Source organism: Streptococcus azizii, assembly GCF_001984715.1.
In the GTDB taxonomy this organism is placed as follows: domain Bacteria; phylum Bacillota; class Bacilli; order Lactobacillales; family Streptococcaceae; genus Streptococcus; species Streptococcus azizii.
The window spans coordinates 1-41,629 of record NZ_MSPR01000017.1 but is presented as its reverse complement, the minus strand read 5'-3'; the positions used below and the strand labels follow the sequence as shown (position 1 = coordinate 41,629).

33 protein-coding genes are annotated in these 41,629 nt (G+C 43.9%); 6 read left to right on the top strand and 27 right to left on the bottom strand.

The annotated features are described in order from the left end of the window. Positions 1 to 179: 179 nt before the first annotated feature. From BVE84_RS08405 to cdaA, 5 genes are read right to left on the bottom strand one after another with little or no spacing between them, the layout of a single operon-like run. Complete coding sequence (locus tag BVE84_RS08405; RefSeq protein ID WP_076996593.1) at positions 180 to 1,721, bottom strand: ABC-F family ATP-binding cassette domain-containing protein; 1,542 nt, start codon at positions 1,719 to 1,721, stop codon at positions 180 to 182. Between the two features lie 41 nt (positions 1,722 to 1,762). Further along, on the bottom strand, positions 1,763 to 2,158 hold the full coding sequence (locus BVE84_RS08400; RefSeq protein WP_076996592.1) for a hypothetical protein: 396 nt from the start codon (positions 2,156 to 2,158) through the stop codon (positions 1,763 to 1,765). A gap of 3 nt (positions 2,159 to 2,161) precedes the next feature. Next, positions 2,162 to 3,514, bottom strand: coding sequence for a phosphoglucosamine mutase (gene glmM / locus BVE84_RS08395; RefSeq protein WP_076996591.1), 1,353 nt, complete (start codon positions 3,512 to 3,514; stop codon positions 2,162 to 2,164). Positions 3,515 to 3,533: 19 nt separating this feature from the next. Then, the gene (locus BVE84_RS08390) at positions 3,534 to 4,250 is read right to left on the bottom strand and encodes a CdaR family protein (RefSeq protein ID WP_076996590.1); all 717 of its coding nucleotides are present in this window, start codon (positions 4,248 to 4,250) and stop codon (positions 3,534 to 3,536) included. Then, positions 4,240 to 5,094 carry a diadenylate cyclase CdaA gene (gene cdaA, locus BVE84_RS08385; RefSeq protein ID WP_076996589.1) on the bottom strand — a complete coding sequence of 285 codons (855 nt, stop codon included), beginning with the start codon at positions 5,092 to 5,094 and terminating at the stop codon, positions 4,240 to 4,242. Before cdaA ends, BVE84_RS08390 begins: the two co-directional genes overlap by 11 nt. Positions 5,095 to 5,433: 339 nt before the next feature. On the opposite strand from cdaA, the gene murT reads away from it, so the two are divergent. The 3 genes from murT to BVE84_RS08370 are packed head-to-tail and all read left to right on the top strand — an operon-like array spanning position 5,434 to position 7,851. Next, a complete protein-coding gene (gene murT / locus BVE84_RS08380) occupies positions 5,434 to 6,777 on the top strand; it encodes a lipid II isoglutaminyl synthase subunit MurT (protein ID WP_076996588.1) in 1,344 nt (447 codons plus the stop codon). A gap of 4 nt (positions 6,778 to 6,781) precedes the next feature. Continuing rightward, positions 6,782 to 7,582 carry a lipid II isoglutaminyl synthase subunit GatD gene (gene gatD, locus BVE84_RS08375; RefSeq protein ID WP_076996587.1) on the top strand — a complete coding sequence of 267 codons (801 nt, stop codon included), beginning with the start codon at positions 6,782 to 6,784 and terminating at the stop codon, positions 7,580 to 7,582. After that, on the top strand, positions 7,579 to 7,851 hold the full coding sequence (locus tag BVE84_RS08370) for a LapA family protein (RefSeq protein ID WP_076996586.1): 273 nt from the start codon (positions 7,579 to 7,581) through the stop codon (positions 7,849 to 7,851). Before gatD ends, BVE84_RS08370 begins: the two co-directional genes overlap by 4 nt. A gap of 742 nt (positions 7,852 to 8,593) precedes the next feature. Here BVE84_RS08370 and BVE84_RS08365 read toward each other — a convergent pair. The 6 genes from BVE84_RS08365 to trpX all read right to left on the bottom strand — a co-directional run bounded on the left by BVE84_RS08365 (position 8,594) and on the right by trpX (position 16,697). Next, entirely contained in the window at positions 8,594 to 10,498 is a 1,905-nt protein-coding gene (locus tag BVE84_RS08365; RefSeq protein WP_076996585.1) for an ABC-F family ATP-binding cassette domain-containing protein, read from the bottom strand. A 24-nt stretch (positions 10,499 to 10,522) separates the two neighbouring features. Next, entirely contained in the window at positions 10,523 to 11,308 is a 786-nt protein-coding gene (locus BVE84_RS08360) for an alpha/beta hydrolase (protein ID WP_076996584.1), read from the bottom strand. Positions 11,309 to 11,643: 335 nt separating this feature from the next. Then, positions 11,644 to 13,305, bottom strand: a complete 1,662-nt coding sequence (locus BVE84_RS08355; protein WP_076996583.1) for a ribonuclease J — start codon at positions 13,303 to 13,305, stop codon at positions 11,644 to 11,646. A 700-nt stretch (positions 13,306 to 14,005) separates the two neighbouring features. Beyond that, entirely contained in the window at positions 14,006 to 14,764 is a 759-nt protein-coding gene (locus BVE84_RS08350; RefSeq protein WP_076996582.1) for an ABC transporter ATP-binding protein, read from the bottom strand. Then, the gene (locus BVE84_RS08345) at positions 14,761 to 15,627 is read right to left on the bottom strand and encodes an ABC transporter permease (RefSeq protein WP_076996581.1); all 867 of its coding nucleotides are present in this window, start codon (positions 15,625 to 15,627) and stop codon (positions 14,761 to 14,763) included. The genes BVE84_RS08350 and BVE84_RS08345 overlap by 4 nt, the downstream gene beginning before the upstream one ends. Positions 15,628 to 15,698: 71 nt before the next feature. Then, positions 15,699 to 16,697: a tryptophan ABC transporter substrate-binding protein gene (gene trpX, locus BVE84_RS08340; RefSeq protein WP_076996580.1), complete on the bottom strand. Its 999-nt coding sequence runs from the start codon at positions 16,695 to 16,697 to the stop codon at positions 15,699 to 15,701. A 505-nt stretch (positions 16,698 to 17,202) separates the two neighbouring features. Here trpX and BVE84_RS08335 point away from each other — a divergent pair. Both BVE84_RS08335 and BVE84_RS08330 read left to right on the top strand, forming a co-directional pair. Continuing rightward, on the top strand, positions 17,203 to 18,852 hold the full coding sequence (locus tag BVE84_RS08335) for an Rqc2 family fibronectin-binding protein (protein WP_076996579.1): 1,650 nt from the start codon (positions 17,203 to 17,205) through the stop codon (positions 18,850 to 18,852). Positions 18,853 to 18,862: 10 nt separating this feature from the next. Continuing rightward, positions 18,863 to 19,333 (top strand): 8-oxo-dGTP diphosphatase, encoded by a 471-nt coding sequence (locus BVE84_RS08330; protein WP_076996578.1) that lies wholly within the window; start codon positions 18,863 to 18,865, stop codon positions 19,331 to 19,333. Between the two features lie 565 nt (positions 19,334 to 19,898). On the opposite strand, the gene budA is transcribed toward BVE84_RS08330, so the two are convergent. From budA to BVE84_RS08315, 3 genes are read right to left on the bottom strand one after another with little or no spacing between them, the layout of a single operon-like run. Further along, a complete protein-coding gene (gene budA / locus BVE84_RS08325) occupies positions 19,899 to 20,615 on the bottom strand; it encodes an acetolactate decarboxylase (protein WP_076996577.1) in 717 nt (238 codons plus the stop codon). Positions 20,616 to 20,618: 3 nt separating this feature from the next. Beyond that, on the bottom strand, positions 20,619 to 21,848 hold the full coding sequence (locus BVE84_RS08320) for a tetratricopeptide repeat protein (protein ID WP_076996576.1): 1,230 nt from the start codon (positions 21,846 to 21,848) through the stop codon (positions 20,619 to 20,621). Next, positions 21,838 to 23,010, bottom strand: coding sequence for an AI-2E family transporter (locus tag BVE84_RS08315; RefSeq protein ID WP_076996575.1), 1,173 nt, complete (start codon positions 23,008 to 23,010; stop codon positions 21,838 to 21,840). The genes BVE84_RS08320 and BVE84_RS08315 overlap by 11 nt, the downstream gene beginning before the upstream one ends. Before the next feature lie 134 nt (positions 23,011 to 23,144). Here BVE84_RS08315 and BVE84_RS08310 point away from each other — a divergent pair, with 134 nt between their 5' ends. Next, a complete protein-coding gene (locus BVE84_RS08310; RefSeq protein WP_076996595.1) occupies positions 23,145 to 24,149 on the top strand; it encodes a lactonase family protein in 1,005 nt (334 codons plus the stop codon). A gap of 408 nt (positions 24,150 to 24,557) precedes the next feature. Here BVE84_RS08310 and BVE84_RS08305 read toward each other — a convergent pair whose 3' ends face one another. The 13 genes from BVE84_RS08305 to BVE84_RS08245 all read right to left on the bottom strand — a co-directional run. Beyond that, a complete protein-coding gene (locus BVE84_RS08305) occupies positions 24,558 to 25,538 on the bottom strand; it encodes a DapH/DapD/GlmU-related protein (RefSeq protein ID WP_083717938.1) in 981 nt (326 codons plus the stop codon). Positions 25,539 to 26,628: 1,090 nt separating this feature from the next. Continuing rightward, entirely contained in the window at positions 26,629 to 26,877 is a 249-nt protein-coding gene (locus BVE84_RS08300; RefSeq protein WP_077064003.1) for a hypothetical protein, read from the bottom strand. A 41-nt stretch (positions 26,878 to 26,918) separates the two neighbouring features. Continuing rightward, complete coding sequence (locus BVE84_RS08295; RefSeq protein ID WP_076996573.1) at positions 26,919 to 27,380, bottom strand: SMI1/KNR4 family protein; 462 nt, start codon at positions 27,378 to 27,380, stop codon at positions 26,919 to 26,921. 282 nt (positions 27,381 to 27,662) lie between these two features. After that, a complete protein-coding gene (locus BVE84_RS08290) occupies positions 27,663 to 28,025 on the bottom strand; it encodes a hypothetical protein (protein ID WP_135017510.1) in 363 nt (120 codons plus the stop codon). Positions 28,026 to 28,092: 67 nt separating this feature from the next. Beyond that, a complete protein-coding gene (locus BVE84_RS08285) occupies positions 28,093 to 28,473 on the bottom strand; it encodes a hypothetical protein (protein ID WP_076996571.1) in 381 nt (126 codons plus the stop codon). Positions 28,474 to 28,487: 14 nt separating this feature from the next. Next, a complete protein-coding gene (locus BVE84_RS10765; protein WP_228062238.1) occupies positions 28,488 to 30,809 on the bottom strand; it encodes an RHS repeat-associated core domain-containing protein in 2,322 nt (773 codons plus the stop codon). A 345-nt stretch (positions 30,810 to 31,154) separates the two neighbouring features. Then, positions 31,155 to 31,751 carry an immunity 26/phosphotriesterase HocA family protein gene (locus tag BVE84_RS08275; protein WP_076996569.1) on the bottom strand — a complete coding sequence of 199 codons (597 nt, stop codon included), beginning with the start codon at positions 31,749 to 31,751 and terminating at the stop codon, positions 31,155 to 31,157. A 9-nt stretch (positions 31,752 to 31,760) separates the two neighbouring features. Continuing rightward, positions 31,761 to 33,425, bottom strand: a complete 1,665-nt coding sequence (locus tag BVE84_RS08270) for an RHS repeat-associated core domain-containing protein (RefSeq protein ID WP_083708346.1) — start codon at positions 33,423 to 33,425, stop codon at positions 31,761 to 31,763. A 365-nt stretch (positions 33,426 to 33,790) separates the two neighbouring features. Next, the gene (locus tag BVE84_RS08265) at positions 33,791 to 34,051 is read right to left on the bottom strand and encodes a hypothetical protein (RefSeq protein WP_076996567.1); all 261 of its coding nucleotides are present in this window, start codon (positions 34,049 to 34,051) and stop codon (positions 33,791 to 33,793) included. A gap of 6 nt (positions 34,052 to 34,057) precedes the next feature. Further along, positions 34,058 to 34,549, bottom strand: a complete 492-nt coding sequence (locus BVE84_RS08260) for a hypothetical protein (RefSeq protein WP_135017511.1) — start codon at positions 34,547 to 34,549, stop codon at positions 34,058 to 34,060. Positions 34,550 to 34,904: 355 nt separating this feature from the next. Further along, on the bottom strand, positions 34,905 to 35,102 hold the full coding sequence (locus tag BVE84_RS08255; RefSeq protein ID WP_076996565.1) for a hypothetical protein: 198 nt from the start codon (positions 35,100 to 35,102) through the stop codon (positions 34,905 to 34,907). Further along, positions 35,095 to 35,604, bottom strand: coding sequence for a hypothetical protein (locus tag BVE84_RS08250; protein ID WP_076996564.1), 510 nt, complete (start codon positions 35,602 to 35,604; stop codon positions 35,095 to 35,097). The genes BVE84_RS08255 and BVE84_RS08250 overlap by 8 nt, the downstream gene beginning before the upstream one ends. Continuing rightward, positions 35,604 to 41,629: RHS repeat-associated core domain-containing protein (locus tag BVE84_RS08245; protein ID WP_279625870.1), on the bottom strand; the 6,026-nt coding region annotated here is incomplete at its 5' end. The genes BVE84_RS08250 and BVE84_RS08245, both read right to left, overlap by 1 nt.

Here is a 41,629-nt window from a genome sequence, read left to right as displayed (position 1 = left end):
TCATAATAGCAAAGTGAAAAACTTTCTTTGTGAACATCCATTCCGATGAAAAGTGTGGTAAAATGAAACATATAAGACCTCCAATTGAGTGTGGTAATTCCTGTTAGAAGTTGATTGTTTTTTTATTCTAGTGTACAGGTAAATCCACGAATTCTCAACTGGGGGTCTTTACATATTGTCTATAACTCATTGAAATCCCAGACATCATCCACCCAGCCTTGGTAAAAATCAGGCTCATGGCAGACCATAAGGATGGATCCTTTATAGGCTTGAAGAGCCCGCTTCAATTCCTCCTTCGCATCGACATCCAAGTGGTTGGTCGGCTCGTCTAAAATCAGGACATTGTTCTCCCGATTCATCAAGAGGCAGAGGCGCACTTTGGCCTGCTCACCTCCTGACAGGACCTGAATCTGACTTTCAATATGCTTGGAAGTCAGACCACAGCGCGCCAAGGCAGCACGGACCTCGGCCTGATTGAGAGCAGGAAAAGCGTCCCAGACCGCTTCAAGTGGGGTCTGGCGATTCCCTCCAGCCACTTCTTGCTCAAAGTAGCCAATTTCTAGATACTCTCCCTGCTCGACCTGACCTCCTAGAGACGGAATCAAGCCGAGTAGGCTTTTCAGCAAGGTGGATTTTCCGATTCCATTGGCCCCGATAATCGCAATCTTCTTGTTACGCTCAAAGGTAAGATTCAAAGGAGTACGATTGAGGATACGGTCATAGCCGATTTCCAGATCCTTGGTCTGAAAGATAAAGCGACTCGGAGTTCTGGCCATTTTAAACTCAAAGGACGGCTTTGGTTTTTCAGCCTGTAGCTCAATAATGTCCATCTTATCTAGCTTTTTCTGGCGGGACATAGCCATGTTCCGAGTAGCGACCCGTGCCTTGTTACGGTTGACAAAATCTTGAAGATCGGCAATTTCTTTTTGCTGACGCTCATAGGCTGCTTCTAACTGAGCCCGCTTCATAGCATAGACTTCTTGAAACTGGTAATAATCGCCTGTATAGCGGACCAACTGCTGGTTATCCACATGATAGACGATATTGATGACATCGTTTAAGAAAGGAATGTCGTGAGAAATCAAGACAAAGGCATTTTCGTAGTTCTGCAAATAGCGCTTGAGCCACTCGATATGCTCAGCGTCTAAATAGTTGGTCGGCTCATCAAGGAGTAAGATGTCAGGTTTTTCCAGCAAGAGCTTGGCCAACAAAATCTTGGTTCGCTGACCTCCCGACAATTCCGTCACATCTCTATCCATGCCAAAGTCCATGACACCCAAGGCACGTGCTACCTCATCAATCTTGGCGTCTAAGGTATAAAAATCACGACTTTCCAACCGATCCTGAAGCTCCCCTACTTCTTCCATAAGGGTATCCATATCAGCTCCCTCATCTGCCATGGATAGATAAATCTCATTGATCCGCTCCTCGGTCTTAAATAGGTCATCAAAAGCCGTTCTTAAAACATCGCGGACAGATTGTCCCTTTTCCAGTTTAGCGTGCTGATCCAGATAGCCCGCTGTCACATAGCGAGACCACTCCACCTTGCCCTCGTCAGGTTGTAGCTGACCTGTGACAATAGACATAAAGGTCGATTTCCCCTCGCCGTTAGCCCCGACTAACCCGATATGCTCTCCTTTTAGCAGACGGAAGGAGACATTTTCAAAAATGGCACGATCGCCAAATCCATGGCTCAGATTTTTTACTTCTAAAATACTCATCTAATTCCTCGTAAGAAAGGGCGGTTCCCCACCCTTTTTCTCTAATTTTTCTTGAAAAATTTATCGGCATACTCAGCAGCAATCTCTGGATAATGGGTACGGGTCACTGCGATAAACTCTCTGAGATAGGCCGTCTGAAGCCATCGAAAAGCATACAGAATACCAACAAATAGGACAACAAGTAGTAAAAGAGACGTGACGGAGGCATTCCCTGTCTTTATAGCTGAAACAAGCTGCATCAGAAGGAATAAGCCAAACAAAATAGGGATTCCTATCTTCAAACGCTTGGTCCGCAGATCCTCTGTCTGCAGATCTTTCCCCTGTTCTTGTAGGAGATTTTCTGCAATCTCACGAACCTCTGCTTCATTCAGCAGTCCTTTTTTTAATTCCTGACGAACCTGACTGTTCAGATGTTTGCTCGGTACTGTAAATATCATGTCTTACTCCACTCCTATCTCTCTACGCACCACATCCGCAATAGTATCGACATAGTAATCCACTTCTGCATCAGTCGGTGCTTCTGCCATGATGCGTAAGAGAGGCTCTGTCCCGCTAGGGCGAACGAGGATACGTCCATTACCAGCCATTTCAGTTTCCATTTTTTCAATGATTGCCGCAATAGCTTCCACCTCCATAGCCTTATCCTTCATACTATTTTCCACACGGATATTCACTAATTTTTGCGGGTAGATGGTCACCTCACTTGCCAATTCTGAAAGTGTTTTTCCTGTTTCTTTCATAATTTTGGTTAGTTGAACAGCCGTCAACTGTCCGTCACCTGTCGTATTGTAATCCATTAAGATGACGTGTCCCGATTGTTCACCACCGACATTGTAGCCTGCTTTACGCATTTCTTCGACCACATACCGGTCTCCGACAGCCGTCACTGCCTTGGCGATGCCTTGGCGATCCAAGGCCTTGTGGAAACCAAGATTAGACATAACTGTTGTGACGATCGTATTTTGTGCGAGTAGCCCACGATCTGCCAAATATTTCCCGATAATATACATGATGCGGTCGCCATCAACCAAGTCACCGTTTTCATCAACGGCAATCAAGCGATCGCTATCACCATCGAAAGCAAGACCGATTTGACTTCCTGTTTCTTTGACCAATTCCTGTAAGGCTTCTGGATGGGTAGACCCCACTCCTTCATTGATATTGAGACCGTCTGGATTTTCTGCCATGATCGCCAGCTGCGCCCCCAAATCTGCGAAAATCTGACGGGCCGAGGTACTGGCTGCACCATTTGCTGTATCAAGCGCGACTTTCATTCCTTCCAAATCAAAGCCTGTTGAAACGAGGAATTGTTGGTATTTCCGAAGCCCTTCTGGATAATCAACCACATCTCCTAGCCCCTGTGCAGAAGGACGGGGTAGGGTATCTTCTTTGGCATCAAGCAGGGCCTCAATCTCTGCTTCCAGCTCATCATCCAGCTTAAAACCATCTCCGGCAAAGAACTTGATCCCATTATCTTGGGCTGGGTTGTGGCTGGCTGAAATCATGACACCTGCGCTTGCTTTTTCCGTACGCACAAGATAAGCCACCCCTGGAGTAGCAATGACACCCAGTTTATAGACATGGATTCCAGCTGAAAGAAGCCCAGCTACCAAGGCAGACTCCAGCATCTGACCAGAAATCCGTGTATCACGGCCGACAAATACGCGTGGTGTTGCCGTTTCATGCTGGCTTAGGACATAGCCTCCAAAACGTCCTAGTTTAAAGGCCAATTCTGGCGTTAGCTCAATATTGGCTTCTCCACGAACCCCATCTGTTCCAAAATAGTTTCCCATTATTTTTCAACTCTCTTTCTTATTTGGTTTTAGTGATTGTTGCCTGTAAGGTCGCCCCGTCTTGTGATAGGACAACTGGCAATACATTTCCTTGATTATCAACGGCTTGTAAGGTGGCTGTACCACTATAGCTCCCCTCTAAATTACTAGCATCAGGTACAACTGCCTCCACGCGCTCAATGCGGGCCATCGTATCTTCATCAGTCGTGACCTTGACCGAAGATACATTGACCGTAACCTTCCCTAAGCTGTATCCTTCTGCCAACTGGTTATTGGTGATGACACCTTGAACAGTGTAGGTCTTACTCACTTTCTTTCCTATTTTTACTGTCACTGTCTCAGGAACCAATTTTGCCTTGACTCCTGTCGGCAAGTTGGAGACGACCAGCTCAACCGCATGGGTTCCATTGGCTACCCCATTTAAGTCACCTGTCACCTCAAAGGTTCTCGTTGCTTCATCCGTCTCCCTCTGTAAAATCACTCGGTTTGAGGCGGTCAAAGAGACTGTTACAGTCGGTGAAAAGCCAGATATAAAATAATTTTCCTTATCATACTTGACATCGATTGGTACATTCGTAATCGTGTGCGTATAAGTTTCTGACTCGGTTACCTTCTTGGTTGTATTGGCTGCTGTAATCGAATTTTTATAGTTGGTTGTCGTCGCATAAAAAAATAGTACCAAGGCAATGAAGGCTGACAGAAATAGATGACCTACTCTTTTTAGTTTATCCTGCATTTTTTTTACCTCCTAACCGTTCTAACCAACTTCTCTTTTTCACATCATCAGGGGTAAAGATAGTCCTCAGCTCACTTTCAAATTCTTCCAAACTAAGATTGTGCTTAAAGACTCCATTATAGGCTACTGATATGCTACCTGTTTCTTCTGACACGACAAAGACAAAGGCATCTGATACTTCTGCTAAACCGATAGCTGCCCGGTGCCTAGTTCCAAATTCCTTTGAAATTCCTGCACTCTCTGTCAGTGGAAAATAGGCACACGACACGGCAATCTTATCCTCTTGGATAATCACTGCGCCATCATGAAGTGGTGTATTGGGAATAAAAATATTGATCAGCAACTCGCTTGAAATATCTGCATCAAGTGGGATCCCCGTTGCGCAATACTCACGTAAGGTGCGGGTACGCTCAACAGCAACCAAGGCTCCAATCTTCCGGGGAGACATGTAGGCCGCAGCCTTTATAAAGGCCTGAATAAGGGCTTCTTCTGAACTCAACTCTATTCGTGCAAATAATTGGGTTGTCCGCCCCAGTTTTTCTAAACTGCTTCTGATTTCAGGTGCAAAAATGACCACCCCTGCAATCACCCCGTAAGTAATCACCTGATTCATCAACCAAGAAATAGTCTGTAAGCCCAGCAAACTGGCAATCAGCTGGAAGAATAAAAAGAGAAAGACCCCACGGACTAAGGTCATAATCTTAGTACCTGCTAAGGCCTTGCTAAAACGATAGATGAGATAGCTGACCAGTGTAATGTCGACCAGGTGCATCAAGGCAGTCCAGGGACTGGCTGATAAACTGGACCAGTAATTCACATCCAATAATTGACTATAATTGAGCATCCACTTCACATACTTTCTATTTCTTGCTGTTCATATTATATCACATTTGATATAGATTTTCCTAAAAGACTGTCAAAAACACCCCTCAAACAGATGAAAATTTTTAGGATTTTACCTATTGATACTCGAGGTATTCACGCACACAACTAACCATTTTTTACTTGTATCTCTGAGTTTCCTAGCGGTATTAGCAACAAGCAAGGGGATACATAGCAATAAAAGATTTGCTCTACTATTTCCTACTTTTACTAGACAGTACCTCCCCTATTTTCCCCATCTCTTCCAAAAAGATTTGCCATTCTAGAAAAAGCCCTAGCTTTATGATAAAATAGGCCTATGATGAAATTAAATACAGCTTTAGGGCTTCTGGCTGGAAAAGCCTCCCAAGCCCTTCTCAATCGATTAGGGCGCGGCACAAGTCTGCCGGGAAAAATCGCCTTACAATTTGACAAGAATATCCTAGATAGCCTTGCAACAGATTATGAAATTGTTGTGATTACAGGGACAAATGGTAAAACACTCACTACTGCCTTGACAGTTGGTATTTTAGAAGAGGCCTTTGATACCGTCACGACCAATACTAGTGGAGCGAATATGCTACCGGGGATTACAGCCACTTTTTTATCTGCCAAGAAGAATAAAAAGGGTAAAAAAATTGCTGTCTTAGAGATTGACGAAGCCAGCCTTGCCAAGGTGACTGAATTTATCAAGCCCAGCCTCATTGTCTTTACCAATATCTTCCGCGATCAAATGGATCGCTATGGCGAGATTTATACAACCTACCAGATGATTGTCGACGGTGCCGCAAAAGTACCGACTGCTACAATCCTTGCCAATGGAGACAGTCCCATCTTTCACTCCACCACACTGGCGAATCCTGTCCGCTATTATGGGTTTGCGACGGAAGAACACGAACCAACAACAGTCCACTACAATACCGAAGGGATTCTCTGCCCGCACTGCCACCACATTTTACAATACAAGATGAATACCTATGCCAACCTCGGTAGCTACATCTGTCTGTCTTGTGGCTTTGCACGTCCCGAATTAGACTACAAGCTAACAGCACTCGAGGAGATTACCCATGTGTCGTCTTCTTTCGTCATTGATGGGCAAGCCTACACTATTAACATCGGTGGACTCTATAATATCTACAATGCCCTTGCAGCGGTAAGCGTCGCTGAATTTTTGGGGATTTCTCCTGAGATTATCAAGGCTGGTTTCGACAAGAGCAAGGCCGTATTCGGCCGACAGGAAATCTTCCAACTCGGCGATAAGAACTGCACCTTGATTCTCATTAAAAACCCAGTCGGTGCGACACAGGCCCTTGAAATGATCCAACTGGCCCCTTACACGTTTAACCTTGCCGTTCTACTCAATGCCAACTATGCAGACGGGATTGATACCAGTTGGATTTGGGATGCTGATTTTGAACGAATCACCCAAATGGAGATTTCGCAAGTCTTTGCTGGCGGAGTTCGGGCTTCTGAAATCGCTCGTCGATTGCGGGTAGCAGGAGCTCCTGTGGAGAACATCACCCAGGAACAATCCATCACAAAGATTCTCGATTTAATCGAGAGCCAAGACACTGAGCATACCTATATTCTTGCGACCTATACTGCTATGCTGGAGCTTCGAGATGTTCTTGCGCAACGACAAATCGTTGGAAGGGAGATGAGATAATCAGATGGTCTATACATCACTATTCAGTCCAGCTAAGGACTATCATTACCAGCTCAATATTGCCCATCTCTATGGGGACTTGATGAATACCTATGGTGATAATGGCAATATTCTCATGCTTAAATACGTAGCTGAGAAACTGGGAGCAGCTGTCCAAGTAGACATCGTCTCACTGGAGGATCCATTTGATCAGGACTTCTATGACATCGCTTTTTTCGGAGGGGGACAAGACTATGAGCAGTCGATTCTCGCTCAAGATTTACCAACAAAAAAGGAAGGGCTGTCTGCCTTTATCGAAAACGAGGGAGTCATGCTAGCCATTTGCGGTGGCTTCCAGCTCCTAGGTCAATACTATATTGAAGCGGGGGGACGAAAGATTGAAGGGCTGGGAATCCTCGGTCACTACACGCTCAATCAGGTCAACAATCGCTTTATCGGTGACATTAAAATTCATAATGAAACATTCAACGAGACTTACTATGGTTTTGAAAACCACCAAGGGCGAACCTTTTTAGCTGATAATCAAAAACCACTAGGTAAGACCATTTACGGACATGGCAATAACAATGAAGATGGTGGGGAGGGCATGCACTACAAAAATACCTTTGCTAGCTACTTCCACGGTCCCATCCTCTCCCGCAATGCCAATCTAGCCTACCGCCTTGTCACAACTGCCCTGCGTAACAAATACGGGCAAGAGATTTCACTTCCTGCCTACGAAGAGGTTCTTTCTCTAGAAACTCCTGAAGAATACAAAGATGTTAAAAGTAGGGCTCACTTTGAAGAAAGCAAGGGGGAGGCATGAGACAAAAACTCCACTATATCACCGTCCTATTGTTGATTTTGTTAATTTCATGCTTAGCACTTGCCAATATGGAAAAGGTCAAGGTCAGCTACCTCTTTGGACACTTCCAACTTCCCTTGATTATTCTGATTCTATCCTCCGTCTTACTCGGTGCCGTTATTGCCAGCTTGATTAGTCTGGGCAGGCATTGGACCATCAAGGCTGAGTTGAAACAAGCCAGGAAAGAATTAGAACAGCACCAACAAACATTCACTAAAACGGTAGAGTAAATCAAAGCAGGATAGCCCTGCTAGCCTCCGATAGACTAGCAGGAGGAAGCTCTATTTAAAAGATCTATCAACAAGATTTTGGAGGTGGTTGAACCAGGACTCTCCTCTCATTATAAAAGAGCATTTCCCTAGTAGCGGAGATGCTCTTTTACTTATACTCTTTAAAAATCAAAAGGATACTTCGTCAACTTGCCTCGGTGAATTGAACTCGGACTACGAGCTATGCAAAAAAGATAGGCAGCTGTTTCAGCTTTAGCTGATTACAGCTGAGAATCCCTTTGGGATAGTTTTTCCTAGGTCAGGCTTCTGTGGTCACTTTCTTGTTTCTAGGTGACCGTTGAAACAGTTCCCCAAACTGTTTCAATCCCATTTTTGCTTTGCTCGCTTCAACAGTCTAGGGATAGACTGTTGGAGGTTGGAAATAGAACGAGTGAAACTCGTGTCAAACGCCCTCGTATCTTGATGAGTGAAAAGATCCAGTGGAGCTTTTCAGCCTGTTCCCTCCAAATAAGATGGAACTATTGAGAAAAGTCGTGACTTTTCTTATTTCCAACTTGAAATAGTTATCAACTATTTCAACTACCTTCGCCTGCGATTATAAGGAAATTAGCGCTGCTAATCTCATTTCCAACCTTTCACAATTCTCAATTGTGAAAGCTAGTCTACTTTTGATTTTTATTGAGTATTATATACTGTTTCTATTTTATCCTCAACCAAAATCAAAAATAGCCATACAGAAAACTCATGTCACAAGCGCCTCTGTCAGTTCCTCCCATTCTTGTAGCAGCTCATTCTGCTGGTCTAGGAGGTCATCTAGTTCCTTTTGAAGAGCGGTCAAGTCCTCCACATCATTTGTTTCAAGCATCGCTGCTTGCAACTTGGAGGAACAATTTTCCAACTCATCAATGTCCATTTCAATTTGCTCAATTCGGCGAGCTATTTTGCGTTGCTCTTTTTGGCTTTCTTTCTGTGTTTGATAGTCACTAGCTCCATTGGAATGTCCTGTACTAGCCGAATCAGTTATCTCGTTCAGGCTAGATAACTGCTCCGCTTTTTTCTCCAAATAATAATCGTAATCTCCCAAGTAAAGGGTGCTACCTGTTTCAGATAATTCGAGAACTTTGGTTGCTACTCGATTGATAAAATAGCGGTCATGGCTGACAAAGAGCAGTGTCCCGTCGTACTGAATGAGAGCCTCTTCCAAAACCTCCTTGCTATCAATATCCAGATGATTGGTCGGCTCATCCAAGATTAGAAAATTATTATTTTCCATGGACAGTTTGGCTAATAAGACTCGCGCCTTTTCTCCACCAGAGAGCATAGCAATAGATTTTTTGACATCATCACCTGAAAAGAGAAAGGCTCCCAAACGGTTGCGGATTTCCACCTCAGGGGTCGTGGGAAAGGCAGACCACAATTCTTCTAAAACAGAATTAGAAGGAGTTAGGGCAGACTGGGTCTGGTCATAATAGCCGATTTCAACATTAGCTCCGAACTTCGCCCCTCCCTTGATAAAAGGTAATTGACCCACGATTGATTTTAAAAGCGTTGTTTTTCCGATACCATTGGATCCCACAACAGCTATGGCATCCAATTTTCTCTGATCAATCTGAATCGGTTCCGAAAGAACCTCACCATTGTAGCCCACTGCAGCCTGATCGACTGTCAGGACAATATTCCCAGAGGTCTTGGCTGAGTAGAAGGTCATCTTAGCAGATGTTTGTTCCAAGGTCGGCTTATCTAATCGCTCCATTTTTTCCAGTTGCTTACGCCGTGCCTGGGCTCGCTTGGTGGTTGAAGCTCGAACGATATTCTTTTGGACAAAATCCTCCAGCTTAGCAATTTCCTTTTGTTGCTTTTCATAATGTTGCCATTCAATCTGTAGCTTCTGGTGTTTTAACTCCATAAAGGTCGAGTAATTCCCCACATAGCGATCCAAAGAAGTCGCAGTCAAATCAAGTGTAATGGTCGCAATCTTGTCTAAAAAATAGCGATCATGGCTGACAACAAGGATCGCCCCCTTATAATGAATGAGGTAATTTTCTAGCCAGGCAATCGTTTCAATATCCAAATGATTGGTCGGCTCATCTAGGACCAGTAACTCTGGTTTTTCTAGCAACATTTTAGCCAAGGCCAAGCGGGTATTTTGTCCACCTGACAGGGCTGAAATCTTCATCTGCCACATCGATTCATCAAACTTGAATCCATTTAAAATAGCACGAATATCGGCTTCGTAAGTAAAGCCCCCTGCCACACGAAAGGCTTCTGACAGACTATCATAGGTCTGAATCAGTTGCTCCAACTCTTGACCTGTCAACTCTCCCATTTGAATTTCCATCTCCCGCAAGCGTTGCTCTGTCTGACGAAGTTCTGAAAAGACCTGCAACATCTCTTCATAAATGGTCTTATCTGATTCAAAACGGCTATTTTGCGCCAGATAGGACAGGGATAAATCTTTTTTTCGGTTGATGTCACCGCTAGTCGGGGCCTCTTCTCCAACCAGAATTTTGAGTAAGGTCGACTTTCCAGCACCATTTTTCCCTACTAGGGCTATTCGATCGCGTTCATCCACCTGTAAATCAATATTTTTAAAGAGCAGCTCCCCTGCAAAGGAGCGCTCAATCTTATTTCCTTGTAATATAATCATAGCCTTATTGTATCACATCTTCTATTATGATAACCGCTCTTCTAGTTGAAAATCAATCGGAAGCCACGATAATACCACTTCCAACTGCTTATCCCAGTAGTACCACTCATGCCTGCCTGGTGCCGTCTGATAATCGACTTCATAGCCCAGCTCCTTAAAGGATTGAGCCGCAAAGTCGTTGGCAGGCAGCAGGAAGTCCTGCTCCCCACACCAGATATACATCTTACTTGTCTTATCTGCTGTTTTAGCTAGCTGGATGAGGGAATGAGGATTTTCGGGACTTTCCCAATCTGCAATCTCACCGAAGGTTCCAATCCAATAAGCAGCACTGCCCAAACCTTCCTTTCTTGGATCAAGCCCCTTAAAGCTAAGAGCTCCTGATAGGCTGGCAACATGAGAAAAGCGATTGGTTTCTAGGGCTAGGCGCATGGCTCCATAACCTCCCATAGACAGGCCTGCAATGAAGGTTTTCTCTCGCTTGTCTGTCATATTTGGAAAGAAGCGCTTTAAAACGTCTGGTAATTCAACTGCTAAGGCATCGAAATAGGGATAGCCATACTGGGTATTCACATACCATCCATTATGGGTATCCGGCATAACGACAATCAGATTGGTCTTTCGTACCAAACGTTCCAAGGCCGTCAAGCGCAACCAAGTGGTATCACGCCCGCCCATTCCATGTAAAAGATACAAAACCGGAATATCTGTATCATCAGCATTGTCTACCCGCCCCTGGTCTGGGTACAAGACCTGCATTGACAAGTCCAAATCCATAACGGGAGAGTAATAGGTAATACTCATTAGAGCCATCTTGCTCCTCCTTCTCATCGTCTATAAAAAGGTGTTGCTTACTGATACAGCCAGCTCCACCTTTTTCTGCCTATTTGTCTATATAGTTGTTTATACTCAATAAAAATCAAAAGTAGACTAAGATACAAAGGGCGTGTAAAAAGCGACTGAAAAATAGGAGATTGACGACGTGTTCGTTGAACACGAGGAAATCTATCCCTAAAGGGATTCTCATCTGTAATCAGCTAAAGCTGAAACATCTGCCTATCTTTTTTCCGAGCTTTTAGCCCGTGTTCAATTCACCGAGACTCTTGACAACGTATCCTTTTGATTTTTAAAGAGTATAAATGAGTATACTATTTGACTTCCATGATAACAGGTAAAATAGCTGGACGTCTCTTGGTTTGATCAAAGAGGTATTTTGCTAATTCATCGCGAACAGATGATTTCAGCTCAGTCCAGTCAAAACTGTCCTTGGTGAAATAGTCTTCTACTGTCGTATTGACCAGTTCAGAGGCTTCACGCAGAATATCACGACTCTTTTTGACATAGACAAAGCCACGCGTATGGACCTTAGCTTTTGAAATAATCCGTTTTTCACGACGACTAACGGTAATGACCACGATGAAAATACCGTCTTCTGACAAAATCTTCCGATCGCGCAAAACGATATTCCCCACATCACCAATGGCATTTCCATCGATCATGACATCACCAGCAGGAACAGAACCAGCATGCACAAATTCCCCCTGCTCATAACTCATGACATCACCCCGTTTCACGATGAAGATGTTTTCTGGGTATAGACCGATTTCAAGCGCCGCACGTGCGTGGGCATCCAGCTGGCGATACTCCCCCTGTATAGGGAACAAATACTTAGGACGCAAGATATTGAGCATCAACTGCAAATCGCGCGCATTCCCATGTCCTGAAACCCTCAAGTTCTTGGTGATGGACTTGACGACACCGCCTGCCTGGTAGATCATATTTTCTACCCGTGCCACAACTGCTTCTTTGGAAATGGTCGGTGTCGTGACAATGTAGACCAAGTCTCCTTCTTTTATTTCGACATAGCGGTGACGACCGATTGACATCTTACGCAAACCGTTTAAAGGCTCGCCCATGCGGCCTGTTTCCAGAATAATCAGTTCATTGTCTTCAAAGCGATTCATCTCTTTTGGCTTAATCAGCAAGCGTTCACTGACCAAGCGCAATTTTTTCAGTTGAATAGCGGTGCGGACGATATTTTCCACATCGTACCCTGTCAGTACCACACGGCGACCGGTTGCTTCAGCGGCATCAAAGATCTGCTGGATACGGACAATGTTACTAGCAACTGCTGCAACAATAACACGTCCTTCCCAGTCTGCAATGGTATTGAGAATTTCCTCTGCTTCTTCGTGCATACTGGCAACCTGGATATTGTTATCTGCATTGGCTGAATCAGACAGGAGGGCTAATACCCCCTCATTTCCAATTTCTGCTAAGCGACCAAAGTCGGTCTTGTAAAAAGGATTTGCTGCCTGATCAAATTTGAAATCGCCTGTATAGACGATATTGCCCTCGTCTGTCTTGATAACAACCCCCAGACTTTCAGGAATGGAGTGAGTTGTTTTAAAAAAGGACACAACCGAGGTACCAAAATCAATCTCTGTTTCGGCATTGATGACATGGAAATCCTTAAACTTCTTGGTGGCATTATAATTTTTGACCACCAATTTAGCCAGTTCAATGGTCAAGTGGGAACCAAAGACAGGAACTCGGACATTTTCTAGTAGATAGGGCAGGGCTCCGATCGCATCTGCATGCCCATGGGTCAAAAACACCCCTGCCACCCGCTTCTTATTTTCCACCAGATATTCAACATTTGGTACGATGACATCGACACCAAGCTGTTCATTTTCCGGATATTTCAGCCCAGCATCCAGGACAAAAATCGTGTCATTAACTTCAGCGATGTAGAGATTCTTCCCGTTCTCACGGACACCTCCCAAAGCCATTATTTTTATATCTGTCATGATAACTCCTTTATTTATTTGTTTGTTCTTACAGAAAATCGGACGAGTTGCCATCAGGTAAACTGATGACAGCGCAAACTTTATTAAGCTCATCTTACACCATAAAACGGACGCAGTTCCAAAGAGGAAGGAGTCAATATGGGGGTGATTTTCTAATAGTATTACTAACGGTCCTTGGAATCCCAAGTCGAATTACAGTCTTGCAACTTCTTGCATATCTGTACCATTATACCCTTTTTTCAGTTTTTTTTCAAAATATAGCTCAAAAAAAGAAGAGTAGGACTCCACCATACTCAATAAAAATCAACAGTAGACTAGGCTCATTTCCTTATCATCGAAGCCGAAGGTAGTCGAGGCTGGGACAAAATTCCTGTTCCAAATACTAAAAACGAACAAATATAACATTTTGAATATACTTGTTCGTTTTTAGTGGTTCATTGTAGGTTCCATAGAATTTATAATAAGGAATTGCAAAAATCAGAATCGTTTTGTCCCAGTCTCAAGTTGGAAATATGAAAAGATACAAAGTCCGTAAAAAACTCAACGTGTAGCTTAGTATCTAAGAAACTCTCCACTGGATAGTGTCTTCCCTATCCATAAGTGAACATCGTTCACAAGGGCTACAGCAAAATAGGAAAGTTGAACAAGTATCCTTTTGATTTTTTAAGAGGATAAGAAGTTCTTCCTACTCTTTCCCATCCTATTCAAATAAACGATAGTAATCTTCCAAGACCATTTTTTCTTTTTCGGCTGTATTCAAGTCTTTCACAATTTGCCCGTCTTTCATGACCAGGAGACGATTCCCATATTTAAGGGCAGCTTCCATCTGGTGGGTAATCATCAAAGCCGTTAATTGGTCCTTTGTCACAAAACGATCCGTCAACTCCATCAAGGCCACACTGGTCTTGGGGTCAAGGGCGGCTGTATGCTCATCCAAAAGGAGCAGCTCCGGACGTTTTAAGGTAGCCATAAGAAGACTCAAAGCCTGCCGTTGCCCACCAGAGAGAAATTCAATCGGCGTGTCCAAATGTTTTTCAAGCCCATTACCAATCTGAGCAATGATTGCTTGAAATTCTTCCTTATGACGATTCAATTTTCGTGGAATAAGCCCTCGACCTTCCCCGCGAAACTTCGCAATCAAAAGGTTTTCTGCGACCGTCATTCTAGGAGCTGTTCCCATTTTAGGGTCTTGAAAGACACGCGCCACATACTTAGCCCGCTTTTCGGGTGACAGATGCGTCACATCTTCTCCCATCATGCGAATCTTACCATCTGTCAGGGGCAAGGTTCCTGCAATCACATTGAAAAGGGTCGATTTCCCTGCACCGTTTCCTCCCAAAATAGTGATAAAGTCATGCTCATGAATGGTCAAAGACACCTGATTTAAGATAACTTTCTCCTCATCAAAGCTAGTATTGACCACTTTGGTGGCATTTTCTAATTCTACAATTACTGTCATTTACTAATGGTCACTCCTTTGAAGAATTTTGTTTTCAGACTTGGAATCATGAGGCAGATAGCTAAAATAACCGCACTATAAATGCGAAGGTAGCTGGTATTAAAACCGAGGGCAATCACCCCCCAGATGAGAAACTGATAAATGATGGCTCCCACTACAATCGTCAGCAAGCGTTCTGCCAAGGTCAAGCTCTTAAAGAGAACTTCTCCGATGATGAGACTAGCTAGTCCAACAACGATGACCCCAATACCACGCGAAACATCTGCATACCCTTCTTGCTGCGCAATAATCGCTCCTGCTAGGGCAATCACCCCGTTGGACAGGACCAAGCCCATCAACTCCATAGTGTCAGTATCGATACCGAAGCTCCTTGCCATATCGGGATTATCCCCTGTTGCGATATAGGCCTGACCTAGCTTCGTATCAAGGAAAAAAAGCACAGCTACAATGACGATGACTACAAAGATGAGTCCCGCAACAAGATTATTGACAGCGTTACTAAAAGGGAGATAGTCTTGAATCTGCTGCGTCCCTAACAGTCCGAGGTTAGCACGTCCCATAATCATTAACATGATCGAATGGCAAGAGGTCATGACCAGGATTCCTGAAAGAAGGGTTGGAATCTTTCCCTTGGTATAGAGCAGTCCTGTTACCAAACCTGCTACACAACCTGAAAGGACAGCTAAAAAAGTAGCAAGAATCGGATTCATCCCCCCACTAATCAGGGTAACTGCTACCGCCCCTCCTAAAGGAAAACTCCCTTCTGCTGTCATATCTGGAAAATTCAAGATTCTAAAGGTCATGTAAATACCAAGTCCCAAGATGGACCAGACCAGACCTTGTGATACTATTGATACAATCATATTTTCTTCCTATTGCTAATGAGAGGAGAGGGACCCGTAAAAAAGTACCCATATCCTCTTCGTTTCTATCCTTATTCGACAATTTCACCAGCAGCTTTTTCGATTTCTTCTGGAATCTCGATTCCCAATTCTGCTGCTACTTTTTTGTTAATGATTGGCTCGCCTTGATCCACTACATCGACAGGCGTCTCAGCTGGTTTTGCTCCTTTCAATATCTTGGCTGTCATTTTTCCTGTTGAAAGTCCAAGACCATATTGGCTAACAACAACAGATGCTAGACCACCTTCTTTCACCATTGTATCTGCACTTGGAAAGATTGGAATTTTCGCTTCCTTGTTGCTGGCAACAACTGTCTTAAAGGCTGAGGCAATAGCATTATCCTGTGGTACCCAGATAGCATCTACCTTGCTGGTCATGACGGCCATCGTTGACGCAATCTCGTTGCTAGATGGCACTGGATAGGCCAGCACTGTGTAGCCTTGTTTTTCTGCCAATTCAGTGAATTTTTCTACATTTAGTTTTGAATTATCTTCGTTACTGGAGTAAAGAACACCGATTGTTTTGGTCTTGGGGGTTATTTTCTTAATCAGGTCAAGCTGTTGAGCGATCGGTTGAGGGCAGGCAACTCCTGTCACATTTGCCCCCGGCTTTTCCAGGCTTTCGACTAATTTGGCACCGACTGGATCTGTGATAGCTCCCATGATAACAGGCAAGTCACTGCTTGCATTGGCAAGGCCTTGGGCTGCTGGAGTCGCAATTCCTACCAAGACCTGATTGCCATTTGAGACCAACTGCTTACTCATGGTAGCGATTTTCCCTTGGTCTCCTTCTGCATTCATAAAGTCAATCTTGATATTCGTACCCTTATAGCCTTCTTCTGCTAGACCATCTTGGATGCCGCGGTAAATTTCATCGAGAGCTTCGTGAGTCACAAACTGAAGGACCCCGACCTTCACCGTCTCCCCCTCAGTCTGCTCTTTTTTCTCTCCCTTTTGATTGGTTAGAAAAATTCCCCCCATCACAACCGCTACCAAAGCCAGAATGGTTAGCAATAAATTCTTGTTTTTCATACTCTAATCTCCTCTTTGTTTACACATAGTTCAACATTGCTATTCAGACAGTATCGTTAACAAATTCGCCAACGCTTTTTCATCATTCAATCCCTCCTCATATAGCATTCCACCATGCTATAGAAAAAGCCCCCGCATACAAAAAACTGTATGCGAGGGCGTCAACGACACGGTGCCACCTCACTTATGGAAACTGTCTAGAATGGTTCCATTTCTCATCCTCCTCTATCAAGGAGTCGCACGGTAAGGGGTGCCAACCGAATTCTCATTGTTTTGAATTCAATACATAACCTCAGCCCATTTCATGAACGTCCGCTACTTGTTCGCAATACCCACAAGCTCCCTGAAAACTGACTATCCACTACTTCTTCTGATTAGTACATATTATAGAACTTCCACCTTAGTTTGTCAATAGTTTTTTTGTCATTTTTTAAAAAAATGTTATAATTGGAACACGAAGCAGGTTACGCTTGACCCGCAGGAACTAGAAATACGAGGAATAACCATGTCTTTTGACGGATTCTTTTTACATCATATGACAGCTGAATTACGAGAGGCGCTTGAAGGCGGGCGGATTCAGAAGATTAACCAGCCTTTTGAGCAAGAAATCGTCCTTCATATCCGCAGCAATCGGACGAGCCACAAGCTACTTCTTTCCGCCCATCCCACCTTTTGTCGCATCCAGCTGACCCAAACTGAATTTACCAATCCCAAGCTACCAAGTACCTTTACCATGATTCTACGGAAATACCTACAGGGAGCCATCATTGAAACCATCCGACAATGGGATAATGACCGCATTCTAGAATTTATTGTGTCCAATAAAGATGAAATTGGCGACCATATTCAGGTCAGCCTCATCATTGAAATCATGGGCAAACACAGCAATATTCTCCTCATTGATAAGGGTGAAGATCGAATCATCGAAGCCATTAAGCATGTCGGCTTTTCACAAAATTCCTATCGGACGATTCTACCAGGAGCAAGCTATATCCGTCCACCTGAAACAAAGAACCTCAATCCCTTTACGATTGGCGATGAAAAATTATTTGAACTACTCAGTACAGAGGAGCTATCTCCCAAACGGCTTCAAATCCTTTTTCAAGGCTTGGGACGCGATACCGCTACAGAGTTGAACCAGCTTTTACTAACTGATAAACTCAAGAATTTTCGCCGCTTTTTTGAACAAGACCGCCAGCCGAGTCTAACGACTCGCTCTTACTCTGCCGTTCCTTTTACAGACAGTCAAGGCGGATTTACGACACTCTCTCAACTCCTTGACGATTACTATCAGGACAAGGCAGAACGTGACCGTGTTGCCCAGCAGGCTCAGGAATTGATTAAGCGAGTCGCGAGTGAGCTGGATAAAAATCGCAAAAAACTTATGAAGCAGGAGCAAGAACTCCTTGACACCGAAACCGCTGAACTCTTCCGGCAAAAAGGAGAATTGCTGACGACCTATCTCCATCAGGTGCCAAACGATCAAGCAAGCGTCCGTCTGGACAATTACTATACGGGCGAACCTTTAGACATCGAGTTGGACATCGCGCTTACTCCGAGCCAAAATGCCCAGCGCTATTTTAAAAAATACCAGAAACTAAAAGAAGCAGTCAAGCACTTACATAGCCTCATTGACGAAACCAAAGCAACCATCGACTACCTCGAGAGCGTTGATACCATGCTGAATCAAGCCAGCCTCTCCGAAATCGATGAAATCAGGGAAGAATTGATTGAGACGGGCTATCTCAAACGGCGTTATCGAGAAAAAATAGCCAAGCGCCAAAAAGCTGAACGCTACCTAGCGACAGACGGAAAAACCATCATTCTCGTCGGAAAAAACAACCTCCAAAATGATGAACTGACCTTTAAAATAGCCAAAAAAGGAGAACTCTGGTTCCATGCTAAGGACATTCCGGGAAGTCATGTCCTTATCACAGGCAATCTTGACCCGAGCGATGAAGTAAAGACGGATGCAGCAGAGCTAGCAGCCTACTTCTCCAAGGGGCGCTACTCCAATCTGATTCCAGTTGACATGATTGAAGCGAAAAAATTGCACAAACCGACTGGCGGAAAGCCAGGCTTTGTGACCTACCGAGGGCAAAAGACACTCCGAGTTACGCCAGATGAAGCAAAGATTAAGGCGATGAAGCAGTAAGGGATAAAAAATGAACGAAACCATCAAGAACTACGTCAATGTCTGCATCAAAAAAGGCAATCAGGTCCTCCTATTAAATCGTCAGCATGATGATTTCAAAGGGTGGATTCAACCCGGTGGCAAGGTCGAATTCCCAGAAAGTTTTTTTGAAGCTGCTGTGCGAGAAGTCAAAGAAGAGACCGGTCTAACCGTCCGTCACTTACAACTAAAAGGAATTTCTGGTTTTACCAATCCGACTGGAAAAGAACGCTATGTCTACTACGACTTTCTCTGTGAGGATTTTGAAGGCGAAATCTTAACGACCTCACCTGAAGGAACTCCCAAATGGTGGGCGATTGGGCAACTAGACCAGCTCGATATGCAAGACGACATAAGAGATCGTCTCCTCCTCTATTGGCGCAGAGGCTCCTTTGAACGCATCCACTATTGGGATGAGGAAAACCACTGTATCTCCCACACGGAAGAAATACTCTATGATTGATACTCATTGAAAAGCGCAGTCCAATACGAACTGCGCTTTCATAATAGTTAAAAATTTTGGGCTAGCCTGGCATACGAGAATGCCTAGCTGCGCATGTTTATACTCTTTAAAAATCAAAAGGATCCTTCGTCAACTTACCTTGGTGAAGAATCGTTCTACCTTCGGCTTCGATTATACTCATTTAGTTTAACTTTTTTAGTTTAACTTTTACTACTTCGTTAACTCGCTTTGCCGTACTCTACGATTGTTACTGACTATCGTCAGTATGATTTCCAACCTTCAACAGTCATTAGACTGTTGAAGCAGCCTGCAGCTCGTTGCCTAGTACTAAAAGTAAACTAAACAACTATATAAGGAAATGAGCGGTGCTACTCTCATTTCTAACCTTTCACAATCCTGAGTTGTGAAAGCTCGTCTACTTTTGATTTTTATTGAGTATAAATGAAAAGCGCAGTTTACACAATGAACCACGCTTTCATATTTGAAGATTTTAGGATACATCACACACTGTGCCGCCTCGCTTTCTTATTGACAGGCTCGGGATAAAATAGCACACTGTGCTATTTTATTCCGCCTTATCAATATCTTCGCGCACTTCTTTAGCATTAAATTTAGCAAACAGAAACTGGCGATCCTGCACTGGAAAGCGTTGATCTAGCTGGTCAACTGCTCCTACTTCAACAAAGCCTTGACAGATGACATAATCCATCACATGACCACCAAAACGATGATCATCTGAAATAAAATGGAGATGATAGCCGGCGACACTCACCCCATGGAAAATCTCTGGCGTCCAGATACCAACAATGGTCCCTGAAATATCCTCTGCTACATATTCTGGCTGATGAGTCGCAACCTCTGCAAACTTCACATCTGATGTAGATTTTGGAATCATGCGAACGTGCATTTTTGAAAAATGACCGTGAATTTTAATCGAGCGAAACAGATTTTCACCATCGTAGTAAGACTCAATTCGCGCTTGCAACTCCTGATCGGTCATTTCAAAGCGTTGCTTGAAAATCACCTCTGCCTGGTGAAAAATCACTGCCGCATAAGGCACCTTGACATCATGCGACACTTCCACCACCTCGGGCTTATCACCAGACCCCTTGGCTTGGTAGGCTTTCCCATCCAGTACAATCAATTCTCCATCAATCGAATCAAGCGTTCCTAGGCCCAAATCGCCATGTTCTAACAACTCACCGACTGTCAGAGAGCCACCGTACAGGCCTGCCATCAAGGCACCGAGTGTATTATACTGAAATAACTTATTTGCTTCCATTGCTTATCCTTGATTATAAAATTCTTGCATGAGAAGATCATCTGGTACTAATTCCAGATACCGTTTTGCCAAGTCTTTTGCCTCTTGCATATCACCTAGCTGCCGCAGTAACTCGATATAATCGACTAAGAACTCCGGATTCTCAGCCAAGTCTTGTCGGATTTGTTCAAAAAGAGCCTGCGCTTCCTCATCGTGTTCCAAGGCCTGATAGGCTCGGGCAATATTCCAAATGGCTAAAACATGGTCCACTTCTTCCGAATAAAGACTGATGGCTTCCTCATAGCGTTCCTGTTCTAAATAGAGATTACTGAGGCGCAGCACAATCTCATTTTCGTCCTCGCTATCCCTCTTGGCTTGCAGGAGATAGGCTTCTGCTGCTGTCACATCATGATCCTCATAGGCATATTGAGATGCCAACAATAGCAAGGCTGGGTCGTATTCGTTTTTGTTCAGCCCTTTTGCTAGCATGTCACGCGCTTCCGTCAACTGATGTTCTCCATGAAGAGCCTGGGCATAGGCATACTCATAGCCTTCAAATTCTGGGTTTAGCGCATCTAGTTGTTTGAAATAAAGAGCTGATTTCTGATACAGCCCCTGATCTAACAACAAGGTCGCTAGTTCAAAAACGGTCTGATCATCGTAGACCAGCTCGACAGATTTTTCCAAAAATTCAATAGCCACCTCAAATTTTCCAAGGCTGGCGTAGGCAAGCCCAATTCGTTGATAAATAGACACACCTGTCCATTCTTGGATTTCTTGATGATCTAGCTGGGCATAGTAGCGGATGGCTTCCTTGTACTCCTGCAATTCTAAATCCAGTTCGGCTAAACCAAACACAATCACCGGGCTGTCACTCAAGCGACTAGCTTCTAAGAGCTTTTCTCTTGCGACATCTGTCAGTCCTTCTGACTGATACAAATCCGCCTTTACAACCAAGGCCTCCAGATAGGCTGGACTGTCTGGGGCAATCATCTCTAGGTAGCCAAAGGCTTCCTCAACTGAACCATCCTCATTAGCAATCTGGGCTAGTTGAATAGCCAACTCAGGGTAGCCCTCCAGTAAGCGGAGATAGATCTCCTTGGCCTGCGGTAAAAAGCCAATACTTTCCAGATAGGCTGCCAATTCCAATAAGACCTCATCAGAATCACTCTCTAAGGCTTGCTGAAAATAGCTCATGGCTTTTTGTAAATCTTGTTGCTCTAAGTAGAACAACATTTTTTCACTATTTTTCATCTACTCCCTCAATCACTTCATCATCTAGCTCATACAAGCCACTATACTCCTTATACCATTCAAAAATAGCTTTTAAGACTACCTTGATAGAGGCATAAATCGGAATACCAAGGAGGACACCGATGACGCCGAACATTTGTCCAGTAGTCAGAAGAACAAAGAGAATGGTAATAGGATGAATATTCAAGGAACTACCGATAATCAAAGGAGTCACAAACCGTCCCTCAATCGTCTGCTCGACCGCAAAGACAAGGACTACTTTCAGCAGCATAAATGGTCCAGCGATAGCGCCCAGAATAAGGGCAGGAATCATGGCAAGAAAGGACCCAAGATAAGGAATCAGGTTCAAGAAACCAGCTACAATCCCCAAGGTAATCGGGTAGCTAAGCCCAATCACTGAAAACATAATCGAAAACATCACAGCTACGATGACCGCAACCGTTACTTGCCCACGGACATAGTTGGACAGTTGACTATTGACATCCGTGAGGACATCACCGATTGAAGAGCGCCATTTGGTTGGTAGATACTGAGTAACATGCGCTTTTAAATATTGCCCATCACGCAGGAGATAAAAGAGGATAAAGGGCATAATCAAGACGGCTACCACTACCTGAGAGGTCGCACTGATCAATTCTTTGGCCCAGTCAACTGCACTTGAGGATAACTTTTGAGCAAAGGAAATAATTTGACTATTGACATTATCCAAGGCTTCTAAAGCTGTTGGACGAAACTGCTCAAATCGCTCATCCTGTAAAAGGGCGGTTACCTGTAGCTCGATTTGCTGGATGTAACTTGGAAGATTGCGGGCAAAGCTAACCACCTGCTGTTGAATACTTGGAATGGCGACCGCTAATCCCCAAACTAGAAGAAAGGCAATCACAACAAACAAAATAGCAATCGCAACAGTTCGTGACACTTTGCATTTTTCTAGCACATCCACTATTGGATTGAGTAGATAGTACAGCAAGCCTGTCAGTAGCATAGGTAGGAGGATAATCTCAAAGAAACTGGCAATCGGAGCAAAGATAAAGCTAATTTTAGTCAACACCAATAGGGTTAACATGACCAAGAGTGTCACAAGAAAAAATGTGACTGCTTGGTTATCAACAAACCATTTGAAAAACCAAGACCTATAAAACTTTTGCTTTTTGTCGTCCATGTAAAACCTCTTCTTGTATTTTTTTCTATTATACCATGTATCCTTGATTTTCGGGTTGTAGAAATCAGCGGAAACAGACTTCCTCTTTAAAATATGATATAATCGTAAACATAAGACAATGGGAGGAATGTATGATGACACTTTATTTTGGAACCTATACTCGTAGAACTTCTGAAGGAATCTATGCCGCAGACTTCAATAAGGAGACAGGAGAGCTCAGCAATCGTCGTTTGGTAGTTGCTGAACCCAATCCAACCTACCTTGCCTTTGCAGCTGACGGAGTGCTTTATTCAGTAGGGGCTGTTGACAATCAAGGAGGGCTGGTTGCCTTCTCCCCAGAGTTTGATGTCATCAACCACGCAGTCACAGACGGTGCCCCTCACTGCTACGTGGCTGTTGACGAAGAGCGCGGTCTTGTCTACGGCGCCAACTACCACAAGGGGCAGGTCTTAGTCTACAAACGTTTGGAAAATGGTGGTCTAGAGCTAGTCGACTCCCAACAACATGAAGGCTCAGGTCCCCATGAAAATCAGGCTAGCCCGCATGTCCATTTTGCAGATTTGACACCCGACCAATACCTCATTACCTGTGATTTAGGAACAGATGAAGTCGTGACCTATCGGGTATCCGACCAAGGAAAGCTGACCCTGCTCGCTCGCTATCACGCAACCCCGGGTGCTGGACCACGTCACATCATTTTCCACCCGACCGCAAAGATTGCCTATCTCATCTGCGAGTTAAATTCGACTATTGAGGTACTCATTTACGATGGCTTAGGAGAATTTGAACTCATGCAAACCATCTCTACTCTGCCCGATGACTACACCGGCTTTAATGGCACAGCGGCCATTCGGCTATCCAGCGATGGGAAGTTCCTCTACAGTTCAAACCGTGGACACGATTCGATTGCTGTTTACAAGGTCTTAGGCGATGCCAGCCTTGACTTACTTGAAATCGTACCAAGTCTCGGCAAGACCCCTCGCGACTTCATTCTCAGCCCTGATAATCGTTTCCTAATCGTAGCCCATCAAGATTCAGACAATATCAGCGTCTTTAGCCGCGACGAAGAAACTGGCAAACTCACCAACCTATCTGCTGACTTCATCGTCCCAGAAGCTGTCTGTGTCACATTTGCATAAAACAAATCCCCTACAAGAATCCCTCGATACTCGTAAAACATCACTAGCAGGCTGGGACAATTCGTAGCTGAACACGACCAAAACTATTTAACAGAAATCACAAACAAGGAATAGACTAGCAAATGACAGTCTATTCCTTGTTTGCTATTGTTGCTATAGTATTGACAAGAGATAAAGCCCATTGTCACACCGCGGATTTACACTCCCCACTAACAACCAAACTCCGATGTCCTCCACTCACCTTGCTGAGTTGACCAAGTATCCTTTTGATGCTATTGAGTATTCATTGAGGGATCTCCTATCATTTGCGCTGACCATAATGATGACGGTAATAACCTCTGCTGTATCCTGCGGTTCGCAAAAAGACCCCTACCTCTTTTTTGAAATAGGGGGCTTAAACAATCAAGCTTATTTTTTTCTTTCTATGATTGCAGTTATCATGTTTACCATGTCCTCAGGTGTATCGACATCAATCAAGGAAACCTTATGATTTCCTGCATGGGCTGTTGAATCAAACGCTAAAATCGGTTTGTCAAGCTGCGTTACCTTCTCTAAAATACCGTCAACTTGGCCACCATGGTTAATATCCAGATAGACATCCATCTGTTCCAAGAGCTTCTCTAAACTATAATCTTGATACACTAGAGGGTATAACTGACAGTTTGGATAACGGTTGAAAGACAAAAGATAAGGTGACATCAGACTACCCGCAGCGATATGAAAATCCACCTGGGGCATTGCTTCAAGAAGGTAGCCCAAGTGTTCAATACGATCAGAAGCTGTCAAAATAAAGGCATGATGCTGGGCTTGATGTCTGGTTTTCATGACGAGACCCCCTCCGCTATAGACCACTGTATTATCGGGAATGTCCTTGGTAACCACTGTACCTGCACCGATGATGACATTTGATCCAATAGTCACCCCTTTAGTGATAACGCAATTAGCACCGATCCAAGAATTTTTTCCAATATGCACAGGTGCTTTGGTAGAAGATAACCGACCGATATGGTAATTGCTAAAAGTATGATCAAAATCATAAATCCGTACACCATCACCAATCATGGTATTATCACCAATAACAATCTCCTGAAAGCAACGAATCGTTGAATGGTCATTGATATAGGTATTGTCCCCCATGCTCAAATAGGCCCCATTATTTACCTCTAGACTGACAAAACTGCGGACTTGCACATTCTGCCCAATCTCAAGTCTCCCAGATGGTGAAAGTTGAAAATGATAATAATCTCCAAGGCACTTTATACCGCTCTGCTCTGCTCTGCTCTGCTCTGCTCTGCTCTGCTCTGCTCTGCTCTGCTCTGCTCTGCTCTGCTCTGCTCTGCTCTGCTCTGCTCTGCTCTGCTCTGCTCTGCTCTGCTCTGCTCTGCTCATGGTAACCTATCTCACTTTCTTTGTCTAGTCATAACTGCGCATTTTCCTCTTAAATAAAGATTATCAGGTAATATAGTATGTTTAGTTTACTTTTAGTACTTGCTCCACTAGTCTGGGAGATTGAAACAGTTCAGTGAACTGTTTCAATCTCCCAGAAACTAGAAAGTGACCACAGAAGTTCGGTGAACTGTTTCAGCCTGAGCCTAGAAATTTGAGAGCGAAGTGGGCAAGGTTGGTGATGAAACGAAGTAACTCGTGTCAATAGCTGCAGGTTGCTTCAACAGTCCAATGACTGTTGAAGGTTGGAAATAGGGAAACGGAGTTTCTAACGACCACTTTTTTAATGAAAGGTGGTAGGCTGAAAACCTCCACTGGAGCTTTTCACTCATCAAGATACGAGGGCGTAAAACAACTCCTAGACAAAATAGGAAATACGACGAAGAAGTCTCTGCTTCTAGGAGTATTTATCTTTTTGTCAGCGAGTTGTAGCTCGAGTTCAATTCACTGAGACTCTTGGCGAAGTATCCTTTTGATTCTTCTCAGCTTTAGCCAATTACAGCTGTGGCTACCTTTAGGTATAAACTAAATGACTATAAATGAAAATCTAAATGATTCTGATTATCTTTTACCGTGCAATAAACGGGCTATCCAAAAGGAGAGGAATATTCCTTTGAGTCTCTTACCCTTACAACTACCGCAACTGTTTAAAGGTTTTAGTTATAGAATACCACTTCTCATCAAAAAGACCGCTTGGTCGCTTGAAGAATTTCGGTATCTTCCTGACTAATGCTTTATCTTGACAGTTCTATTATAGCATGTTTCTATAAAAAATGTATCCATGTCCTATTTTTTATCTTAATTTTACGAATAAAGAATGAATAAGTAGAGCTCCTTAGTCTCTGTCGTACTTTACTACAACAAAGCAGATAATACTACGGAAATACACTGATATTATAATTATGATTTAAAAACTAACATCTGGTCTATTTTAAATCATAAAAATCCATTTGTTGCATTTCAAACAATTATTCTAACTTATCACTCCCATTATTACAATCCTCAAAATACCAGATTAGGATATTCGTACACACTACTTCCATTCAGATATTATTCTTTTATAATACTCATTTAATCTTAGTAACTCTAGTCCTAACTCATCATCAAAATTCCATGAATCTATTATTATCCTAGGATATGTCGGAAAAAATGGGACTCTTGTATCACAAGATTCCATCATCAACTGTATTTCAGACGCTATTAAATCTATTTCAGCTCCATTCTTAATTCCTTTTTTGGGTAATAATTTTAAAATGAGATTTGCTGCTTGTTTTTCAAACATTTCTATATTTATCCTCATATGGTTAGTTACAACAGATTTTTCTATTTTGTCTCTAATTCCCTAGTAACAATATCTAAAAGGAAATCACCAAAACTATCATATACTAATTCATAATCATTTCTATTTGGTGTAAATGATACAATCATAGGTTCTCCATTTAAATTTAACCGATTATAATCAAAGCAAAATAGTTCTCCATTGCCTAATACATGGATTATTACCAAGTGCTCAGGAAAATCTATATCTTTCCTTTCTAAAAGAGTCAACCACACTGAATCAGGAACCCCAGAGTTTGAAAAATCTTCTCTAAAAACACCATAAATCTCTGAAGAACCAAAATTACCAGCTCCAAAATTACTAACAAAATCACGATAATCTTTTGGATATATCACCCCCAATGTTCTTTCTGCTAACTCTATAATATAATTAGGACATTTACCAAAATAATCTATCACATCTATATTCTCTATAATCAGTAACTTTGCCTTTTCGTAATTATTCATCTTATTCTTCCCTCTAACTCAATATTACGGAATGAAATTATTTGCTCTATTCTTCCAATAATTACCTCGCCATTTACCAAATTCACCATGATTAATTCCTACCGTATTAATGCGAACGGTACTATAATTATTATTTAGATGGGCGGGGAGCTAGGCAAGAGAGGACGGAAAACGATTGAGTCACCTCCAACGTTTTCAACGTCCTCGATGACTAGCTCAATCGCCTACAGCACCACGGAATATCATTTTGCTTCTGCTAACACTAGACAAAATAGAAGCTATTCATTGAACTCTAATTTCAAATTTAATATCTTCTAAGCTAATCTGATTTATATCTAGTTCATCTCCTGCCGCATTATACACTTCAAATTCAGCAATAAAACTATTAACAACGTGAAGCAAGAATTCAATAGGAATACCACTAGGTTGATAAGCCTGCATAATTAGTGGTACACGTTCACCAAACGGATAAGGGGTAGATGATTCTGTCCTTAATATCAAAGAATAATTTGAAAAATTGATTTCTTCATCTATTATAACAGCTGTTGATACTTGTTTCTTCAAAATATCCTTTCCTAAAAAATTTACATCAAGCATTAAATTAAGCCATTTCTGCTCTATAGTATTGAAATTTCTCATCAGCATTTCTTTCTACTAACCTTAATATATTGAGATATAATAAATTAAAATCTCGTATGCCTTACACTGCTCTTTAATCGTCATAAAAATAACTGCCTGGTTTAGAAAAAGTATTGTATCTAATATCCTCTAGCAAAATACTATTTGGACTAATTGATTTCCCACTAGTAGAATAGACTTCTAACTCATCAATAAAACCATCAACAACATGTAGAAGAAAATCAATACTATCCCCATCAGGTTGAAAAACTAACATCTGTGCAGGAATTCTCTCCTCGTACGGAAATATAAGCTTTGATGTTGTTTTCAATTTTAAAGAGATAATCGGCTCCAAAATTTCAGCAACAACTACAGCATCCTCTAGTTGTGTAGCAATAATTTCTTTTCCTTCAAAAAAGGAATCTAGTAATAATTTAAACCATTTCAGTTCTAGCTGATTTAATTTTCTAAACATAGTAAATTCTCCTTCTATTTTGAAACAGGATAGAATGTCCCAACATTTATTAGATTATTATCTAATGCCTTAGCTTTGTATCTAAATATTGTACCGTCTATGACAATATCCTTCACTCTATACTCTCCAACTTTTAGAGGATTACTAGTAAGATCATCCGCAATAGCTTTACTAACATCTGCTATCGTATATCTTGTTCCTTCTAAATGCCTTCCTCCATGACCGAAATTGATTGTCTTATCTCCAATCTTTATGGTTGAGGTTATCCCTCCACCTCCTTTAGGAGGTGTATATCCTTTCGATACATCATCCACTGCCTCTGCAACTTTCAGAGAATCTTTGGTGTCATCCACCGCATCCACAGCTTTTAGGGCTTTAGAGGCATCACTGACATCATCAACTGTATCAATAACTTTTCCAGCTTTGAGTCCTGCCTTTCCTAACTTCCCTAATTTGGCAATCGGAATCACGTAAGTCGCCACATCAAGAGTTAGACCTAAGCCTGCCCACCAGCGGTTAGCTTTTTCGCCTGTGACAGGGTCTTTCCCTGTCCAAAGACGCTTGGCATTATATAAGCCTGATAGTTCCCCACCAAGTATCTTAAGGGCATTAACTGTCGCATTCCACTTCCATTGATGATCTGCTAGTATCTGTTCATTTGTTCGGTTATCTCTCCTAGTTCCATCACTAGCATTCGGCTGATAGCGAGAACTTGGACCACCTGTGCCTTCCCAGCTGGCAACTCCGCCACCTCCAAAGCTGATAGGTTTAGGAGACTTACCCTTATCCTTCGCCTTGGTCGTTTTCGGATTGCAAACATGACGTATCGTTTCCTCTAAGGATTTGCTCCAGTTACGATCAATATTCTGGGCTTCTCGCGTTTTAGATGTACCCCAATTATGGGTAGATAAACCAGACACTCTTGCCTCTTGCCAGCGATTGAGCACTGTTCGCTGAGGGTGATAAGTATTTCCAGTCACCCATTGATAGCTGGAATAACTCTGATTCCTTACAAATCGTGGACCACTCTGCCTTGAGGGATGTCCCGAACTCGAACTCTTGCCACCAGAAACAAACGATGTCAGCTTATCCCACGAACGGCTCGCCAAATTCTGACCCGCATTCCATAGATTCCCTACAAAGCTCTCCGTCTTATGATAAAGACTCTTAGCACCATTCCACAGATTATTTCCGAGTTTCTTCGCGCCATTCCATAACTGCTGAAGTGGATTCCACATATGCCCGCTTGGGTCAGTATAGTTGACTGGGTTGTTCTGCACATAGGCATAGCGGTTCTGACTAAGCGGATTGCTTCGGCTACCAGAGTAGGAATCCTCAGTCAAGAACGTTCCTGCCTGACTATCATAATACCTCGCCCGTAGGTAGTCCAGTCCTGTACCATCTCTAGCCTCCCCATTGTAGGCATACGGGTTGCCTGTTTCGTCTGTACTGTCCTTAGTGGAACCGTATAGTTGGTACTTGCTGGACGCTACCGCTTGTCCGTCCTTGGTCAAGCCTGTCACAGACCCTGCTTGGTTGGTCAGGTACTGATAGGTATCCCCTATTCCATGGTTATGATAGGAACTTCTACCTTGTCCATAGGTGTAGGTTTCACGGGCTTTTAGTTCCCGGTCATAGGTCTGGAGAACCTCGGTGTGCTGGCGGTTGACGTCATTGACATAATTGCGCTCTTCATAGTAGTGGAAGCTATCTTCCCGTGTGGTGTAAGGAATCAGAACCTCTTTGACTTCGCTGGTATAGGTCACCTCTCCCTCACCCGGGAGGTTTCCTAGGTCGGGTGGATTGACCACCAAGCCCTCCTCGTTGGCTCGGTCTTTGGCCACCTTCTTATGGTAGGCAGTGGAGACATCGTCAAACATCGCATGCCAGATAGTCCCAATGGTCTGAGGGAGACTGGATAAGGCTTGTAAGACATTCTGGCTAAAGCCATACCAGAAGAGGCTATGTGCCTCCCCATTTGGAGCGGTATGCGGTGATTTCTTCTTCTCTTCTCGCTTGAAGAGCTGATAGCTGTGCTTGCCTTCCTTACGGCTGGCGGTAAAGACCCGGTTATCATCCCCATCATACAATGCCGCAAACAAGAGGCCTGCCTTGTCCTTGACAGCTAATAGACGGTTTTCCGTATCGTAGATATAGTCTAGCTTCTCATCATTCTTCTGAGACGAAATCCGGTTGCCGTTCTTGTCGTAGGTATAGGTCGTTGTGCAGTCCTTGGTCTCGAGCTGGGTCAAGTGGTTGTGTCGTCTTAGGCAAATCTGCTTCTTCCCTGTTGTACTTTGCCATGACCAGCTAAGCAATTTTCGTGGTGATGTCAAAAACACCTATGGAGAGTATCTCCATAGGTGGGCAGGGAGCTAGGCGAGAGAGGACGGAAAACGATAAAACAGTCTCCAGCGTTTTCAACGTCCTCGATGACTAGCTCAATCGCCTACAGCACCACGGGTCATAGCTCTATGAATAATTTCGTTACTAGAATAAATCAAATACACTACAATATATAAGCTACTTTTACATTATTCATAATATCAATAATATTACCTACCTCTAGATCAATATCCTACTCCGATTGGTTGATACAAACAATTAAAACATAGCTTATTATTTATATAATCACTCTTTCAACAGGTTGTAGTTAACTAACAATTAGTAATTTACTTGTATCAGACTTTATTCTCGGAAAGTATTATAAACTCTCGAGTAATTTCTGCTGCAACACCAGTAATAGTAGAAACAGCATACAGACCTAGTAATCGTGGCTCCGAATCTAATAAATCTCCAGATGCAGTACAAAATAAATTTCCCCTCGGATGAATTTTATAAAAACCATAATCTAATTCCTCTTCATCATGAGTAAGCGGAATGTTCCCAAGAGTATGAAAATATCCTTTTTCCCAGTAAGCATTATCTACTATCATCGGGTTACCAAGCATAGTATGATAATCAATACTAAAATCATCTAAATTTAAATGTTTAGTTTTCTGATTAAAGAGAATGATAACATTCTTATGATTAAAGAACTTACTTGTCTTAGATTCTATGTTAGCCTCTAAAACTCTACCAAAAAAATATTTGTTTTTTTGAGGAGAAAATACAAATATGTCACCTACCATAGGATTTTTACTACAAGGACTAATGATGCTGAATTGATACTCATTTGAACTTTTCTCTTCAAAATCTTTTAACTTTTTTTGAATTTCTTTTGGCAGACTATTAACTTTTATATCACGTCGTTGTTTAAATAAATTAACAAATGTCATTCTTTACTCCTATCTATTTTTTTGTGCCCAGTTCATAGCATCATTGTAATATTTATTTTTAGAACTGATACTATTGATTCTATTTAGTTGATTAGAATTTCCGATGGGGTTATCTAATAAATTTTGTTCCATAGCTCTTGCTTGATTTCTCGTTAAATCTTCATAAATAGGCTCTAAATAATCTATGTCTTTTCCTGAACGAACGTGTTGACCTAAACGTGAATCTAATGGTTGTTTTGTAATACCCGTATAAACAGGTTCTCCGTTTTTTATGCCTAGATATACTGTATTATCTGCGTTTCCTTTATTCAACCAATTTTCAAAACCAGGAGTGTTTGATTTTAAATTACCATTTTGGGGCTTACTAGTATTAACCTCCGCCTTAGGGGCTTTCTTAGAAGAGACACTACCTGCTCCATTGCTGACGAGGTTATAGGCAAAATTCATGGCTACTGTTTGACCAGTAATCTGATTGCCTGTTGCGACATCAAGACCTGTGTCAATAGCTGTTTCAATACCTGCTTCGATACCAGCCTTGGCTATGTGACGAACTGTCTGATTCCCAATATTCTGGGTGATACTCGTCGCAATACCTGAGCCTGCTCCCATCACTGAGCCACCCACTAAACCAGTAATCGCGCCTAAGCCTGCTCCTTTTCCAATCGCTCCTGCTAATGCCCAACCACGTTTGCCAGAGCTGTAGGCATCGTATCCAGATATGATAGCCCCTGAGGCAGCTCCTCCAATCGCCATAGCGATTGAGGCTCCCAATCCGCCTGTTGCTACCGTGAGGGCGACACCCACACCAATAGCACCTGCTGTAACAGCTACCTTCTTCCAGTCAATCTTCTTGACAGCTTTCACAATTTGCTTGCCGACTCGCTTGGCTGTCGTACACACATGTCTCAAGGTCTTGGCAAGGGCAGCACCCCAGTTCCGAAGGAGGTTTCTAGCCTCTCGACTCTTAGGCGTTCCCTTGATACCCGTTGCTTGGGCATATTCATGGCGAACAGCTTGGAGTTGTTGAGCTTGAACCTGCGCCTGCATCTGCTGGTACTGGGCTTGGGCATAGCTACTTGCACTATGATAGACCTGTTGGCCTGCCTGGTACACCCCGTTCACTTGATTGCCAAACCAGTTTGTGGCTGTGTTCCAAACATTCCCTACAAATTCCTTAGTCGCATTCCAAGCATTCCCTACAAAGGTCTTAGTCGCATTCCAGGCATTCCCTACAAATTCCTTGGTTGCATTCCAGGCATTGCCTGCTGCTCTCTTCACACCATTCCAAGCGTTGCTTGCCGCCCTCTTAATGCTCTTCCAGAAGTGTCCACTCGGGTCGGTGTAGTTGACTGGGTTGTTGTGGACATAACTGTAGCGATTCTGACTGAGTGGGTCATCTAGCTCACCTTGGTAGCTATCCTCGGTCAAGAACGTTCCTGCCTGGCTATCATAGTACCTTGCTCTGAGATAATCCATTCCTGTACTATCTCTGGCCTCACCATTGTAGACATACGGGTCGCCTGTCTCGTCTGTGCTAGACTGGGTAGCTCCATAGAGTTGGTACTTGCTGGACGCAACGGATTGCCCGTCCTTGGTCAAGCCAGTAACGCTACCTCTTTGTGTCGTCAATAGGTACTGATACGTATCCCCTGTCCCATGGTTGTGGTAGGACACTCTGCCATGACCGTAGGTAGAGGTCTAAAAAACTTGATTATATTCCAACAGTTCCATTATAGCACATTTTTAACAATATTTTTTATTTATATCCTATTTTTTATCTTGTTTTTCAAATAATTAGGTAGGAATAGATTGCTTATTTCTTATGACAAACTATATAGTCCTCGTGGTGATGTCAAAAACACCTATGGAGAGAAACTCCATAGGTGGGCGGGGAGCGGACGGAAAACGATAGAACAGCCTCCAGCGTTTTCAACGTCCTCGATGACTAGATCAAGCGCCTACAGCACCACGGAAACACAACTATATTATTTCTCCTACAATGGTGACATTGACAGCTACAGCTACTATTGCTAGAAAAATTAATATGATTTCAAAAAATTAGAAATTTCATCATGCAACTGAATTTTATTGTTTAAAAATTCATGACTATCTTTATCTAACAAATCAATATTTAAGTGCCTATATCCATCCAAAAGTTCCATGACTAAATATAGTGTATCATAGCTCACATTAAATAATTTTTCTTTTTCAGACAAGTTAGGTTGCTCACTATTCATTGCAACAGCTTGTTCCTGTATTACCTTCAGCTCTATTAACAATTTTCTTTGTGCTTCTGTCATATAAACCTACTTTCTATATTTACCATTATTAAGGTAATCATAGAGTTGCTTTACATCTTTTGAGCCTGGAGAAGTAACGCTTCCATTAGATGTTTTAGAACCAACACCCCCATAAATATCACCTGTAGGACTTACATTTCTTTGTGGTTGATGTACATGAGGTGATAATCCTGCATGTGAGTCACTACCAAATCTCTTGAATTGTCCACCAACCATTCCATTGTTAGAGTTAAAATCCGCAGAATCTGTATGCAATTTTACTTCGACATCTATAGGAACATTATTTTTAAGATATCCTTCAAATGTTCTTTCTCCAGGTTGAGGTTTATAACCTCTACTATGTAAAGAGTAACTAGAATCAACGATTGTGCCTGATGCTGAGGAAACAGATTGTTGTTTAGGAGCTGATTCAGGCAACGCCAATGGTTTATCTGCCGGACCAGGCAATGCTAATTGCTGAACAGGAGTCATATCCTTGTGTGATTTCGTGACTGGCACATCTCCAGCTTTCGGTTTGTTAGTGTTGACATCTGCCTTGGCACCCTTAGCTCCTCGTACAGAAACACCTTCTGATACCGCATTGATGGCAAGACTAGTTGCTATGCTACTCAGGGTAATCTTCCCCCCTGTGACGCATCCACGATGGTATCAACCGCATAACGGGCTACTGGACCACTGACGGATGTAGTTGCTACTCCGAAACCTCCAAGGAGACCACCTGTTAAAGCTCCTGACTTGACTCCACTGACAGCTCCATTCCAAGTGTTGCTAAGAATATCTTGTGGCTTGTCGCCCGAAAGAACGCTGGTAGCGAATCCACTAACTGCTCCTCCTGCAGCTCCGGCAGTTGCTTCTATCTGTGAGAAAGTTCTTCTAACCCAACTAGTAAAGCTTCATGTATAATATTGACAGATTCTTTTTGATTAAGTTTATTTTTCAAAATATCAACAACATCTTTTAATTTACCATCAATCAAGATTGTTATTCCCTCAACCGTATCACCTGTAGCTTCATTTTCAAATTCTTCAATAAGCATTGATATTTTATCCATTATTATTCCTTTCAAATATGTTTACCCCATTACACATCCAAAATCTCTGAGATTCTGGAATTAAATCCCCAAAATTACAAAACATCCCTATCCAACCTACAGGCACATAGTTTTCAAATGATTCAGATTCAGAATATTGACTATACAAACTTTTGTTATCAAAATCTATAAATAAACTAGGTTGAAAATCATAATACCAAGAATTATCTAATTCATCTACTGATTCTAACAAATAGAATTGTAAGTCTGTGGAACTAACCTCGAACTCTACCATCTGATCAAGAAAATTTTTAGCATTCTCTTTCACAAGAATCTTAGTATTTCTTCTCTTTGAATCAAATGAAATATCTTCTATGTTGTATCCATAACTTACTAGATTAGATTCTAGAATTGTATAATCTAAAATCCATAGCTCTCTATCTGAGACATACCAAGAAAATTTACCATTATATTTTACACCACAAATAATTTCAGTTGGAAAATTGATTACACTAACCATCATCAATTCCCCTTCACTACTCTAGCATTTACAGCGTATTCTTCAATCCATTCAACCCAAGGCGCTGGAAATTCAATTGAACGACCAGGAGTTGTTATATCTGTTACCTTTGGAGCCATTCCACCCTGATTATTAGGATTTATTTTGTAAGCAGTTTGAGGGACTGTGTACTCTTTTCTAAAATCATCCATCCATTTAGGGACTTCAAATTCAACAATCTCTCCACCTGGTCGTTTGTTCTGTAAATAGTATGCGGAATGCTCGCCATTATCAATACTGATATTTAAATCTTTGTCATGTTTAGAAATTGAAATAGTTCCATCTGAATTTACATTAATACGTGGTTGACTTGTAGCCGTACCTTTACCACCACCTTGAACACGTCTATAAGTGACATATTCATCAGTATTAGCTTTCGTAACAGGAACATCTCCAGCCTTCGGTTTAGTCGTATTAACCTCCGCCTTAGGGGCTTTCTTAGGAGAGACACTGCCTGCTCCATTGCTGACGAGGTTATAGGCAAAATTCATGGCTACTGTTTGACCAGTAATCTGATTGCCTGTTGCGACATCAAGACCTGTGTCAATAGCTGTTTCAATACCTGCTTCGATACCAGCCTTGGCTATGTGACGAACTGTCTGATTCCCAATATTCTGGGTGATACTCGTCGCAATACCTGAGCCTGCTCCCATCACTGAGCCACCCACTAAACCAGTAATCGCGCCTAAGCCTGCTCCTTTTCCAATCGCTCCTGCTAATGCCCAACCACGTTTGCCAGAGCTGTAGGCATCGTATCCAGATATGATAGCCCCTGAGGCAGCTCCTCCAATCGCCATAGCGATTGAGGCTCCCAATCCGCCTGTTGCTACCGTGAGGGCGACACCCACACCAATAGCACCTGCTGTAACAGCTACCTTCTTCCAGTCAATCTTCTTGACAGCTTTCACAATTTGCTTGCCGACTCGCTTGGCTGTCGTACACACATGTCTCAAGGTCTTGGCAAGGGCAGCACCCCAGTTCCGAAGGAGGTTTCTAGCCTCTCGACTCTTAGGCGTTCCCTTGATACCCGTTGCTTGGGCATATTCATGGCGAACAGCTTGGAGTTGTTGAGCTTGAACCTGTGCCTGCATCTGCTGGTACTGGGCTTGGGCATAGCTACTTGCACTATGATAGACCTGTTGGCCTGCCTGATACACCCCGTTCACTTGATTGCCAAACCAGTTTGTGGCTGTGTTCCAAGCATTCCCTACAAAGGTCTTAGTCGCATTCCAAGCATTCCCTACAAATTCCTTGGTCGCATTCCAAGCATTCCCTACAAAGGTCTTAGTCGCATTCCAGGCATTCCCTACAAAGGTCTTGGTCGCATTCCAGGCATTGCCTGCTGCTCTCTTCACACCATTCCAAGCGTTGCTTGCCACCCTCTTAATGCTCTTCCAGAAGTGTCCACTCGGGTCGGTGTAGTTGACTGGGTTGTTGTGGACATAACTGTAGCGGTTCTGACTGAGCGGGTCATCTAGTTCACCTTGGTAACTGTCCTCAGTCAAGAACGTTCCTGCCTGGCTATCATAGTACCTTGCCCGCAGGTAATCCAGCCCTGTACCATCTCTAGCCTCCCCATTGTAGGCATACGGGTTGCCTGTCTCGTCTGTGCTGTCCTTAGTGGAACCGTATAGTTGGTACTTGCTGGACGCAACGGCTTGTCCATCCTTAGTCAAGCCTGTCACAGACCCTGCTTGGTTGGTTAGGTACTGATAGGTATCCCCTGTCCCATGGTTGTGGTAGGAACTTCTACCCTGTCCATAGGTATAGGTCTCACGAGCTTTTAGCTCTCGGTCGTAGGTCTGGAGAACCTCGGTGTGCTTACGGTTGACGTCATTGACATAGTTGCGCTCCTCATAGTAGTGGAAGCTATCTTCTCGTGTAGTGTAAGGAATCAGAACCTCTTTCACTTCGCTCGCATAGGTCACTTCTCCCTCACCCGGGAGGTTTCCTAGGTCTGGTGGATTGACCACCAAGCCCTCACTATTGGCCCTGTCTTTGGCCACCTTCTTGTGGTAGGCAGTAGAGACATCGTCAAACATCTCATGCCAGATAGTCCCAATGGTCTGAGGGAGACTGGATAAGGCTTGTAAGACATTCTGGCTAAAGCCATACCAGAAGAGGCTATGTGCCTCCCCATTTGGAGCGGTATGCGGTGATTTCTTCTTCTCTTCTCGCTTGAAGAGTCGATAGCTGTGCTTCCCTTCCTTACGGCTGGCGGTAAAGACCCGGTTGTCATCCCCATCATACAATGCCGCAAACAAGAGGCCTGCCTTGTCCTTGACAGCTAATAGACGGTTTTCCGTATCGTAGATATAGTCTAGCTTCTCATCATTCTTCTGAGAGGAAATCCGGTTGCCGTTCTTGTCATAAGTGTAGCTACTAGTACCGTCCTTATTCTCCAACTTGATGAGACGGTTGTGGTCATCGTAGGTGAAGCGGGTCGTCTCTTCCTTGCCCTCAATGGTTTCTGTGCTGGTCAGCTTGTTGCCAGCTAGATCATAGGTGTAGGTGAGGCTGGAGAGTTCCTTGCCCGCCTTGTCAGACACGGTCATAGTCTCGACCTGCCCTAAACTGTCATAGGTGTAGGCTTGGATAAGGGTTTCCCCATCTTGAGTGATGGTCTCCTTGGTGATGTAGTCACCGTCGTCATACTCATAGGCATAGCTCGCTATCAGCTTGTCCTTCTGGTCGCGGTGGACCATTTCCGTCACCCGATGTCCCCTGTCATAGGTGAGGAAACTCTTGGTTCCGTCCCCACGGGTGACCTGGGTCATGTCGCCAGCCTCATTGTAACGGTAGGTCGTTTTCTTCCCGTCCTTATCCGTCACAGAGGTCAAGCGGTCCAAGTCGTCATAGGTGTAGGAGACGCTACTGCCATCTGGGTAGGTCAGCTGGCTAATATTGCCAAAGTCATCATAGCTGTAGGTGATGACACTGCCGTCTCCTTGACGGACACCAGTCACTTCTCCTTCTTCATTGGTCTCATACTGGGTCGTCCCTGTCAGGTCGCTCATAGACACCCTGCGGCCATCCGCATCATAAGCATAGAGGACCTGACCGTCTTCTTTCTTGGAGTAATCGACAGTGAGCAGTTGGTCCAACTGGTTGTAGTCATAGCGGATGGTCTCGCCATCGGCCTTGGTGACCTTCTCTAGCTGGTTGTTAAGGTTGTAACGATAGGTCTCCTTATCGCCGAGGGCTGTCATCTTCTCTACGACATTGGAGAGTTGGTCATAGGTATAAGTCGTAACCTTGCCATTGCCATTAGTGATAGAGGTGACATTGCCCACACTGTCATAGGTGTAGGTAGCCGTCGAAGCCTTGTCTCCTGACCCTTGGGTGGCTGAAAGCAACTGGTCTTTTCCGTCATAAGTGTAGGTCTTAACACGCTCACGACCAGCAGTCACACTGGTCAGGTTGCCATTGCCATCATAGGTCATGGAGGCCTCTCCACCCGCTTCATTCATGACCTTGGTCACATGGTTGTCATGGTCATAGCTGTAGAGGGTCAACTGGCCTGCCGTATCACTCTCACTGGTCATGCGGTTGAGGCTATCATAGGTCCGCTTGGTCACCTGCCCCAGGGGATTGGTCTCCTCTAAGAGGTTCCCATTGGGGTCATAGGTATAGCTGGTCTCCCGCTTGTCATTGATGGTCCGCTTGGTCACCTGGCCGACAGGGTCATAAGTCATTTCTGCCTTGCGCCCCCTTGGACTGGTGATGGTCTTGAGCTGGTCCAACCTCGTATAGTCCATGCTGGTCTTGGCACCACTTGGTGTGGTGATAGAGGCAAGGTTCCCCGCTTCATCGTAGCTATAGGTGGTCGCAAGGTCAAGGGCATTCTTAGCAGTTAAGAGACGGCCGACCTTATCATAGGTGTAGCGGTTGCGTCTATCAGACTGGTCCACTTCCTCGGTCAGGTTCCCCGCCACATCATAAGTATAGCTCTTAGCGAGACCTTGCGGACCGGTTTGTGTAGACAAGCGACCAAGACCGTCATAAGCATAGGTATACTCCGCTTCATTGGGTAGGGTCCGCTTGGTCGGTCGACCGTAGAGGTCGTTGACATAGCTGGTGCTATGCCCATTGGCGTCTGTCTCCTTGGCGAGACTGCCGGTGCTATCATAAGCATAGCTGGTCTCTCCTCCTGTTGGGCGTTTGACGCTGGCTAGGCGGTTCATCGGGTCGTAGGTATAGGTCGTGGTATGGCCTTCCCCTGTCGTTTCGCTGAGGCGATTCCCTACCCCGTCATAGGTAAAGGTCTGCTTGGCTCCCGTTGGGGCAAGGGTCTCTACTACACGCCCCAATGGGTCATAGGTGAAGGTTGTCGCTTGGCCGTTTGGGTCAGTATAGAGAACTAGGTTCTTATTAGCATCGTAGCCATACTGGCTTTCCTGCCCCTTGGCATCGATCACCTTAGACAGGTTGCCTAGGACATCATACTCATAGGTGGAACGATTGCCGTCTGCGTCTGTCTCGGTCACCACTCGGTTCAAGGCATCATAGGTGTAAGCCGTCTCCCGCTTGAGGTGGTCGACGGTCTTGGTCAAGTTGCCATTCTCGTCATAGTGGTAGGTCTTGGTCTTGCCCTCTTGGTCGGTCGATGTCGCGACATGGCCCATGACATCATAGGTGAAGGTCTCGCTGGTGCCGTCCGCATAGGTGACCTTGGTCAGCTGGTTGTCACTGTCATAGCTGTAGGTCGTGACTTCTCCTAGGCTATTGGTCAAGGTCAGGCGGTTGCCAGCCTGGTCATAGCTGTAGGACTCGTTCAGGTCTTGGTTATCCTTCTTGGTCACCACACGACCCGCCGCATCATAGGTATACTCGGTGATAAGACCGCTAGAAGTGGTCTGCTTGATGAGACGGTCTAGAACATCGTACTCTTGGGTAAGGGTCCTGCCATCTGGCAAGGTGACTTCTTTTAGTTGAGCGGTCTCGGTATAGCTCATCTTGGTCACGTTACCGTTGGCATCGGTCTGCTCAATCGGATAGCCTAGCTCATTATACACATAGGTCGTTTTCCCACCCAAGGCATCCACTATCTCTGTCGGCTGCTCCATCTGGTTGTAAGAGGTGGTGGTGGTGTTTCCCAAACCGTCAGTGATGCTGGCAATTTGGTTTTGACCGGTATAGGTGCTGGTTGCGGTATAGCCTGCCGCATCCGTGACACTATGTTGGTTCCCGTTTTTGTCATAGCTATAGCTGGTCCGCTGCCCCAGGGCATTGGTGGTCGCAAGGAGGCGACCAGCTGGGCTATACTCATAGGTGGTTTCCCGACCCAAGGCGTCGATCATAGACAAGATGTTCCCCATAGTATCCAAGGTGTAGGACACACTGCTGCCATCTGGGTAGGTAATAGAGGTCACATTACCAGACTTGTCATAGGCATAGCGGGTGGTCTTGTCTCCCTTGGTCTCGGTCAGCTTGTTTCCGACTGCGTCATAGGTGTAGGAGACCGTCTGACCGGCTTCATCGGTATAAGAAAGAACACGCCCCATCCCATCATAGGTGGTCTGAGTGGTCGTACCGATTGGATAGGTCACTTCCAGCAACTGACCAGAAGTATCATAGGTATTTTCCGTAACTTGATGAAGAGCGTCCGTCACGGTCTGGATGGCATTGTGCCGGTCATCATAGGTCAGGCGATTGGCATGACCTGCTTCATTGGTCCGAGTGAGAACACGCCCCAAGGCGTCGCGCTCATAGGTAACCGTTTTTCCGAGGGCATCGGTCTCTGTCAAGAGGCGGCTACGGCTGTCGTAGCTATAAGTCGTGGTGTGGCCTTCCGCATCGGTCAGTGATACTTGATTGCCCACCCCGTCATAGCTGTAGCTGTAGGTCCCTCCCTCACCATTAGAAGCGCTGATTTTCCGTCCAAGGCCATCGTAGGTGAAGGTGGTGGTATTCCCATTTCCTTCTGTCACCCCAGTCACTTGACCGGCTGGGTCAAAGGTATGGGTCCTTCCAACACCATCGGCATCTA

Coding starts and splice junctions, on each gene's coding strand:
- BVE84_RS08405 (WP_076996593.1), bottom strand. CDS start 1,721: ATGAGTATTTTAGAAGTAAAAAATCTGAGCCATGGATTTGGCGATCGT.
- BVE84_RS08400 (WP_076996592.1), bottom strand. CDS start 2,158: ATGATATTTACAGTACCGAGCAAACATCTGAACAGTCAGGTTCGTCAG.
- glmM (WP_076996591.1), bottom strand. CDS start 3,514: ATGGGAAACTATTTTGGAACAGATGGGGTTCGTGGAGAAGCCAATATT.
- BVE84_RS08390 (WP_076996590.1), bottom strand. CDS start 4,250: ATGCAGGATAAACTAAAAAGAGTAGGTCATCTATTTCTGTCAGCCTTC.
- cdaA (WP_076996589.1), bottom strand. CDS start 5,094: ATGCTCAATTATAGTCAATTATTGGATGTGAATTACTGGTCCAGTTTA.
- murT (WP_076996588.1), top strand. CDS start 5,434: ATGAAATTAAATACAGCTTTAGGGCTTCTGGCTGGAAAAGCCTCCCAA.
- gatD (WP_076996587.1), top strand. CDS start 6,782: ATGGTCTATACATCACTATTCAGTCCAGCTAAGGACTATCATTACCAG.
- BVE84_RS08370 (WP_076996586.1), top strand. CDS start 7,579: ATGAGACAAAAACTCCACTATATCACCGTCCTATTGTTGATTTTGTTA.
- BVE84_RS08365 (WP_076996585.1), bottom strand. CDS start 10,498: ATGATTATATTACAAGGAAATAAGATTGAGCGCTCCTTTGCAGGGGAG.
- BVE84_RS08360 (WP_076996584.1), bottom strand. CDS start 11,308: ATGGCTCTAATGAGTATTACCTATTACTCTCCCGTTATGGATTTGGAC.
- BVE84_RS08355 (WP_076996583.1), bottom strand. CDS start 13,305: ATGACAGATATAAAAATAATGGCTTTGGGAGGTGTCCGTGAGAACGGG.
- BVE84_RS08350 (WP_076996582.1), bottom strand. CDS start 14,764: ATGACAGTAATTGTAGAATTAGAAAATGCCACCAAAGTGGTCAATACT.
- BVE84_RS08345 (WP_076996581.1), bottom strand. CDS start 15,627: ATGATTGTATCAATAGTATCACAAGGTCTGGTCTGGTCCATCTTGGGA.
- trpX (WP_076996580.1), bottom strand. CDS start 16,697: ATGAAAAACAAGAATTTATTGCTAACCATTCTGGCTTTGGTAGCGGTT.
- BVE84_RS08335 (WP_076996579.1), top strand. CDS start 17,203: ATGTCTTTTGACGGATTCTTTTTACATCATATGACAGCTGAATTACGA.
- BVE84_RS08330 (WP_076996578.1), top strand. CDS start 18,863: ATGAACGAAACCATCAAGAACTACGTCAATGTCTGCATCAAAAAAGGC.
- budA (WP_076996577.1), bottom strand. CDS start 20,615: ATGGAAGCAAATAAGTTATTTCAGTATAATACACTCGGTGCCTTGATG.
- BVE84_RS08320 (WP_076996576.1), bottom strand. CDS start 21,848: ATGAAAAATAGTGAAAAAATGTTGTTCTACTTAGAGCAACAAGATTTA.
- BVE84_RS08315 (WP_076996575.1), bottom strand. CDS start 23,010: ATGGACGACAAAAAGCAAAAGTTTTATAGGTCTTGGTTTTTCAAATGG.
- BVE84_RS08310 (WP_076996595.1), top strand. CDS start 23,145: ATGACACTTTATTTTGGAACCTATACTCGTAGAACTTCTGAAGGAATC.
- BVE84_RS08305 (WP_083717938.1), bottom strand. CDS start 25,538: ATGAGCAGAGCAGAGCAGAGCAGAGCAGAGCAGAGCAGAGCAGAGCAG.
- BVE84_RS08300 (WP_077064003.1), bottom strand. CDS start 26,877: ATGTTTGAAAAACAAGCAGCAAATCTCATTTTAAAATTATTACCCAAA.
- BVE84_RS08295 (WP_076996573.1), bottom strand. CDS start 27,380: ATGAATAATTACGAAAAGGCAAAGTTACTGATTATAGAGAATATAGAT.
- BVE84_RS08290 (WP_135017510.1), bottom strand. CDS start 28,025: ATGCTGATGAGAAATTTCAATACTATAGAGCAGAAATGGCTTAATTTA.
- BVE84_RS08285 (WP_076996571.1), bottom strand. CDS start 28,473: ATGTTTAGAAAATTAAATCAGCTAGAACTGAAATGGTTTAAATTATTA.
- BVE84_RS08275 (WP_076996569.1), bottom strand. CDS start 31,751: ATGACATTTGTTAATTTATTTAAACAACGACGTGATATAAAAGTTAAT.
- BVE84_RS08265 (WP_076996567.1), bottom strand. CDS start 34,051: ATGACAGAAGCACAAAGAAAATTGTTAATAGAGCTGAAGGTAATACAG.
- BVE84_RS08255 (WP_076996565.1), bottom strand. CDS start 35,102: ATGGATAAAATATCAATGCTTATTGAAGAATTTGAAAATGAAGCTACA.
- BVE84_RS08250 (WP_076996564.1), bottom strand. CDS start 35,604: ATGATGGTTAGTGTAATCAATTTTCCAACTGAAATTATTTGTGGTGTA.